This window comes from Sinorhizobium numidicum, assembly GCF_029892045.1.
GTDB classification, from domain to species: domain Bacteria; phylum Pseudomonadota; class Alphaproteobacteria; order Rhizobiales; family Rhizobiaceae; genus Sinorhizobium; species Sinorhizobium numidicum.
Map to the genome: position 1 here is coordinate 2431359 of NZ_CP120368.1, position 55809 is coordinate 2487167.

55 protein-coding genes and 1 other RNA gene (1 of these 56 cut by a window edge) are annotated in these 55809 nt (G+C 62.5%); 25 read left to right on the plus strand and 31 right to left on the minus strand.

All coding sequences use genetic code 11. From position 1 onward, the window contains the following. Positions 1-8, plus strand: partial view of a GNAT family N-acetyltransferase gene (locus PYH37_RS22905; RefSeq protein WP_280733710.1) — the 3' portion only. It extends 622 nt beyond the left edge of the window; only the last 8 of its 630 coding nucleotides appear in the window; its start codon lies off the left edge, out of view; the stop codon is at positions 6-8. 42 nt (positions 9-50) lie between these two features. On the opposite strand, the gene PYH37_RS22910 is transcribed toward PYH37_RS22905, so the two are convergent. The 8 genes from PYH37_RS22910 to PYH37_RS22945 form a co-directional block, all read right to left on the minus strand. Further along, positions 51-1556 (minus strand): Do family serine endopeptidase, encoded by a 1506-nt coding sequence (locus tag PYH37_RS22910; RefSeq protein WP_280733711.1) that lies wholly within the window; start codon positions 1554-1556, stop codon positions 51-53. Between the two features lie 272 nt (positions 1557-1828). Then, a complete protein-coding gene (locus PYH37_RS22915; RefSeq protein WP_280733713.1) occupies positions 1829-2215 on the minus strand; it encodes an ACT domain-containing protein in 387 nt (128 codons plus the stop codon). A gap of 6 nt (positions 2216-2221) precedes the next feature. Further along, on the minus strand, positions 2222-2407 hold the full coding sequence (locus PYH37_RS22920) for a DUF2065 domain-containing protein (protein ID WP_280733714.1): 186 nt from the start codon (positions 2405-2407) through the stop codon (positions 2222-2224). A gap of 7 nt (positions 2408-2414) precedes the next feature. Continuing rightward, positions 2415-3359, minus strand: coding sequence for a protease modulator HflC (hflC, locus tag PYH37_RS22925; protein ID WP_280733715.1), 945 nt, complete (start codon positions 3357-3359; stop codon positions 2415-2417). Continuing rightward, the gene (hflK, locus tag PYH37_RS22930; RefSeq protein ID WP_280733716.1) at positions 3356-4444 is read right to left on the minus strand and encodes an FtsH protease activity modulator HflK; all 1089 of its coding nucleotides are present in this window, start codon (positions 4442-4444) and stop codon (positions 3356-3358) included. Before hflK ends, hflC begins: the two co-directional genes overlap by 4 nt. 194 nt (positions 4445-4638) lie before the next feature. Continuing rightward, the gene (locus PYH37_RS22935) at positions 4639-5199 is read right to left on the minus strand and encodes a dihydrofolate reductase (RefSeq protein ID WP_280733717.1); all 561 of its coding nucleotides are present in this window, start codon (positions 5197-5199) and stop codon (positions 4639-4641) included. Next, positions 5192-5797 carry a glutathione S-transferase family protein gene (locus tag PYH37_RS22940; RefSeq protein ID WP_280733718.1) on the minus strand — a complete coding sequence of 202 codons (606 nt, stop codon included), beginning with the start codon at positions 5795-5797 and terminating at the stop codon, positions 5192-5194. Before PYH37_RS22940 ends, PYH37_RS22935 begins: the two co-directional genes overlap by 8 nt. A gap of 278 nt (positions 5798-6075) precedes the next feature. After that, positions 6076-6870, minus strand: a complete 795-nt coding sequence (locus tag PYH37_RS22945; RefSeq protein WP_280733719.1) for a thymidylate synthase — start codon at positions 6868-6870, stop codon at positions 6076-6078. Between the two features lie 212 nt (positions 6871-7082). On the opposite strand from PYH37_RS22945, the gene PYH37_RS22950 reads away from it, so the two are divergent. Beyond that, entirely contained in the window at positions 7083-7511 is a 429-nt protein-coding gene (locus tag PYH37_RS22950; protein WP_280733720.1) for a gamma-glutamylcyclotransferase family protein, read from the plus strand. 69 nt (positions 7512-7580) lie between these two features. Here PYH37_RS22950 and PYH37_RS22955 read toward each other — a convergent pair whose 3' ends face one another. The 3 genes from PYH37_RS22955 to PYH37_RS22965 form a co-directional block, all read right to left on the minus strand. After that, the gene (locus PYH37_RS22955; RefSeq protein ID WP_280733721.1) at positions 7581-7799 is read right to left on the minus strand and encodes a hypothetical protein; all 219 of its coding nucleotides are present in this window, start codon (positions 7797-7799) and stop codon (positions 7581-7583) included. Positions 7800-7879: 80 nt separating this feature from the next. Next, the gene (locus tag PYH37_RS22960) at positions 7880-8122 is read right to left on the minus strand and encodes a hypothetical protein (protein ID WP_280733722.1); all 243 of its coding nucleotides are present in this window, start codon (positions 8120-8122) and stop codon (positions 7880-7882) included. 11 nt (positions 8123-8133) lie between these two features. Next, positions 8134-8340: a hypothetical protein gene (locus PYH37_RS22965; protein ID WP_280733724.1), complete on the minus strand. Its 207-nt coding sequence runs from the start codon at positions 8338-8340 to the stop codon at positions 8134-8136. A 283-nt stretch (positions 8341-8623) separates the two neighbouring features. On the opposite strand from PYH37_RS22965, the gene PYH37_RS22970 reads away from it, so the two are divergent. Next, a complete protein-coding gene (locus PYH37_RS22970) occupies positions 8624-9070 on the plus strand; it encodes a DUF2267 domain-containing protein (protein WP_280733725.1) in 447 nt (148 codons plus the stop codon). A 127-nt stretch (positions 9071-9197) separates the two neighbouring features. On the opposite strand, the gene PYH37_RS22975 is transcribed toward PYH37_RS22970, so the two are convergent. Further along, positions 9198-9506, minus strand: coding sequence for a DUF2853 family protein (locus PYH37_RS22975; RefSeq protein ID WP_280733726.1), 309 nt, complete (start codon positions 9504-9506; stop codon positions 9198-9200). Between the two features lie 142 nt (positions 9507-9648). Here PYH37_RS22975 and ssrA point away from each other — a divergent pair. The 4 genes from ssrA (at position 9649) to PYH37_RS22995 (ending at position 11413) form a co-directional block, all read left to right on the plus strand. Next, positions 9649-10013, plus strand: a transfer-messenger RNA (tmRNA) gene (ssrA, locus tag PYH37_RS22980). A gap of 207 nt (positions 10014-10220) precedes the next feature. Continuing rightward, positions 10221-10736 carry an SspB family protein gene (locus tag PYH37_RS22985; protein WP_280733727.1) on the plus strand — a complete coding sequence of 172 codons (516 nt, stop codon included), beginning with the start codon at positions 10221-10223 and terminating at the stop codon, positions 10734-10736. Positions 10737-10755: 19 nt separating this feature from the next. Beyond that, entirely contained in the window at positions 10756-10983 is a 228-nt protein-coding gene (locus tag PYH37_RS22990) for a DUF4169 family protein (RefSeq protein WP_280733728.1), read from the plus strand. Positions 10984-11179: 196 nt separating this feature from the next. Next, positions 11180-11413 carry a ribbon-helix-helix domain-containing protein gene (locus PYH37_RS22995; RefSeq protein WP_280733729.1) on the plus strand — a complete coding sequence of 78 codons (234 nt, stop codon included), beginning with the start codon at positions 11180-11182 and terminating at the stop codon, positions 11411-11413. Between the two features lie 268 nt (positions 11414-11681). Here the strand turns inward: PYH37_RS22995 and PYH37_RS23000 are convergent, their stop codons facing one another. Together PYH37_RS23000 and PYH37_RS23005 are read right to left on the minus strand one after the other, a co-directional pair. After that, positions 11682-15440 (minus strand): AsmA family protein, encoded by a 3759-nt coding sequence (locus PYH37_RS23000; protein WP_280733730.1) that lies wholly within the window; start codon positions 15438-15440, stop codon positions 11682-11684. A gap of 61 nt (positions 15441-15501) precedes the next feature. Then, positions 15502-16908 (minus strand): FAD-binding oxidoreductase, encoded by a 1407-nt coding sequence (locus PYH37_RS23005; RefSeq protein ID WP_280733731.1) that lies wholly within the window; start codon positions 16906-16908, stop codon positions 15502-15504. A gap of 575 nt (positions 16909-17483) precedes the next feature. Between PYH37_RS23005 and PYH37_RS23010 the strand changes: the two genes are divergently transcribed. From PYH37_RS23010 to PYH37_RS23045, 8 genes are all read left to right on the plus strand, one after another. Next, positions 17484-17918: an anthrone oxygenase family protein gene (locus tag PYH37_RS23010; RefSeq protein ID WP_280733733.1), complete on the plus strand. Its 435-nt coding sequence runs from the start codon at positions 17484-17486 to the stop codon at positions 17916-17918. 252 nt (positions 17919-18170) lie between these two features. After that, on the plus strand, positions 18171-19370 hold the full coding sequence (locus PYH37_RS23015) for an ABC transporter substrate-binding protein (protein ID WP_280733734.1): 1200 nt from the start codon (positions 18171-18173) through the stop codon (positions 19368-19370). A gap of 126 nt (positions 19371-19496) precedes the next feature. Beyond that, entirely contained in the window at positions 19497-20363 is an 867-nt protein-coding gene (locus PYH37_RS23020; protein WP_280733735.1) for a branched-chain amino acid ABC transporter permease, read from the plus strand. A gap of 4 nt (positions 20364-20367) precedes the next feature. Beyond that, on the plus strand, positions 20368-21354 hold the full coding sequence (locus tag PYH37_RS23025) for a branched-chain amino acid ABC transporter permease (protein ID WP_280733737.1): 987 nt from the start codon (positions 20368-20370) through the stop codon (positions 21352-21354). A gap of 2 nt (positions 21355-21356) precedes the next feature. Further along, positions 21357-22136, plus strand: coding sequence for an ABC transporter ATP-binding protein (locus PYH37_RS23030; RefSeq protein WP_280733738.1), 780 nt, complete (start codon positions 21357-21359; stop codon positions 22134-22136). A gap of 3 nt (positions 22137-22139) precedes the next feature. Next, positions 22140-22862 (plus strand): ABC transporter ATP-binding protein, encoded by a 723-nt coding sequence (locus PYH37_RS23035; RefSeq protein ID WP_280733739.1) that lies wholly within the window; start codon positions 22140-22142, stop codon positions 22860-22862. Positions 22863-22872: 10 nt separating this feature from the next. Then, the gene (locus PYH37_RS23040) at positions 22873-23628 is read left to right on the plus strand and encodes an aspartate/glutamate racemase family protein (protein WP_280733740.1); all 756 of its coding nucleotides are present in this window, start codon (positions 22873-22875) and stop codon (positions 23626-23628) included. Between the two features lie 129 nt (positions 23629-23757). Then, positions 23758-24462 (plus strand): GntR family transcriptional regulator, encoded by a 705-nt coding sequence (locus PYH37_RS23045; RefSeq protein WP_280733741.1) that lies wholly within the window; start codon positions 23758-23760, stop codon positions 24460-24462. Between the two features lie 24 nt (positions 24463-24486). On the opposite strand, the gene PYH37_RS23050 is transcribed toward PYH37_RS23045, so the two are convergent. Both PYH37_RS23050 and PYH37_RS23055 read right to left on the minus strand, forming a co-directional pair. Beyond that, positions 24487-27621 carry an efflux RND transporter permease subunit gene (locus PYH37_RS23050; protein ID WP_280733742.1) on the minus strand — a complete coding sequence of 1045 codons (3135 nt, stop codon included), beginning with the start codon at positions 27619-27621 and terminating at the stop codon, positions 24487-24489. Next, positions 27618-28802, minus strand: a complete 1185-nt coding sequence (locus PYH37_RS23055) for an efflux RND transporter periplasmic adaptor subunit (protein ID WP_280733743.1) — start codon at positions 28800-28802, stop codon at positions 27618-27620. The genes PYH37_RS23050 and PYH37_RS23055 overlap by 4 nt, the downstream gene beginning before the upstream one ends. Before the next feature lie 293 nt (positions 28803-29095). Here PYH37_RS23055 and PYH37_RS23060 point away from each other — a divergent pair, with 293 nt between their 5' ends. From PYH37_RS23060 to PYH37_RS23070, 3 genes are all read left to right on the plus strand, one after another. After that, entirely contained in the window at positions 29096-29917 is an 822-nt protein-coding gene (locus tag PYH37_RS23060; protein ID WP_280733744.1) for a cyclase family protein, read from the plus strand. A gap of 172 nt (positions 29918-30089) precedes the next feature. Continuing rightward, the gene (locus PYH37_RS23065; RefSeq protein ID WP_280733746.1) at positions 30090-30500 is read left to right on the plus strand and encodes a carboxymuconolactone decarboxylase family protein; all 411 of its coding nucleotides are present in this window, start codon (positions 30090-30092) and stop codon (positions 30498-30500) included. Between the two features lie 127 nt (positions 30501-30627). Beyond that, complete coding sequence (locus PYH37_RS23070) at positions 30628-33198, plus strand: ATP-dependent helicase (RefSeq protein WP_280733748.1); 2571 nt, start codon at positions 30628-30630, stop codon at positions 33196-33198. A gap of 156 nt (positions 33199-33354) precedes the next feature. On the opposite strand, the gene PYH37_RS23075 is transcribed toward PYH37_RS23070, so the two are convergent. From PYH37_RS23075 to PYH37_RS23085, 3 genes are all read right to left on the minus strand, one after another. Further along, entirely contained in the window at positions 33355-33816 is a 462-nt protein-coding gene (locus PYH37_RS23075) for a GNAT family N-acetyltransferase (protein ID WP_280733750.1), read from the minus strand. A gap of 68 nt (positions 33817-33884) precedes the next feature. Next, a complete protein-coding gene (locus PYH37_RS23080; protein WP_280733752.1) occupies positions 33885-34514 on the minus strand; it encodes a cysteine hydrolase family protein in 630 nt (209 codons plus the stop codon). A gap of 86 nt (positions 34515-34600) precedes the next feature. Beyond that, positions 34601-35281 (minus strand): phosphoribosyltransferase, encoded by a 681-nt coding sequence (locus tag PYH37_RS23085; protein WP_280733753.1) that lies wholly within the window; start codon positions 35279-35281, stop codon positions 34601-34603. A 285-nt stretch (positions 35282-35566) separates the two neighbouring features. Here PYH37_RS23085 and PYH37_RS23090 point away from each other — a divergent pair, with 285 nt between their 5' ends. Together PYH37_RS23090 and PYH37_RS23095 are read left to right on the plus strand one after the other, a co-directional pair. Next, on the plus strand, positions 35567-36802 hold the full coding sequence (locus PYH37_RS23090) for a GGDEF domain-containing protein (RefSeq protein WP_280733754.1): 1236 nt from the start codon (positions 35567-35569) through the stop codon (positions 36800-36802). A gap of 202 nt (positions 36803-37004) precedes the next feature. Beyond that, the gene (locus PYH37_RS23095; RefSeq protein ID WP_280733755.1) at positions 37005-37502 is read left to right on the plus strand and encodes a CreA family protein; all 498 of its coding nucleotides are present in this window, start codon (positions 37005-37007) and stop codon (positions 37500-37502) included. 74 nt (positions 37503-37576) lie between these two features. Here PYH37_RS23095 and PYH37_RS23100 read toward each other — a convergent pair whose 3' ends face one another. The 4 genes from PYH37_RS23100 to PYH37_RS23115 all read right to left on the minus strand — a co-directional run bounded on the left by PYH37_RS23100 (position 37577) and on the right by PYH37_RS23115 (position 41438). Beyond that, complete coding sequence (locus PYH37_RS23100; protein ID WP_280733756.1) at positions 37577-37873, minus strand: hypothetical protein; 297 nt, start codon at positions 37871-37873, stop codon at positions 37577-37579. A gap of 370 nt (positions 37874-38243) precedes the next feature. Next, positions 38244-38606, minus strand: a complete 363-nt coding sequence (locus PYH37_RS23105; RefSeq protein WP_280733757.1) for a hypothetical protein — start codon at positions 38604-38606, stop codon at positions 38244-38246. A gap of 283 nt (positions 38607-38889) precedes the next feature. Further along, entirely contained in the window at positions 38890-39354 is a 465-nt protein-coding gene (locus PYH37_RS23110) for a chemotaxis protein CheW (protein WP_280733758.1), read from the minus strand. Positions 39355-39356: 2 nt separating this feature from the next. Next, positions 39357-41438, minus strand: coding sequence for a methyl-accepting chemotaxis protein (locus PYH37_RS23115; protein WP_280733760.1), 2082 nt, complete (start codon positions 41436-41438; stop codon positions 39357-39359). A 253-nt stretch (positions 41439-41691) separates the two neighbouring features. Between PYH37_RS23115 and PYH37_RS23120 the strand changes: the two genes are divergently transcribed. The 4 genes from PYH37_RS23120 to PYH37_RS23135 all read left to right on the plus strand — a co-directional run bounded on the left by PYH37_RS23120 (position 41692) and on the right by PYH37_RS23135 (position 45942). Next, positions 41692-41850 (plus strand): hypothetical protein, encoded by a 159-nt coding sequence (locus PYH37_RS23120; RefSeq protein WP_280733761.1) that lies wholly within the window; start codon positions 41692-41694, stop codon positions 41848-41850. Between the two features lie 147 nt (positions 41851-41997). Next, positions 41998-42597: an SCO family protein gene (locus tag PYH37_RS23125; protein WP_280733763.1), complete on the plus strand. Its 600-nt coding sequence runs from the start codon at positions 41998-42000 to the stop codon at positions 42595-42597. Positions 42598-42702: 105 nt separating this feature from the next. After that, positions 42703-43578 (plus strand): 50S ribosomal protein L11 methyltransferase, encoded by an 876-nt coding sequence (locus tag PYH37_RS23130; protein ID WP_280733764.1) that lies wholly within the window; start codon positions 42703-42705, stop codon positions 43576-43578. A gap of 528 nt (positions 43579-44106) precedes the next feature. Then, positions 44107-45942, plus strand: a complete 1836-nt coding sequence (locus PYH37_RS23135) for an aminopeptidase P family protein (protein WP_280733766.1) — start codon at positions 44107-44109, stop codon at positions 45940-45942. Positions 45943-46181: 239 nt separating this feature from the next. Here PYH37_RS23135 and PYH37_RS23140 read toward each other — a convergent pair whose 3' ends face one another. From PYH37_RS23140 to panC, 5 genes are all read right to left on the minus strand, one after another. Continuing rightward, positions 46182-46421, minus strand: a complete 240-nt coding sequence (locus PYH37_RS23140) for a hypothetical protein (RefSeq protein ID WP_280733767.1) — start codon at positions 46419-46421, stop codon at positions 46182-46184. A 226-nt stretch (positions 46422-46647) separates the two neighbouring features. Continuing rightward, on the minus strand, positions 46648-46956 hold the full coding sequence (locus PYH37_RS23145; RefSeq protein WP_280733768.1) for an AzlD family protein: 309 nt from the start codon (positions 46954-46956) through the stop codon (positions 46648-46650). A gap of 2 nt (positions 46957-46958) precedes the next feature. Further along, positions 46959-47675: an AzlC family ABC transporter permease gene (locus PYH37_RS23150; protein WP_280733769.1), complete on the minus strand. Its 717-nt coding sequence runs from the start codon at positions 47673-47675 to the stop codon at positions 46959-46961. A gap of 381 nt (positions 47676-48056) precedes the next feature. Next, positions 48057-48878: a 3-methyl-2-oxobutanoate hydroxymethyltransferase gene (panB, locus tag PYH37_RS23155; RefSeq protein WP_280733770.1), complete on the minus strand. Its 822-nt coding sequence runs from the start codon at positions 48876-48878 to the stop codon at positions 48057-48059. A 2-nt stretch (positions 48879-48880) separates the two neighbouring features. Beyond that, positions 48881-49756: a pantoate--beta-alanine ligase gene (gene panC, locus PYH37_RS23160; protein WP_280733771.1), complete on the minus strand. Its 876-nt coding sequence runs from the start codon at positions 49754-49756 to the stop codon at positions 48881-48883. Between the two features lie 519 nt (positions 49757-50275). On the opposite strand from panC, the gene PYH37_RS23165 reads away from it, so the two are divergent. Further along, positions 50276-50680, plus strand: coding sequence for a VOC family protein (locus PYH37_RS23165; protein ID WP_280733772.1), 405 nt, complete (start codon positions 50276-50278; stop codon positions 50678-50680). A 93-nt stretch (positions 50681-50773) separates the two neighbouring features. On the opposite strand, the gene ligA is transcribed toward PYH37_RS23165, so the two are convergent. The 3 genes from ligA to PYH37_RS23180 all read right to left on the minus strand — a co-directional run bounded on the left by ligA (position 50774) and on the right by PYH37_RS23180 (position 55667). Continuing rightward, positions 50774-52927 carry an NAD-dependent DNA ligase LigA gene (ligA, locus tag PYH37_RS23170; RefSeq protein WP_280733774.1) on the minus strand — a complete coding sequence of 718 codons (2154 nt, stop codon included), beginning with the start codon at positions 52925-52927 and terminating at the stop codon, positions 50774-50776. Between the two features lie 163 nt (positions 52928-53090). Beyond that, entirely contained in the window at positions 53091-54764 is a 1674-nt protein-coding gene (gene recN / locus PYH37_RS23175) for a DNA repair protein RecN (RefSeq protein ID WP_280733775.1), read from the minus strand. A 36-nt stretch (positions 54765-54800) separates the two neighbouring features. Then, complete coding sequence (locus PYH37_RS23180; protein WP_280733776.1) at positions 54801-55667, minus strand: outer membrane protein assembly factor BamD; 867 nt, start codon at positions 55665-55667, stop codon at positions 54801-54803. Between the last annotated feature and the right edge of the window lie 142 nt (positions 55668-55809).

The window sequence follows — 55809 nt, forward strand, 5'->3', positions numbered from 1 at the left end:
TTGAATGACTCGCCGCCGTTCCCCACAAGTCGGCTCTGGCGTGCGCCTTGCTATTCCATCCGCACGGTGACGAAGCGCAGTTCGCCGGTCTTGTTGGCGATCATCAGAAGCGCGTTGCGGCGGCCGTCGCCCTTGAGTGCCTCGACGCGCGCCGTGACATCGTCCGGCGAGTCCATCGCTTCCTGTCCAACCTCGACGATCACGTCGCCGGGCGCCACGCGGCGTTCGGCTGCGGCCGAATTCGGCTGAACCTCGGTCACGACAACCCCTTTGACGTCATCCGCGATGCCGAAGCTCTTGCGGCGCTCGGTGTCGAGCACGGCGAGCTTCATGCCGAGCACCATGTCGCTGGCAGGAAGCTTGGCCGCCGGCGGCTCGGTCGGCTTGGTCGCGTCGCCGTTCGGTTGCTGCCCGGGCTGCACAGTTGCGAGCTGTTCGCCATCCTCGAGCCGGCCGAGCGTGACGCGAACGGTCTGCTCCTTGCCGTCGCGAATGATGATCACATCGACCGCTTTGCCCACCGGGCTCTCGCCGACCGCGAGCATGAGATCGCGCATCTCGACGATATCCGTTCCGTCGAACCGAGTGATGATATCGCCCGCCTTGATCTCGCCGCGGGCGATCGGACCGCCCTCGATAATGCCGGAAACGAGCGCGCCGTGCGGAGCCTCCATCTTCAGGCTTTCGGCGATATCGTCGGTGACCGGCTGGATGCGTACGCCGAGCCAGCCGCGCCGCGTCTCGCCGAATTCCTTGAGCTGATTGACGACATTCATCGCGAGCTCCGTCGGCACGGCGAAGCCGATCCCGACCGACATGCCGGTCTGCGAGAGGATCGCTGTATTGATGCCGATTACTTCGCCCTGCATGTTGAAGAGTGGCCCGCCCGAATTGCCGCGGTTAATGGCAGCATCGGTCTGGATGAAACTGTCGTAGGGCCCGGCGTTGATGTTGCGGCCGCGCGCCGAGACGACGCCGACGGAAACCGAGACGCCGAGGCCGAACGGGTTGCCGACCACCATCACCCAATCGCCGATCCTGATCCTGCGCGAGTCGCCGAAGGAAACGGCCTTGAGTGGTTTCTTCGGTTCGACTTTCAGCAGCGCAAGATCGGTCTTGGTGTCGGTGCCGACCAGCTTCGCCTTCAGTTTGGTGCCATCGGAAAGATTGACCTCGATGTCGTCGGCATCCTGGATGACGTGGTTGTTGGTGACGATGAAGCCAGTCGGATCGATGATGAAGCCGGAACCGAGCGAATTGACCGTGCGCGGACGGCCGCCCTCGCCCTGCCCGTTGAAGAATTCGTCGAAGAACTCCTGGTGCGGCGATCCCTCCGGCACCTGGGGCATCGGCGCGTTGTCGTCGCCGCCCTTGACGTTCTGCGAAATGGAAATGTTGACGACGGCGTCGAGAAGCCCCTCGGCGAGATCGGCGACAGATGGCGGGCCGGCAGCCGGCTGAGATGTTGCCGTCTCGGCAAGCGCGGTATTGGAAAGTATCAGTGCCGTCGCGGCCGTCAGCATCAGGCCGCGGAAGAATTCGGGTCGTTTCGACAAGTCGCTAGGCTCCTATCATTCCTCTGCATCACGCCGATCCGGACTGTGGCAATCCGGGATCGTGGGCGTGATCTGTTCCATTCGCTGCGGCGGATTTCCGCCACTCTCACCGTGCGCGCGGAGCCCGCACAGCGATCGATCTTCCCTTCAAGATACGGCGGAATTCCGGAGCGTCCAAACACGATTTTCTGATCGGCTCTACTGCACAATTCCTTGGCTCGGATCAGGCTGAGGGATCCGAGCCAATCGCGCACCCGGAGAGCGGATGGCGTTCAGGCGGTGATCTCGTGCCCATGCTCCTTCAGCGCCTGCACGGCCTTCTCGAGGTCGGATCCGGCGACGAAAACATAATCGGTGCTGAAGGTAGAATTGGCGAAAACGCCTACACCCGCCGCCGAAAGCGGCCGGAGCACCGACGACAGGACGCCCGGTACGTCGAAGCTGAAATGCTGTTCGATACGGAAGCAACGCCAGCCGAGCGAACTCTGCACACTCGACGGAACGCGGGCGGCACGACAGACGAGCGTCATTTCCTCCCGCGAACTGGATACTGTCCAGAACCCCGGCCCCGGCAGCCACTCCGGAATAGCGGATCCGACATTCAGGCGGGTAATGGCATATTCGGCATCGACCAGCCGGATCAGCAGTTTATGTGGCATTTCGCATTATCCTCGAAGCAACCAAACAAGCCCGACGCCAACGGCCACCGATGTGAGTCCGGCCAGTCGGAGCTGACGCTCCGGGACATACGGCAAACGCTTCGCCAATTCTACCAAAACCAAAGGGGCCAGTGCGTACACCAGCCCCTCGATGATCAGGAAAAAAGCGAACCCGGTCAGAAAATCGGACATCGTCCGCTCAATCTCCGGTAGCAGGCGCTGTCGGTGCAGGCGCCGGAGCCGGAGTTTGTGCCGGTTGCTCCGCCCCATTCGCACTGTTGAAATAACGGAAGAATTCCGAATGCGGCGACAAGACCACGGTTGTGTCCGCACTGCCGATCGCCTGCGTATAGGCCGACATCGAGCGGTAGAACTCGAAAAATCCGGGATCGCGCGTGAAGGCATCGGCGAAGATGCCCGTCCGCTGGGCTTCGCCCTCACCGCGAAGGATTTCCGAATCACGTTGCGCTTCGGCGACGATCTCGACCACCTGGCGGTCGGCGATCGCGCGGCGGCGCTGACCCTCTTCATTGCCGCGTGCGCGGATCAGTTCTGCTTCCGCCAGACGCTCGGCCTTCATGCGGTCGTAGGTCTGTTGCGAAACTTCCTGGGTGAGGTCCGTCCGGCGAATGCGCACGTCCTCGATGTTGAGGCCGAGCGATTCCGCGTCGGTCTTGAGGTCCGCTCGGACCTCGCGCATCATCGATGCGCGCTCGTCCGAGAGCGCCGCCTCGAAGCCTCTCAGGCCGTAGACACGCCGCAGCGAAGCGTCGAGACGGGTTCTGAGCCGCGCTTCGGCCGATTCCCGGTCGCCGGAAACCGTTTCGCGGAAGCGGCGGGGATCGGCGATCTTGTAGACCACGAAGGCATCGACCTCGTAGAACTTGCCGCCGGAAACCTGCACGCGAATGTTGTCGAGATCGAAGCGAAGGGCCTGGTCTTCGACATATTGGACGCGGTCGGCGTCCATGAAGGCGAAGGGCAGTTTGAAATAGAGCCCCGGCTGCGTCTTCACGTCGCGGATCTCGCCGAAGCGCACGACGATCGCCTGCTGACGCTCGTTGACGACGAAGACCGATGAATAAACGATCACCAGCACTGCGGCGATGACGATCAGGATGATAGAGCTGCGATTGTTGATCATTGTGCGCCTCCCGACTGCGACGACGGCCTGCCGATTTCAGTGAGCGGCAGATAGGGCAATACGCCCTGGCCGTTCTTCTCGTCGAGAATGACCTTCTTCGATTTGCCGAGAACACCCTGCATCGTCTCGAGATAAAGCCGCTTGCGCGTCACATCCGGAGCCTTTGAATATGCGTCATAGACGGAGATGAAGCGCTGCGCCTCGCCCTCCGCTTCCTTGACAACGCGGTCCTTGTAGGCAGCGGCCTCTTCGCGGATCTGCGCACCCTGGCCACGCGCCTTGCCGAGCACCTGGTTGGCATATTGGTTGGCTTCCTCGACGAAGCGGTCCTCGTCCTGCTCGGCGCGTTGCACCTCGTCGAAGGCATCGGCGACTTCGCGCGGCGGCGCTGCGTCCTCGATCGCCACCGTGTTCACCGAAACGCCGGAGCCATAGGCATCCATCGTCGCCTGAATCGTGTTCTTGACGTCGGCGGCGATCGCCTGGCGATTGTCGCGGAAGATGTCCTGCGCCGGACGGCGGCCGACGACCTCGCGCATGGCGCTTTCGGCTACACGCTGCAGCGTGTCGGAGGGGTTCTCGACGTTGAAGAGATAGGCCTTCGGATCGGTAACCGAGAAGAGCACGGAGAACTGCACGTTGACGATGTTCTGGTCGCCGCTGAGCATCAATCCGGCATTCGACTGGCCCGTGCGGCCGCCGATATTCTGCTGCTGCTCCGTCACCTTGACGATCTCGACGGTTTCGAGCGGCCAGAAGTGATAGTGCAGGCCGGGCATGGAGATTTCCTCCTTCGGCTTGCCGAAGCGCATTTCGACGCCGCGTTCATCCGGTTGAACGGTGTAGATCGAATTGAGCAGCAGGAAACCGACGATCAGGAGACCGATGATGGCTAAGACGCCGCCGTTGAAGCCGCCCGGAACCACATTTTTCAACTGGTCCTGACCGCGCCTTATGATCTCCTCGAGATCCGGCGGGCCGCCCCTGCCGCCGCGCGGCCGGTTGGGCCCTTGGCCCCATGGCCCCTGATTGCCGCCGCCGCCCCACGGGCCACCGCCGCCGCCATTCTGATTGCTCCAGGGCATCAAAACCTCTCTTCAAAGAAAATTCTCTCGCTGAACGCCCCGCAGGCATGCGGCCGGTCACGATGTGAACCCGTTATAGGTATCACATGCATTGCTTTCAACGCGATACGACCGAGTTCACCGTAAATGGGTTAAAATAGTTGCGAGACACGCCATCGGACCAGCCAAGCGCAGCCGGGAGGTGGGGAATGCGCTCATGTCTCGCGCTCGGCGGGTGTTCGGCGTCGCCGCCAGGTGATGAAATGCATCGCGTGGCTGTCCTTCTCGCCGCGCGGCAGATCCTCCTCGAAAACCTTCTCGAAGACGGCCGGGTCGATTTGCGGAAAGCGTGTATCGCCGTCCACCTCCGCCTGCACCTCGGTCACATGCAGCACGTCGGCAAGGTCGATCGACTGGCGGTAGATCTCGCCGCCGCCGATGATGCAGATCTCGTCGGCGCCGATCGCCGCCGCATGTTCCCGCGCCATTTCCAGCGCTCCCTGCAGCGACGGCGCGACCTCGGCTCCTTGCGCCTCGAAACCGGGGGTGCGGCTGATGACGACATTCGGCCGGCCGGGCAGCGGCCTCCCGATCGAGGCCCAGGTCTTCCGGCCCATGACGACCGGTTTGCCGATCGTCAGCGCTTTGAACCGCTTGAGATCGGTCGAAAGCCGCCATGGCAGGTCGCCTCCGCGTCCGATCACGCCGTTCTTCGCGACCGCGACGACGATGACGATCTTAGGTTCGGCTTTTGCTTCAGCCTTCGCTTCAGTCATGGAAACCACTCGGCTTGCTGTCAATTTCGCGCGCCCGGACGAGCGCGGCGCGGTCGGTGACGACGCGGATATAGCGGTCGATGACCTCGCTTTCCGGCAGGATCTTGCGCATCCATTGCAATGCGCTTGCGAGCAGCAGGTCGGCAGCACTCATCCTCTCGCCGAGCAGATAGGTCTGTCGGGTGAGGACGTCGATCACATGCGCGCACATCTCGGTGTAGAGCCTCGCCAGTGCCGGGTTGTTGACCGTCACACCGGAAATATGCGCAAGCGCCGTCGGCTCGATGACACCGGCATAATAGGCGAGCCACGAGAGATAGGCGCCGCGCTCGGGATGACCCGGCGGCCGGCCAAGGCTGCAGTCGGGATAGAGATCGGTCAGATATTGCACGACCGCTGCCGACTCCCAGACCAGAGCTCCATCGTGCAGGAGCGCCGGCACTTGCTTGTGCGGATGCGGGTTGTTTTCGTCCGGTCCGCCCGACCCATCCCAGCGGCGGATATTGACATAGCGGATCTCGTATTCGGCGCCGAGTTCCTCGAGCAGCCAAATGATCCGCGACGAGCGCGACAACGGCGCATGGATCAGCGTTAGCATTGGAAACCTCCCCGTCTTCGCCGGCGCAGGCCGGCTTTCCCGAAGCGTACCGCCGGCTGTCGAAGCCGTGATGCTCCAGTTCGTTATGTGCAGAACATATCGGCCGTACGCGATAATTCCACCCGGACGCCGGATATCGAGCCTCTTTCAGACCCGCACCCGCTCCCTACAGCGCCGTGCGTCTTTTCAGACGCACAAAGATCGCTGTAAAACTTTGAATTGCTGCATGTTTTCATCCTTAAATCGGTTCCGACTTAAGGAAACATGCAGTAGCAGTGCTAAACGGCCACCGGCGCCTTGATATGTGAATCAGCTTCGTAGCCGACGAGCCTAAAGTCCTCGAACTTAAAGGAGAATATATCCTTCACCGCCGGATTGATCTCCATCTTCGGCAGGGCTTTCGGCGTCCTCTTCAGTTGCAGCCCCGCCTGTTCGAAATGGTTGTGGTAGATATGTGCGTCGCCGAGAGTATGGACGAAATCGCCCGGCTTCAGCTCCGTGACCTGCGCCACCATCATCGTCAGCAGCGCATAGGATGCGATGTTGAAGGGTACGCCGAGAAAGATGTCGGCGGATCGCTGATAAAGCTGGCAGGAGAGCTTTCCGTCCGCCACATAGAATTGAAAGAGGCAATGGCAGGGCGGCAGCGCCATCTCGTCCACAAGCGCGGGATTCCATGCCGAAACGATGTGACGGCGGGAATTCGGATTGGTTTTTAAGCCTTCGATAAGCGCCGCGATCTGGTCGACATGGCCGCCGTCCGGGGCCGGCCATGACCGCCACTGATAACCGTAGACGGGACCGAGCTCGCCCGTCTCGTCCGCCCATTCATCCCAGATGCTGACGCCGTTCTCCTTCAGATAGGCGATATTCGTATCGCCCTTTAGAAACCATAGGAGCTCGTAGATGATCGAGCGCAGATGCAGCTTCTTGGTGGTCAGCACCGGAAAACCTTCCGACAGATCGAAGCGCATCTGATAGCCGAAGACGGAGCGCGTGCCGGTGCCGGTACGGTCGCCGCGGTCGGTCCCCGTCGTCATCACATGGTCGAGGAGTTCGAGATATTGCCGCATGGTCCTTCGCCGCCGATTCGCCTGTCCCATGAAAATAGGACGAAGCGCGCGGCGAACCAATGGCGAACGAAAGTTTTCCCGCACTTTGGCTGTCAGCAAAACGCGACTGGAGCGTTGTCGGCGGAAGGCTTGAAACATTGCTGAGAGGAAGCCGCTGGCCTCTCTTACGTATTTGACGGAAACTGACGTCCCCATAAACCGGAGCCTGTCGCTTGAAAGCTGCCTCTGTCCGCGTTTTTGTGTTCGGCACATTGAAGGAAGGCTTTCCACTGCATCGGCGAGGCCTGGCCCAGGCGAAATTCATCGGGCTCTACCAGACGGACAGGAGCTATCCGATGCTGATTGCCGGACCTTGGTTCGTCCCTATGATGTTCTATGAGCCGGGCGTCGGATTTCGCGTCAGCGGCGAGTTATATGAGATCGATTCCGCAAAACTTAGGCAACTCGACCGCCTGGAGTCGACCGGGCGGCCCGGCAATTTCCGGAAGCTTATCCGTATAGTGCCGGCAAGGCCCGGTCCGAGTTGCCAGGCGTTCGCCTATTTCAAAGCCCGATTCCTGGCAGTTCCCGCCCATTCGGGGTATCTCGCTTCCTATCATGACAGGCGCTTCATCCCGCCGTGGCGCCGACCCGCCGTTTGACCGGCCAGGAGCGTTCCGTGACGCGCATGATGACTCCGACCGCTGTTCCCGTACCGGAGTAGCAACCGGTCATTTCGACGGCCGGCGGTTGGCCGCATGATCCTGGTATTGCTCGGTTTTCACCGACTTTGCGTCAAGACCGCGCGCCTTCGAATGCTGAGCCTTGTCGCGATTGGAAAGGACGTCGTGTTCTCCGACCACTCCTTCCTTCATTTGCGTCCGCGCACCGCTGCCGGTGCCCTTACCCTTGTCGGGCTTGCCCATGTTCGTTCGACTGGCGTGAGCCATGGTCATCTCCTTCGCTATTTCTGGAAAGGCGTGCTCCGCAGCAAGTATAGGCTGACGGCAAATGCCTGAGCCTGAACAACTCAGCTACCAGAGCCCTTATGGTGCCTGCTTTCCTGATTTGTGCCCTGCGTGGCGCCACGCTCGTCCGAGTTCTCCGCATCACCACGCTCGACGTCCAGTTTCTGTCCCTTGCGATAAGCCTTCCGCAAGGCATCGGAACGCTGGAGATCAGCTTCCGCATCGAAGTCCTTGCCTGCGTTGGACGTATTCTCGCGGCGTTGAAGCACGCGCTGCTGCTGTTCATGCGTCTTCTTGCCGACCATTGTCGTTTCTCCTACTTGTTCGTTCGACCTCGTTGGTTGGGATTCGCGCCGCCCTGCACCGTGGCGTCGTTGTCCACGTCGCCCTCGATCGTGTTGTCACGCTTCAGGCGTTCATAGTCGCCCGGGCCGCGAATACCCCTAGAACGGCCGATTCCGGGATCCTGTTTCAGGTCCTTGTCACTCGGACGCCGTGTCTTCGGATGTTTGGACGATGTCATCGGACTTCCCTTCCCTATTCTGCCGATCTCGCCTGCCGCTCGGGTCGCGGCTCGGCGCATGTCCTCTGGTTTAACCGATCTCGGCGGTGAATGTTCCGAGATGGCGGGCGTCTCGCAGCGGTGATGCACATCCCTCGCGGAGTTTGCGTTTTGCCCGGTCGCGCAAGCGGCATGTCAGCGCCCGCGAGCACGTTTATCCGCTATCGCGGAAACAATCTTCGCCGATTGCGGTTAGGCCGTGTGAAGACGGTATCGACTTGAAACTGCCAGGGAGGGTGTGACCATGAGCGCGACAGGCCTCGACGTTTTCGACAAGACCCTGCAAACCACCAATATCTGGCTCGGTGAAATCATGGAGCAACACGGGCCGGATCGGAAACTGGCCTGGCACATGCTGAGCGTGGTGCTGCGGGCACTGCGCGATCGACTTCCTCCCGAAGTGGCCGCCCATCTCGGCGCAGAGCTTCCGCTCCTCGTGCGCGGCGCCTATTACGACCAGTTCCGCCCCTTCCATCGACCGGAAAAGGCGACCCGTTCGGTCGACGAATTTCTCGCCATTATCGCGGACGGATTGAAGGACAGCCGCCCGGTCAATCCTGCCGAGGCCGCAAAATCGGTATTTCGGGTTCTGGCGCGGCATATCGACCTCGGCCAGTCGGCAAAGGTGCGCGACACCTTACCGAAAGAGATTCGTGCTCTGTGGCCGGACAGCGTCGGCGCAAGCGAATAGATCACAAGCGTCAACGGAAAAGGATGGGCTTCTTCCGCCTATCCTTTTCCAAAATGGGGCAGGGATCAACGGCCTCGGGCGAGATTACCGCGAACCCAAGGCACTGCCTCGCAAGCCTGAGGGTGAATCAGATCGCCTGGAGCTTTCCGAGCTCCTTGGCCACCAGATAATAAAAGGTGACGCGGGACTTGGAGCGGTCCTCCGCCATGGCCTTTGCCGTGGCGGCAATTGCAACGTCCGCCTCCGCGCCTCCGATACCGAGCTTCTTCTCGCACCATTTTTCCCTGACGCGCTCTAGTTCCTTCGGGTCCGTGGCCGAGACGAGGGCGGAATCCTTATTGCGAAGGGCAATGCCGAGATGGCGGACGATCTTGTTGACAACTGCTTCGTCGGCGCCGCTGTCGTATTTCTGCACGTCTGCGAGATAATCAGTCATGATGCCTCCACTAGATCACAGGCCGCCGCTCTCCTCGCGAGTTGCGTGCAGCAGGCGGAGTTTTTCACGCTTTTCGGGTATGTCAAGCGTTTCGAGGGCGATCGTGCAAGCGGTGCCGGGTCCGTCATTTTCCTCTTCCGGGCCCCTTTTCTTGGGTGCGGGAAAGACCTATATGACACCTGCCGTCTTCGGGCGGCTATGGCAATAAACGGGCGATGCAATAAACCCATTGGACCCGGGGGCGGTACCCGGCGCCTCCACCAAAAACCGGCCGCAGTGGTTTCAGGCCGGCTTTTGATGGGGGCGAAATAGGATCGACAAGGGTGTAAAGATCGACTTTTTGCCCGGCATTGTACCACCGTTATCGGGCTAAACTAGTAGTTGCAAACGACAACTATGCTGAAGCACGTCTCGCTGCCTAACGGCGGTGCGACACTTCAAATCAAGTCCTTCCGGGTAGCACCGTAAGGCGGGGTCCGAAGGCACCTGGCAACAGAAGCCTTCACCTTCTCCCCTGTCGTGAAATGGTCTATAGATGCCTCAATAATTGACTCGTCATAAATGGGCGGGCAATGAAGGAGCATATCGACGGCGCCACACCTCACCTCGGCGCAAACGTCGCTACAGCGCCTTAAGTTGCTGCATGATTTTACAAATCGATTCCGGTTCGGCGAATCGTGCGGTAGAGTGAGTTTGAAGATAGACGGGGATTTTATGGGCCAGGACCACATACGCTACGACATTTTGGCGCAGGACGCGCTTCGCGGCGTCATTCGCAAGGTTTTGGCCGAGGTCGCCGCAACGGGTCATCTGCCCGGCGACCACCATTTCTTCATCACTTTCCTCACCGGCGCGCCGGGCGTTCGCATCTCGCAGCACCTGAAGGCAAAATACCCCGAACAGATGACGATCGTCGTCCAGCACCAGTTCTGGGAGCTGAAGGTTTCCGAGATCGCCTTTGAGATCGGCCTGTCCTTCTCCGACACCCCCGAGAAACTGGTAATCCCGTTCAACGCGGTCCGCGGCTTCTACGATCCTTCCGTCAACTTCGAGCTGGAGTTCGACGTGGCCGCCAGCGAGGATGAAGAGGCGGAATCGGCGGAGATCACCGCCTATCCGGTCAGCGAAACCGATGACGAGCCTGCCGAGAAGAGCAACGAGAAGTCTGGCGAGCAGAAGAACGGGGGCGGCTCCGTCGTCTCTCTCGACTCCTTCCGCAAGAAAAATTGAGCGGCAGGGAGACGCGGATATGACCGGCGACGTCGTCAATCTGCGCCAGTTCCGCAAGCGGCAGTCCCGCGCCGACAAGGAAAGGCGAGCCGAACAGAACCGCATCTCCTTCGGCCGCACCAAGGCGGAAAAATCCCTGACCAGCGCCTTGAACGAAAAGGCAGCGAAGACCCTCGATCAAGGCCAGCTAGAGACGCAGCCCGCCAAAGCTTCCGGCGAAGCCCCGCAGGACGGGGAAAAGACCTGATCCGCTGCACTACAGCGCCGTGCGTCGTTTCAGACGCACAAAGATCGCTGTAGTACTTTGATTTGCTGCATATTTTTGTCCTTAAATCGCCTCCGGTTTAACAAAACATGCAGCGGGAAACGATTCCGCCGCAAGGACTTGAAGCGGTTTGCGGATTCGCAATGCCAGCCGCCTGATTCGATTTGTGAGGACACGGATGATCGTCAAGCATTCGGCGACATTGCACGGACACCGCACCAGCTTTTCGCTTGAAGAGCCGTTCTGGCAGGAGCTGAAGTCGATCGCCAGAAGCCGCAACATGCCGCTTGCCCGGCTGATCGCCGAGGTCGACGACGGGCGCGGCACGGACGGAAACCTTTCCTCTGCCCTGCGGGTCTATGTGCTCGCCTGGGTCAAAGCGCACGCGGAAGGCGGCCGGCACTCCATATAGGGCAGGATGAGAAAAACGTGCGCGACCTTCGGCCCCGCATCCCCGTCTCAACCTGTTAGAATCGGCTGTAATCATCGTGGTTTCGGAGCGGGATCAGCCGTGTTTCCGCCCTTCACCCGGCCCTCTCCGACAGGCGGGAAGAGGGCGTTTTGCCATCGGCGCTTGCCGCTTGTCTCCTTCGCCCCGTCGAAACTGGGAAGGTAGCCGGCAGGCGGATGAGGGCCCGATGCGGGCAACAACCGCTCACTTCACCCGTCGGTCAGAGCGTTCATTGCACCGTGATGTCAGGCAGCATGTCGAAATTCAGGCCCTGCCCCGTCGGGCCGGAATTCTGGCCCGTTGCACTGCCACCGGACGGCGGCAGTTCGTCGCCGCGCTGCGGTGGGTTCGCAGGCATTTGCCGTTGCCCCTCGTGGCGAGGCGGAAGCTGCCGAAGCCGCAGGCGCAATTCCTCGGCCGCACGCCGCTCTGCGGCTGCCCTCGCCTCTGCCTCCGCCTTCATGCGCGCCGCCTCGGCGGCGGCGGCCTGGCGTCGACGCTCCTCGGCGATCGCCCTCAGCCGTTCGGTCTCCCGCTCGACAGCGCGCGCCTTGTAGAGTGCGACCTCGCGGCGCAGACGCTGCTTCTCCAGGACATTCGCCTGCAGCGTCTCGACGCGGCGCCGCTCCCGCTCGAAAGCCCTGAGCGATAAGAAGTTCGACAGGTCGGTGACGTCGACCGTCACGCCCGGTGCGGCGAGAAGCCCGGCATAGCCGAACTGCACCCGCGGCTCGGCTCCGGCAAGCGCGTCCTCGCCCGGCCGGAAGGTCAGATCTATGGTGCCGCTCATACGCCCCGCCGGAAGATCGAACGAAGCCTCGGCGGAAAACGCGGCATTGCCGTCGCCCGCCGCCACGTTCTGTACCCTGACCGTTCCGCCGGCGATGCTGAAAGGCACTTTGACGGCGCCGACAACCGATTGCCCGGTGAAGAGCACATTTTCCGCCGCTTTGCGGATCGCATCCGGCGAAATTTCCGTCTTCAGCGCATCGGCTGCCGCCATGAGCTGCGGCAGCGCCGCAGTGTTGATGCCGTTGAGCGTCACGCCGTTGAATGTCGCCGTTCCTGAGCCACTCACCGAATGCGCCATCGTCTCCGGCGTCGCACCCGATGCTTCCATGGCAACCGCCAGGTCGAATTTGCCCGTCGCCGCCGGTCCGCTCCCTCGCGCCCATCCGGCGGCCGCCAGATCGCCGCCCTTGAGGTCGATACGCGAGCGCAGGAAGCCCGAGCCATTGGCATTGCCAAGCTGCAGCCGCCCTTCGAGCTTGCCCCCGAGCCAGTCTCCGGTTGCCTCGCTAAGCGCAAGCTCGTCGCCTTTCCACTCGAGCTTCCCGGCAAAGTCGGTCACGGCGCCGTAGACGCCCGGCCAGAAGCGCTTCGCCTTCACGTTTAGAGCGACGTCGAGACCGGTCCAGGCCGGCTGCGCGACCGGTGCCATCGAAAGTCCGCCGATCGAAGCGTCCCGGACCTGCCCGAGGACGCCCTCGCCGAGCCACTCGAGGTCGAGCGTGTCGAGCGCGAGTTCGCCTTCCGCCTTGCCTGGCACCTTGCGGTCGATCGAGAGCTCGCCGGCAAAGCCGTTCTGGTCGACCTTGCCCTCGGCAGCAGAGATGGCGATCCTCTCGGGATCGGCCGCGATGTCGGCCGTAAGCGTCACCGGCAATCCGCTGCCCATCTGCGGCAGGGCGATCCCCTGCAACAGCAGGTACGGTTCGAAATCCTCCGTCTGCAGCGTCAGCTTCCCTTGCCCTTCGAGATAGTGCTCACGTGAGAGATCGAATTCACCCTTGGCGGCAAGCGACGTCTCTTCGGTCGTGAAGGTCAGCGCGCCATTCGCCTTCGATCCGTCCGTGCTTTGCAGCTTGACGGCGAGGATGCCGTTGTCGTCCGCATCGAAGGGCAGCGGGTCGAGCCCGGCCTGTCCGATGAGAACCGGCGTCTGCCCATTTTCAAGCGTCGCTTCCAGCAGCATGCCCTTGCCGGCGAGCGCCTGGGCGATGTCGGGCGCCTGGTAGCTGGCTGCGATCTTGCTGCCGTTGGCGGTGCCGATGACGCCGAATGTGACGGGCGCATTGCCGTCCTTGCTTCCGGCCGTCAACGTCACGTCGAAGGCGGCATCCGAGTAATAAGGCCCGGCTTTGATGAGCCGCTCCAGCGCCGGATGGGCAACCGCATGCCGCCCGATCATTTCGAGAAAGGGCGTGAGCTCGTTGGCGGCGAGCTTCATTTTCGCCGAGACCACCGGCTTTTCGAACCCGCCGCTCATCCGGCCGGAGAAAGCGAGCTGGGCGCCGGAAAGCGCGCCGATCGCCACCCGCTCCGCCTGCAATTGCCCATTCTTGATAGTAAGCACCGCCTGCACGTCGCGCGCCTCCTCGCCAAAGGCGGAAAACGCGTCGGCCGAGAGGTCGGCGGCGATGGCGTGTTGCAGCAGCGTCCCGGTGGAGGCGTCGCCGGCGACGAGACCGGCGAGCGCCTGGAGCGCCTCCAGATCGATGCGGTTGCCCTTGAGCTGCAGCGAAAGGCTCGGCTGCTGATCTGCAAAGGACTGGCGCTCGATCCTGCCCTTGAGCGTCGCAGGGCCGGCCGCCACTTCCAGGCTTTCGAACTGTTGCAGCGTATCCGTCAGATTGACGGTTGCAGCGAAGCCGGCCGTTTTCAGCTTGCGGATAGCCGGATCGACCGATCCCGCCAGCCAGTTGGCCAATCCCGAGGGCTGGTTCGAGGCAATGACGATGTCGCCGCGGAAAGTGCGCTGGCCCTTGAGGTTCAGCCGGCCCTTCGCTTCCAGTTGCGTTCGGCCAGGCAGCAGCGCCACGGCGTTGTCGACCACCCAGCCGGCTCCGTCGGGCTTCACATCGAGGCGCACGTCGCGGACGGTGGTGTCGCCGATGACGATTGCCGGAAGCTTCAAGCTCGCGCGGCCGGGCACCTGGGGAATCGGAATGTCGGCGGCGATCGCCATCATCGCTTCCACCCGCTGGCGCAGCGATATCGCCGGGTCGCGGCCAGTCTTGCCGTCCCGGCCGGAATTGCCGATGCGGCTGACATCGATCTGCTGACCGTCGGCGATCAGCAGGAACCTCTGGTCCTTGCCGGTGTCGAGCGTTGCCTCGCCGGTGACGATATAGGGATCGTCCGGCGGGCCGACTTCGAAGTGATATTCCGGCACGCGGATGCTCTCGTTGGTGAGCTGGAATTCGCCGTTGATGCGCAGGCCACCGCCGGTCTTCGCTTCCTCCGCCGGCCGATTTTCCGTGAGCGTGAAGCGCCCGCCATAGACCGGCCTGAAATCGACCACCTTGAGATCGCCCTCAAGCTCCACGCCGAAGGGCCGCTTGTCCGGCGTGAGCCGCGCCCGAAGGCTGAGTGCCCCCTCTTCGTTCACCTCGTTGCTCGAAAAGGAGAAGCTGCCCGCTTCGCCGTCGAGCACTGCGCGACCCTCGATTTTCCAAGGACCGGCAAGCGTGCGCGCCGAAAGGTCGGCGGAAAGATCACTGATCCGCCGCGTGCGGCCAGTCTGTTCGTCGACGAACTCGATTTCGCCATCGGCGATCTCGACGTTTTCGAGCATCACCGTCTTCGCCGGTATCGCCGCCCGCGGTCCGCGCGCCCAATCGAGCGTGCCGTCCGGCTGCAGCCGAATCCGCGCCCTAGGCTGTTCAAGCCGCATGTCGAAGATCAGCGCTTCGCCGCTGAGGAACGGCGCGAGCTCCGCGCTCATCGAGAATTGCGCGACCTGGATCAGCGGCACGCCGCCGTCCGCCGACCCGACGCGCACGTCTTTGAGCGTCACCGTTGGGAATGGAATGAGCCGCGCGTCGACGCTGCCGTGCACGACAACCGGCTTGCCCATGATGCGGCTCGCCTCACGCTCGAAGTCCTTCCGGAAGTCGGTCCAGTCGATGAACAACGGTGCAATCAGCGCCGCAAAGAGCGCGACAACCAACAGGCCGCCGATGGTAACCAGAATTCGCGCCAGCACCGTGTCACATTCCCATCAGTTTCATTCGCCCCTGTTGGCGGAATTAAGCCATCCGTCAGCGTCAGGCAAAGATCTTGCCCGGGTTGAAGATATTGTCCGGATCGAGCGCGCCCTTGATCTGCCGCATCAGATCCAGTGCATCGCCGAGTTCGGCCGCGAGAAAAGGCATCTTGCCCTGGCCGATCCCGTGTTCGCCCGTGCAGGTGCCGTCCATCGACAGTGCCCGCGCATTCAGCCGCTCGACGAAGGCCTCCGCCCGCGCCACATCGGCAGCGTCCTTATCGTCGAAAAGCAGCCCGACGTGAAAATTGCCGTCGCCGGCGTGGCCGACGATCGGTGCGATCAATCCATGCTCGGCAATGTCCTCGTGCGTCGCCGCCACGCAGTCGGCAAGCCGCGAGATCGGCACGCAGACATCCGTCGACAGGATCGCGCCTCCGGGCATCAGGCTCTTCTGCGCCCAATAGGCATTGTGCCGCGCCTTCCAGAGCCGCGCCCGTTCTTCCGGATTGGTCGTCCAGATGAAACCTGTAGAACCGAATTCCGACGCTATTTCGGCGAATTGGCGCGATTGCAGCTCGACGCTGTCGGCGCTGCCGTGAAACTCGACGAAGAGCGTCGGGATCTCCTCATAACTCAGGCCGGAATAGGAGTTGCAAGCCTTCATCTGGAGCGCATCGAGCAGCTCGATCCGGGCCACGGGAATGCCGGACTGGATCGTCAGGATAACCGCATTGCAGGCGTCTTCAATCGTCGGGAACGGGCAGACGCCGCCGGAGATCACCTCCGGTATGCCCTGCAGGCGCAGCGTGACCGAGGTGATGATGCCGAGCGTGCCTTCAGCCCCGACGAAAAGCCGCGTCAGGTCATAGCCGGCCGAGGATTTGCGCGCCCGGTGGGCGGTTTTGATCTCGCGGCCGCCGGCAACGACGGCGGTTAGCGCAAGCACGTTGTCCTTCATGGTGCCGTAGCGCACGGCATTGGTGCCGGAAGCGCGCGTCGAGGTCATGCCACCGATCGAGGCGTTCGCGCCCGGGTCGATCGGAAAGAACAGTCCGGTATCACGCAGATAGGTGTTCAACTCTTCGCGCGTCACGCCCGGCTCGACGGTGCAATCCAGATCTTCGGCGTTGACGGCAAGCACGCGGTTCATCCGCATCATGTCGACCGAAATGCCGCCGAAGGGCGCGTTGACGTGGCCTTCGAGAGAGGAGCCCGTGGCGAAGGGAATGAGCGGCACCCGGTGCGCACCGGCGATCTCGACGATCTCACGCACCTCGGCGGCATTCTCGGGAAAAACGACCGCGTCCGGCAATTGCGCGGGAATGTAGGTTGTCGTGTGGGCATGCTGGGCGCGGATCGCCTCGCCTGTCTGGAACCGATCTCCGAAGCGGGCCGCAAGAAGCGCCTTGACCGCCACGATGCCGCTCTCGTTCCTTGCTCCGGCCCTGATTGCCTTCAATGCCACAAAAACCCTTTCCACGTCCCCCGTGCACCCATGGGCGCCCGAAAACCGCCATAACATTTTGAACTCCCGGACAATTTATCCTCAATTCGATCCCGAATTAAGGAATTATGCCCGCCTCGGGATGAGGAAAATGCGCCCTGCCTTCTGCTCGCATCCCGCTCCAAACTCTTGCAGCCTGCAACACTTTCAACACTGCATGGTTCCTTTACTCGATCGCGGCTTAGGGAACCATGCAGTAGAACCGCCCACAACGACCTGGCATCCGCTTGGCCAAGGCCATCGTGATCCTGCAGCATCCTCCCGGAGCGCGCTCAAGCGAATGCAACGCCTGAGCAGGACCGAGTGGGAAGCGCTTACAATTCAAGGCGCTACTGTGCAAATCGGAATCAATTTGTCCAGAAGTTCACGTCATCTCCAGGGCCAGAACCCGCGCGAAATCGCCGCGGGTGATACCCGCTTGTCACAAAGTCCGGCCGCTGACTACCCGCGATGCGCGTGCGGCCGTCAGCAAGAGCGGATAGTGCAGCTTTTGTTTGCGGCATCGGCTATCATGCCTGAAAACGGGAGAATGTCGAATGTTCGGCCTGCTCGCTTTGGTCACCGCGTCCATCTTCTTCGGCGCCGCGATTTATATCAATGTCGCCGAGCAACCGGCGAGATTGCACCTCGATGATCGCGCCGCGCTCGCGCAGTGGGTCCCGGCCTATCGGCGGGGCTTCGAGATGCAGGCGTCTCTCGCCATCATTTCCGGCCTCCTCGGCGCCGCGGCATGGTGGTGGACGGGCAATCCGCTCTGGGGCCTCGGGGCGGCGGTCATCATCCTGAACTGGCCCTACACGTTGCTCATCATCATGCCGGTCAACAACCGCCTGGAAGCAACCGCGCCGGACCAGGCGAACGAGGAAACCCGCGGCCTTCTTGCGCGCTGGGGCCGGCTGCACGCGGGCAGGAGCGCCCTCGGCGCGATCGCGGCCGCCATTTATCTGATTGCCGCTGCTCGCGGGATTTGAGCAACGGCGGGGCGCAACCCCGCTGACCGAGCACGAAGCAACGCCCACCCCGCTCGCGGATGCCCCGCAGCCTATCCGCTTCTCTCCATCCGAGCTGAGCCACGAGCCTCGCTGCGCCAGCTCACGCTTTCGCAGTGCGGAATCGATTTTGTATACAAAATAGAACATCAATGTTGACAATCATGTACTTTAGGATTTCCTTAACCTATCCGCATCGCGAGAGCGCGCCGGATGCAACGGATGGGGAGTGAGATGATCAACAGACGCTCGACATTGAAATCGCTGGCGCTCGGCGCCGTGTCATTCCTGGCAATCGCAGCGGGAGGAGCCTTTTCCGCGCAGGCTGAGAACAAGGAGCTCAAGATCGGTTTCGTCGGTGTTACCAGCGGCCCTGCCGCGGCCTGGGGCACGTCCAATGTGCGTTCGATGCAGACGCGCGCCGACTGGCTGAACGAGACCGGCGGCGTGAAGATTGGCGACGACACCTACAACATCCGCATTGTTACCTTCGACGACCAGAAGGATCCCAAGCGCGCCATCGCCGGCATGGAAAAGATGGCCCAGGAAGGCATTCACTATGTCGTCGGGCCGAATGTCGACGACGGCGCCGCTGCCGTCCGGCCCGTGGCCGAATCCAAGGGGATCATCTATTTCCCCTACGCCTTCCCGAAACCACTCTATACGCCGCCGGCCTCGAATGCGGTGCTCGGCATGGTCGCCAACTATCAGTCCGGACCAGCAATCTATAAATATCTCAAGGAAAACAAAGGCGTGAAGAAGGTTGCCTTCGTCGCCGCCAACGAATCCGATCCGCTGAGCCAGCGCGACAGCGGCGTTGCCGCCGCCAAGGAACTCGGGCTCGAAGTGGTGGCAGAGACCGATACCTACCAGACCGACACCCGCGACTTCACGCCGGTCCTCACACCTATCGTCCAGTTGAAGCCGGATCTGCTCGTCCTTTCCGGGGTCGCCCCGGCCAATGCGCCGCTCCTCATCCGCGCGGCGCGCGAACTCGGCTATGAGGGCCTGATCTCGGCCGAGACTGCGCAGGACGCGACTGTCTTGCAGGAGGGTGCCGGCGAACTCGCCAACGGCTTCATATCGGTCGGCGGCGCCTCGACGCCGGAAATCCGCACGCCGCTGATGGAGGAGTTCATAGATCGCTACACCAAGAAGTTCGGCGAGTACAATGACGAGTCCAACACCAAGGTCTATGCGCTCGAATACATTATCGAAACGCTGAAGGCGAACCCGAAGGCGATCGACAATGTCGAGGAATTCAAGAAGACCATGGACACCTTCTCGGCGCCCAATCCCTACGCCAAGGACAGCACGCTGAAATATGTCGGCATGACCTCCTTCGGTCAGAAGCGGCAACTCTCCGTCCCGATGGTGGTGACCGAATTCAAGGATGGCGAATTCCAGACGCTGTTCGTCGGCGAAGTGGACTGACGTTCGCTTGGTGACGAAGCAAGGGGCGCGGCCGAATGCAAGACCGCACGTCTTCTGACCGCGCTCCGACAGGATCAATCGAGGTTCGGGAGTGAACCGAACCTCCACACCGCTGGATCCGCCGCCATGGAACAGGTGATTGCCAACGGGCTTTATGTCGGCGCCCAGTACGCGTTGATCGCGCTCGGGCTGACGCTGATCTTCGCCCTTATGAACGTGCTCAATTTCGCGCACGGGCAGATGTATGTGCTGGGCGGCTTCGTGACCTACTCGGTTTACGGCCAGCTCAAGCTGCCCTTCGTCGTCGCGCTGATCTGCTCGGGGGTGACGCTCGCGGTCGTCGGAGCGCTTCTGGAAAAGTTTCTCTTCCGGCCGGTAATCCGCCGCAGCAAGCGCGAGGAAAGCACGATGCTGCTCGCAGCCGCGACGGCGTTTTTCCTCGATGCGGTCATACTGCTGCTCTTTGGCGAGAAGCAGCGCGGCGTGCCGAAGATCATCAGCGGCGTCTTCGTTTCCGACCGGGTGATCCTGCCCTACGATCGCATCGTGGTCGGCGTCGTCGCGATCCTGATGATCGCCGCCTTCATGCTCTTCATGCAGTACAGCAAGCCCGGTCGCGCCATGCGGGCGCTGGCGCAGGACCGCGTCGCCGCCCAGTTGATGGGCGTCAAGGTCGAGCGCTATTCGATGATCGGCTTCGCGCTCGGGGCCATGCTTGCCGGTGTCGTCGGCGGGTTGCTCGTCAGCATCACCGGCGTCAATTCCGGCATCGGCGGACCGATATCGATCAAGGCCTTCCTGATGGTGATGATCGGCGGCGCCGGCGTCGTCGGCGGCGCGATCGCCGGCGGCTTCATTCTCGGCATGATGGAATCGGTCGGCCTTACCGTGCTGCGCGAATATGGCGACATAACCTACCTCGTCATCTTCGCATTGCTGATGATCTTCCTGAGCATCCGCCCGCATGGGCTGATGGGCAAACCCTGGGGCTGATGCGATGCGCAAGTCATCGACCACCGCTATCAAGATCGCCTCGTCAGCCCTTTTTCTCTTGGTGCTGCTCGTGGGTGTCCCGCTGCTGATCGCCGCTACGGGGCGAAGCGACCTCTATTACACGCTGACATCGGTGGCGCTGCTCAGCATTATCAGCGCCGGCGTGTGGATCACCTTCTATATCGGCCGCATCAATATCGGCCAGGGCGCCTATGCCCTGATGGGCGGCTATGTCTCGGCCATCCTGGTCATGAACTACGGCGTGTCGTTTTGGCTGACCCTGCCAGTAGCGGGCCTCTTCTGCGCCGCCGCGAGCGTGCTCATCGGCGTGCCGATTCTGCGCCTGCGCGGCGTCTATTTCGCGATGGTCACATTGGTACTGACGGAGGTCGCCCGCCTCCTAGCGCTTGCCCTGCCGATCACCAACGGCGCCAGTGGCATTGTCAGCATTCCACTGCCGTCCGGCATCAGCTTCTTCGGCCTTACACTCATTCCGGATTTTGCGACGCTGGCCAATCCCCGGCTCGCCTTCTACATAGCCTCCGTCCTGCTGATGGCGCTCTGTTTCCTCGGGCTCTATCGGCTGGCGCACTCGCGCATCGGGCAGCTCTGCCAATCGCTGCAGCAGAACGAGGAACTCGCCTCATCGATCGGCGTCAACATCGGCTATCTCCGTGTCATCGCCTATGCGCTGTCGTCCTTCCTCGGCGGCGTCGGCGGAGCCATGTTCGCCTCGATCTCCCAATCGATTTATCCGTCGAGCTTCACCGTCGCCGACTCGGTCAATTTCATGCTCAACTGCTTCCTCGGCGGACTCGGCTACGTGCTCGGGCCGATGCTCGGCACTTTCGTGCTCTATTTCGGCTGGGACCTCCTGTTCCAGACGGGCGAATTCCAGCTTCTGATCTTCTCGACCGTGCTGATCGTGCTGATGCTGATCCTGCCCAATGGCCTCCTGAGCCTGGCACTGCCCCGCAAGAGGAGCCTTTAGCGATGCCGGACATCCTGGAAATCGTCGGGCTCACCAAGCGCTTCGGCGGCCTTATCGCGGTCAACGACGTCTCGTTCTCTGTCCGCGAGCGCGAGATCCTATCGGTGATCGGACCGAACGGCGCGGGCAAGTCGACCTTGTTCAAGCTGATCTCGTCCTTCCTCAGGCCGACCGACGGCGAGGTGCGCTTCAAGGGAGAGCGCATCTCCGGGCTTGCGCCGCATATCACCGCCCGCAAGGGCGTGGTGCGAACTTTCCAGGAAACGACGATCTTCAAGGATATGACCGTGCGCGACAATGTCGTGACGGCCCATCACCTGCGCTCGCGCGCCAGCCTCGCCGGTTTCTATTTCGGCAGTGCCGCCGCGCGGAGCGACCTCGACGCTTTCGGCACGTCGGCGGACGAGATTCTTGCCTTCCTTGGATTGGAGCCGATGCGCGGCGAGGTCGCCAGCACCCTGCCCCACGGCCATCTGCGCGCCCTCGGCATTGCGATTGCGCTTGCTACCGATCCTTCCGTCATCCTGCTCGACGAACCTTTCGCCGGGATGAACCGCGACGAAACCCGGCGCGCGGTCGAGATCGTGCGGAGGCTGCGCGAACGCGGCATCACGGTGCTGCTGGTCGAGCATGACATGCCGGCCGTCATGAACATTTCCGACCGCATCGTCGTGCTCAACTTCGGCCAGAAGATCGCCGAGGGCATACCGGCGGAAATCCAGCAGAACCCCAAGGTCATCGAAGCCTATCTCGGCGCCGAAGACGAATCGATCGGATTGTAGGCCATGGAACCACTGCTGAAATTCGAGGGTGTCGAGCTCTACTACGATCATGTTTACGCCCTGAAGGGCGTCTCGATCGAAGTCCATGAAGGCGAGACCGTCGCGCTGATCGGCGCCAACGGGGCGGGCAAGTCGTCGATTCTCCGCGCCATCACCGGCCTTAAAAAGATCCGCAGCGGCGAGATTCGCTACCGCGGCAAGCGTATCGACGGCATTGGCGCGGACGAGATCGTCCGCATGGGCATCTCGATGGTGCCCGAGGCGCGCCGCGTCTTCCCCTTCATGACCGTTCGCGACAACCTGCTGATGGGCGCCTTCACCCGCAGCGACAAGGTCGAAGTCCAGCAAAGCATGGACATGGTGCTGACCCGCTTCCCGCGTCTCAAGGAGCGTTATTCCCAGCAGGCCGGGACGATGAGCGGCGGCGAGCAACAGATGCTCGTGATCGGCCGGGCGCTGATGGCGCGGCCCCGCCTGCTGCTGCTCGATGAACCGTCGCTCGGGATCGCCCCGAAGCTGGTGCAGGATATCGCCCGCTCGATCGTGGCGATCAATCGCGACGAAAAGGTCAGCGTCCTACTTGTCGAGCAGAACTCACGCATGGCGCTGCGCATCTCTAAGCGGGCCTATGCGCTGACCACCGGCGTGGTGGCGCTCAGCGGCAATTCGTCGGAGCTGCTGACCGACGAACGGGTCAGGCATCTCTATCTCGGCGGAGAATTCTAGGCGGGCTCACATGCGCATACTCGTCATAAACCCGAACACGACGGCTTCGATGACCGGCAAGATCGGCACGGCCGCGCAGATCGCGGCGTCGCCGGCGACGCAAATCGTGGCGGTCAATCCGCAGGACGGACCGCCGAGCATCGAGGGGTATTTCGACGAGGTCTTCGTCGTGCCGGGAATCATCGCGGAAATGGCAAAGGCGGGCGCGGTGGATGCCTATGTGATCGCCTGTTTCGACGACACGGGCCTCGACGCGGCTCGCTGCGCCGCGGAGGCGCCGGTGATCGGCATCGGCGAAGCCGCCTTCCATCTCGCCACTCTCGTCGCCGGCAAATTCAGCGTCGTCACGACCCTTGCGCGCTCAGTACCGGCAATCGAGCACAATCTCGTAAAATACGGCCTCGCCTCCCGCTGCGCCAAGGTTCGCGCCTCCGATGTCGCCGTGCTCGACCTCGAATTGCCGGGCTCCGACGCCCGCAGCAAAGTTTCCGCCGAAATCGCCCGCGCGATTACCGAGGACAAGGCGGAAGCGATCGTGCTCGGCTGCGCGGGCATGGCCGATCTCGCCCACGCGCTCTCGCTCGAGCATGGCGTGCCGGTACTCGATGGTGTCGCCTGCGCGGTCCGGCTTGCGGAAACGGTTGCGGCGCTCGGCCTTAAAACATCGAAGGTCGGCGGCTATGCCGCGCCGCTTGCTAAGCGATTTGCCGGATATTACGCGCCCTGGTCTCCGCCGATCGGCACGGGCATGCCGCGCACTCCCTAGCGCGCGCACCGGATGGCGGGGCGGATTGACCGGAGGGCGCCGCCTATGAGAATTCATGGGCTTCGAACAGGCCCCGGAGCGTTTCGGCAAGCGGGCACGGCAAGGGCGAGCGCGCCGGAAACGATGAACATGTTGACGACACTTAGGCCTGACAACGATAGCAAAAAGCCGGCGGCGCGGTGGTCGCCGATCTATCATGGGTTGAGGGACGCGATCGTCAGCCACCGCCTGACACCGGGTACGAAACTGCCGGAGGATGAGCTCGCGTCGATCTACGCGGTGAGCCGCACGGTCATCCGTGCCGCGCTCCAGGCGCTCTCTCACGATTGGCTCGTGCGGCTCGAGCCCAACCGCGGCGCCTTCGTTGCACAACCGTCGACGAAGGAGGCGCGCGAGGTCTTCGAAGCTCGCGCCCTGATCGAGCCGAGGGTTGCAGCCCTTGCCGCCAAGGTCGCAAAGCCCGAGGACCTGACGCTGCTGCGCGGCCATCTCGAAAGGGAGCACGAGGCGCTCCACGCCGGCCGCGACAGCGATGCGATCATGCTCTCCGCCATGTTCCATGTGGGTATCGCCGAAATCGCCGATCAAGCGGTGCTGACCGGCTTCGTCCGCGATCTCGTCTCTCACTCATCGCTGATCATCGCGCTCTATTGGAGGCGGCGCGACACCACCTGTGAAAGTCACGCGCACCACGCTTTGGTCGATGCCATCGAGACTGGCGATCCGGACAAGGCAGCGCAACTGATGAAGGATCACCTGGCCGATCTGCTATCGGGCCTCGACCTCAACCGCACGGAAAGAAGGCTGGAAAACCTCGCGGACATCCTGCGCTGATATTGCGATGCTTCGGTCGCCTCTTCAGATTTCGAGCGCGGCCGCCGCGTCCATTTCCTCGTGCAGCTTGCGTTCCTCGTCCGCATGCGGCTTGGTGAAGCGGGCGATGACGAGATAGGCGACCGGCGTCAGATAGAGCGTCACGATCACCGCGAGCCCTAACCCGCCGACGAGCACCCAGCCGAGCGCGATGCGCGCTTCCGCCCCGGCGCCGCTTGCGAGCACCAGCGGCAAGGCGCCAACGACGGTGGCGATCATCGTCATCATGACCGGCCGCAACCGGATATTGGCGGCATTTTCGATGGCGCTGCGCACATCCTGGCCGCGGTCGCGCAACTGATTGGCGAATTCGACGATCAGGATGCCGTTCTTCGCCATGATGCCGACCAGCATCACGAGGCCGATCTGGCTGTAGATGTTCAGCGTATTGCCGGTGACAATCATCGCGAAGACGGCGCAGGCGAGGCCGAGCGGCACGGTCGACATGATGATCAGGCCGCTGATGAAGCTTTCGAACTGCGCCGCAAGCACCAGGAAGATGATCACGATCGCGAAGCCGAAGGTGACGAAGAGGCCGCTCGCGTTCTCGTCAAGCGTCGCCGCTTCCGCCAGCGGCATCACGCGCGAGCCCGGCGGCAGCAGCGGCTCCGCCATCTCCTCCACCATCGACAGCGCCTCGCCAAGTGCCAGATCCGATTTCAGGCCGGCCGAGAGCGAGACGGCACGGAGCTGCGATTCGCGCGAAAGCTGCGGCGCCACGGCCTTTTCCTCGATCGTGGCTATGGAGGACATCGGCACGATCCGGCCGTCGCCCGCCTTGACGAAGATGTTCTGCAGGTCGGTCGGGTCGTTGAGCGGGGCCGTCGAGGAGAGCAGCTTGACCGGATAGGCCTCGCCCTCCACGAAGATATCGACGACGCTGCTGCCATCGAGCATCGCCTGAAGCGCCCAGGAGAGACCGCTGATATCGACGCCGAGATCCGAAGCCCGCTCGCGGTCGATCGTCACAGACAATTGCGCCTGGTTGGCCTCATAGTTCAGCCGCACGTTTTCGAAGCGGCCGGTGTCTTCGATCGCACGCAAGAGCTTTGCCGCCGCGTCGCCGAGCTTCGTATAATCGTTGCCGACGAGCGCGACCTGCAGACCACTGCCGGCGCCACGAATACCAAGGCTGTTCGACTGGATAGTGAAAGCACGGACGGAGGGGACAGCCGCCGTCACCTTGTTGATGTCGGCGACGACCTGGCTCTGGCTGCGCTCGCGCTGCTCCCATGGCGCGAGCGTCAGCACCATGAAGCCGCTGTTGGCCGAGCCGCCCTGGCCGGAAATGGAAAAGACGTTGCTGATCTCGCCGGCTTTCACCAGCGGTTGCAGCCCCTCCTCGATCCGGCGCATCTGCGCCTGCGTATATTCGAGCGAGACGCCCTGCGGCGCGTTGATCCTGAGCATCACCTGCGACCGGTCCTCATTCGGCGTCAGCTCGGATTTCAGCGTCAGGAATGCCCCCGCACCCGCCGCGGTAAAGAAGGCGGCAACCACGAAGACGATGAGCGGCGCGTTGAGGCAGGCGCGAAGCGTCGTGCGATAGAAGGCGGAGGCCCGCGCACCGAAGCGCCGCATCACGCCCTGATGGGCGTGGGCTTCCGTCGTCAGCAGCCGCGAGGCGAGCATCGGGCAGAGTGTCAGCGACACGAAGGACGAGAGCAGAATCGAGAACGCGAGCACAAAGCCGAATTCGCGGAAAAGCCCGCCCGTCTGCCCCGGCAGGAACGAGAGCGGCACGAAGACGGCGGCAAGCGTCGCCGTCGTCGCCAGAACCGCGAAGAAAACCTCGAGCGTACCGTGCACGGCGGCAGCCCGCGGCCCGAGCCCCTCCGCACGGCGGCGCACGATGTTTTCCAGCACCACGATGGCGTCGTCCACCACGAGGCCGGTCGCAAGCACGATCGCGAGCAACGTCAGAATGTTGATCGAGAAGCCGGCGAGATAGATCGCCGCCACCGTCCCGATCAGCGAGATCGGCATCGTGATCGTCGGAATGAGGGTCGCCCGCCAATCGAGCAGGAAGAGATAGATGACGAATGTGACGATGAAGACGGCGACGCCGAGCGCGATCTCCACCTCGTGGATCGCGCCGTTGATGAAAACCGCATCGTCGCTGGTGATCTTGAGTTCGGTTCCCGGCGGCAGGATGTCCGAGGAGATCGTGTCGATCACCTTGCGCACGCCCTCGGAAATATCGACGGTGTTGGATTGGGCCTGGCGGATGATGCCGAGGCCAATGCCCTGACGGCCGTTCGAGCGCAGCGCCGACGTACCGGTATCCGGACCGAGCGTCACGGTCGCAATATCGCGAAGCCGCACATTGTTGCCGAGAATGAGATTTTCGAACTGCTCGGGCGTCTGCAGGTCTGCCGTCGCCCGAACCGAAATGTCCTGGCTGGCGCTCGTCAGCGAACCCGCTGGCACGTCGTAGGAAGCATTGGCGAGTGCCTCGCGAAGATTGGCGGCCGTGAGGCCGCGCCCGGCGAGCTTCGCCTGGTTCACGTCGATGCGGAAGATCTTCTCCTGGTCGCCGTAGACACTCACGTCGGCAACGCCTTCGACCGCCGCCAGTCGATCGCTGATCTCGTTTTCAACGAGCAGCGTCATGTCTTCCATCGTCATCGTGTCGGAGGTGAGCGCCAGGCGCATGATCGGTTGGCTATCGGAATCCGCCTTCACGATTCGCGGCTCGTCGGCATCCTCCGGCAGTTGCCCGGCGACCCGGCCCAACGCGTCACGGATATCGTTCGCCGCCTGGCCGATATCGGTCGCGTCAGAGAATTCGAGCGTCACGCGGCTGCGCTCGAAGGAGGAGGACGAGGAAATAGCCTTCATCCCCTGAACACGCGAGACGGCACCCTCGATCACCGAGGTGACCTCACGGTCGATCGTTTCAGGTGAAGCGCCGTCGAATTGCGTCGTCACCGAAATGACAGGCTGGTCGACCTGCGGCAATTCGCGGATTTCGACGCCGTTCCAGGCGGCGAGCCCGGCAACCACGATGAGCGTGTTGACCACCAGAGCGAAGATCGGCCGGCGAATGAACAGCGCGGTGAACCCGGTCTTTCCGCCCTGCCCTCCACTTGGGTGATGCCCCCCCATGCCGATATTCATTGCGCGTCCCCCGCCACCTTCTGCTCAGGGTCGGTCCGCGTTTCACCGGCGACGCGCACCGCGCCGCCGTCACGCAACCGCTGCACGCCCTCCGTCACGACATTATCGCCTTCGGCGAGTTCCGCATCGACAAGAACCTTGTCGGGGTTGCGCTGGATGATCTTGATCGGCACGCGCTCGCTCTTGTCGCCCTTGACTCGCCAGATATAGGACCCCTCGGAACTCCATTGGACCGCGAGCGGATCGACGGTCGGATAGCGGTCGCCGTCGAAGGTCATGGTGACGGAGAAGGACATGCCGGCGCGCAGCATGTCGTCCGGGTTTTCGAGCCGCGCACGGACCCGAAGCGTACGGCTCGCCTGGTCCAGACGGTTGTCGATCGCATGGATGACACCGTCAAGCTGGCCGCCGGGCTGCGCGATCGCGCTCGCCGTCACCGGCTGGCCGACGAAAATCTTGCTGGCAAAGCGTTCCGGCACCCAGAAATCGACGAGAATCTCCGAGCGGTCGTCAACGACGGCAATCGGCGTCGACGTGGTGACGTAATCGCCGACATTGACAGTGATGATGCCGACGATGCCCTTCGATGGTGCGATGATGTTACGCCGCTTGAGATCGAGCTCGGCGGCCCTCAGCGCCAGCTCGGCCGCCTGCAATGCGATCTCGGCATCGCGCACTTCGACCGCCGTCACCGCGCGCGCCGTGCTGAGATTGCGGTAGCGCTCGACCTTTTCCCGAGCGCTGTCGCGTGTCAGCTTGGCCTGCTGCGCCACGACCTTCTGATCCTCGCTGTCGAGCCGTGCGATCACTTGGCCTTCGGCGATCTTGTCGCCGGACTTGACGAGGATCTCGGTGAGGTTGCCGGTTGCCGCAGGTGTCACGGTTACGGAATGGATCGCCTCGCCGTTGCCGATGGCGTTGAGCCTGTCGTTGACGACGGCGCTCGCGGAGGGCTTGACGACAACCAGCGTCGCACCGCCAAAACCGCCTCCACTGCCGCCGTTGCGCTGTCTGCCCCCCTCTCCCTCGCCGCTCTGTGGCTTGGACAATGCATCGATCAGGGGGTGCGAGACCCCGATCGCCGCCAGCGTTTCGCCCGCTCCCGGCGCAAAGCGCACCCAGGCGGCGGCCCCCACGGCGAGGACAACGACGCTGACCGCCAGCTGCTTCCAAAGGCGCATTCATGTCTCCAAATAAAAAAAGCGCTCCAGCGCGGCGTCTGCCGGCGGAACGTTCCGATTTGCCCTGAGTATCGTTAGTTGCGCGCGTTCGGGCAATCTCGGAATGCCATCATTACGCAATTGTAATAAAAGCGAATTTGTTGGCGGCATGATGGCGCCTGTGATCGACTCCGAATTCCATGGTTTCAGCAGAGAAGCGATGTTTACAGGGTTCCCGGCTCGTCTATTCTGCTTTCCCTCTGGCCAGCATTTCCGAACGGTTCCGACATTGAACTCATATAAGGAGAAGCACAATGTGCGATGCGTGCGTTATGGAATCGGTAAAGCAGCGGATGCTGTCGCGGCGCGGTTTCTTCCGCGCGGCCGCCGCCGGAACGGCGGGCATGGCCGTCGCCGGATTGGGCGTGGCACCGCCGGCGCTTGCCACCGGTCACAGCAGCGTCACCGACCTCACCCATGAACTTCACGAGGAGTTTCCGACTTACTTCGGTCAACAGCAGTTCTTCCGCGAACAGAAGTTCAAATATGCCGAACACAAGCTCAACCTCTACGAACTCCGGGTGAACGAGCATACCGGCACGCATGTCGATGCACCCTTGCATTTCTCGGCCGACGGCCTGTCGGTCGCCGAACTGCCCGTCGAGAAGCTCGTGGTGCCGCTCTGCGTCGTCGACATCCGCGAGAAGGCATCCGCCAACCCGGACGCGCAGGTGACGCCGGAGGACATCAAGGCATGGGTCTCCGCCAATGGCGATATTCCGGAGAATGCTTGCGTCGCCATGCTCTCCGGCTGGGCCGCCCATGTCGGCACGGACAAGTTCCGAAGCGCCGACGCCGAAGGCAAGCTGCACTTTTCGGGTTTCCACGTCGAGACTGCCAAGTTTCTGCTCGAAGAGACCAAGGCGGCCGGCATCGCCGTCGATACGCTGTCACTCGACCATGGCCCCTCGCCCGATTTCGCCACCCATAATGCCTGGCTGCCGGAGGGCCGTTGGGGCCTGGAGGCCGCCGCCAATCTCGACAAGCTGCCGGCGAAAGGCGCCACTCTGGTTCTCGGCGCGCCAAAACACCGCGGCGGCACCGGCGGGCCGGCTCGCGTCTTCGCGCTGGTCTGATATCGAGATTCATTTGGGATGCGTCGTTCGGCGCATCCGGCCGGATGACCCATGCATGTTTCCTTAGATCGGAGCCGAATTTAAGGATAAAAACATGCAGCAATTCAAAGTGCTACAGCGACCTTTGTGCGTCTGAAAAGACGCATGGCGCTGCAGTTCGACAGGAGAAACGATGAGCACTGTGACCCCGCCCGGCGACCCGGAAAGCAACCCTCGCGTAAAAGCCGTGTTCAATGATATCCGCGCCACCCGGAAATCGGATTTCATCAACAACATGTGGCCTTGGCTCGCCTTCGATCCGGACCTGCTCGAACGCACCTGGCAAGAGGTCAAGGCGGTCATGGCGACGCCTTCGGCGCTCGATCCGCTGGTGAAGGAAATGCTCTATATCGCGGTTTCCGTCACCAATGGATGCGGCTATTGCATCCATTCGCACACGGCTTCCGCCAAGGCCAAAGGCATGACCGAGGCCGAGCATGCCGATCTGCTGCGCGTCATCTCGCTTGCCGCCAAGACCAACCAATTGGCCACGGCGCTACAGGTTCCGGTCGATCCCGCGTTCGACGCGACCGGCGGACCATAGGGTTTCGGAAACCACCGGCGGGAAAACGCCTGTCTTTCCACAGGCTTGTCCCGATCGGTAAAGAATCCGGAATAAAAGAAGAACATCCTTTCTGGCCTTTCGGTCCCGAATCACTACATTGGGCCGCATGAGCAAAGGTTTTGACGACATTCCCTTCTTCGACGAGGAGCCGGCGCCGCGCAAGCCCGCGCCTGCCGGCGGCGGCATCGCCGCGCGCGCCATGGCCGCCCGCGACAAGGCTCAACGGCCGGACTATCTCGCCGGCCTCAATCCGGAGCAGACGGAAGCCGTCGAAACGCTCGAAGGTCCGGTGCTCGTGCTCGCCGGCGCCGGCACCGGCAAGACCCGCGTGCTGACCACCCGCATCGCCCATATTCTTTCCACCGGCCGTGCCTACCCCTCGCAGATCCTCGCCGTCACCTTCACCAACAAGGCCGCACGCGAGATGAAGGAGCGCATCGGCGTGCTCGTCGGCCATGCGGTCGAAGGCATGCCCTGGCTCGGCACCTTCCACTCGATCGGCGTCAAGCTCCTGCGCCGCCACGCCGAGCTCGTCGGGTTGAGGTCCAATTTCACCATTCTCGATACCGACGACGTCGTGCGGCTGATCAAGCAGCTCATCCAGGCCGAAGGGCTCGACGACAAGCGCTGGCCCGCCAAACAATTCGCCGGCATGATCGACACCTGGAAGAACAAGGGCCTCGATCCCTCGCAGATTCCCGAGGGCGATGCCCGCGCCTTCGCCAACGGCAAGGGCCGCGAGCTCTACGCGGCCTATCAGAACCGGCTGCTGACGCTCAACGCCTGCGACTTCGGCGATCTCCTGCTGCACCCGATCCGGATGTTCCGCGCCAATCCGGACGTCCTGAAGGACTATCACGATAAGTTCCGCTACATCCTCGTCGACGAGTACCAGGACACCAACACCGCGCAATATATGTGGCTGCGGCTGCTGGCGCAGCGGCCTCGCTCGTCAGAGCGAACTGGCGCAGGAAATCCGGGCGAATCCCGAGCCAGCGAAGGCTGGCCGGACGACGTTTCGTCCGCCCCCGCGGAGCGCAGCCGCTCAAGCGGCGACAGCGTGAGCGCAAACAAACAGCAGCAGATAAACATCTGCTGCGTCGGCGACGACGATCAGTCGATCTATGGCTGGCGCGGCGCCGAGGTGGACAACATTCTCCGTTTCGAGAAGGACTTCCCCGGCGCCAAGGTCATAAAACTCGAGCGCAACTATCGCTCGACCGAGCACATCCTCGGCACCGCCGCCCACCTGATCGCCCATAACGAGGGTCGTCTCGGCAAGACGCTGTTCACCGAGCGCACCAACCCGGACGACGAGAAGGTGCATGTGCACGCCGCCTGGGACTCCGAAGAGGAAGCCCGCGCCATCGGCGAGGAGATCGAGCAGCTTCAGCGGGGCAAGCACAATCTCAACGACATGGCGATTCTGGTGCGCGCCTCGTTCCAGATGCGCGAATTCGAAGACCGTTTCGTCACGCTCGGTCTTAACTACCGCGTCATCGGCGGCCCGCGCTTCTACGAACGGCTCGAAATCCGCGATGCCATGGCCTATTTCCGCCTCGTCTGTCAGCCCGCCGACGACCTGGCCTTCGAGCGTATCGTCAACACGCCGAAGCGGGGTTTGGGCGACACCACGGTTCGCACCCTGCACGACTATGCCCGCGCCCGCGACATCCCCATGCTTTCCGCCGCTGCCGAAATCATCGAGACCGACGAATTGAAGCCGAAGGCGCGCAAGGCGCTCTTCGACGTCGTCACCGATTTCCGGCGCTGGCAGACGCTGCTCGAAACGACGCCGCATACGGAACTCGCCGAGCAGATCCTCGACGAGAGCGGCTACACAGCCATGTGGCAGGCCGACAAATCGGCCGAAGCGCCGGGGCGCCTGGAAAACCTGAAAGAACTCATCCGCTCGATGGAGGCGTTCGAGTCGATGCGCGGGTTTCTGGAACACGTCGCGCTCGTCATGGATGCCGAACAGAACGAGGATCTCGACGCCGTTTCGATCATGACACTGCATTCGGCCAAGGGCCTGGAATTCGACACCGTGTTCCTGCCGGGCTGGGAGGAAGGCCTCTTCCCCCATCAGCGTTCGCTCGACGAAGGCGGCCGAGCCGGCCTCGAGGAAGAGCGCCGCCTCGCCTATGTCGGCATCACCCGCGCCAAGCACCGCTGCCATATCTGGTTCGTCTCGAACCGCCGCATTCATGGGCTCTGGCAATCGACGCTGCCCTCGCGCTTCCTCGACGAACTGCCGATCGATCATGTGGAAGTGGCCGAACAGGAAGTCTCCTACGGCGGTTACGGCCGCGGCGGCTATGGCCAGTCGCGCTTCGACAAGGCCGATCCTTTCGAGAACTCCTATCAGACACCAGGCTGGAAACGCGCGCAGCAGCACCGCTCGGAGGCGACCCGCGACAATTGGGGCACCCGCTCCGGCCACGCTATCGAACGGATCGGCTACGGCGAATCAGGCCCGCGCACCCGCACCATCGACGGCGAACTGGTCGCCAAATCGACGACCGCCGAACCCTCACGCTTCAACGTCGGCGACCGCGTCTTCCACATCAAGTTCGGCAACGGCAACATCGCCGCCATCGAAGGCAACAAGCTGACGATCGATTTCGATCGCGCGGGTCAGAAGCGGGTGCTGGACGGGTTTGTGGAGCGCGTGTGATTGCAGCACGAGCCGGCGGACGATTACCGGCGGTAACGGCAGTCGCCCCCTCCCCTAAGCGGCGGAGAAAGAAAAATCAACGGCTTAGGCGAAGGCCAAACGTTAGATTTTGCAGAGAGGGGTCCATTAGCGGCCTCACATCGAGTCGCACTCCACTCAAAACATCTTTCGGTACATCACGAACCCCGACTTCTCCGCCACCTGGTCGTATAGCCGCATCGCGGTGTGGTTCGTCTCATGCGTCAGCCAATAGACCCGCGGCGAACCGGCCGACCTCGCCCGCTCATAGACACCCTCGATCAGCGCCCGGCCCACGCCCTTGCCGCGAGCGGCCTCGCTGGTGAAAAGGTCCTGGAGATAGCAGTTCGGCTGGATCGAGGTCGTGCTGCGGTGCAAAATGTAGTGCGTGAGGCCGATCAGCCGGCCGTCGCTTTCGGCGACCAGCGCATGCATCGGCTCATAGGTATCGAAGAAGCGCGACCAGGTCATCCTGGTGATGTCCGGGTCGAGCGCGGTTTCGCCCGAGCGGCCGTAGAAGGCATTGTAGCCATCCCAGAGCGGCAGCCATTGTTCATAGTCGGTGCGGCTTATCGGGCGAATGGAGAAAGCTTCGCTCATTTTTCAAATCCTGGGCTGAAAGAGATTTTTGCAAGTGTGGCGGGCGGCGAGGCGCGCGCGGGCGAAGGTTACCCCATTGCTCCGACAATTTCTTCCACCTGGCAGAGGATCGCATCGCCCATGAAGGCGATATTGTCCAGCGACCGCTCGGCCGCCTCGTGATGTCCCGGCCCGCAGGCGTCACGGAGAACGATCGGGACGAGGCCGAGGTCGGCGCCATGGCGTACGGTCGGGTCGATGCCGATCTCGGTGGCGATGCCACAGATCGCAAAGGAGGTCAGCCCAAGATCGCGCAGGATGATCGAAAGCGGCGTTCCCTCGAAGGCCGAGAAGGTGATCTTGTCGAGGATCGCTTCGCTTTCCCGCGGCGCAAGTTCGGGCACGATTTCGAAGCCGGGCGTGCCGCGCAGGAACCACGGCTTGACCGCGTCCGGATCATCAGTTCGCTGCCAGGCCATCGCCTGGCGCAGTTGGAATGCGCCCATGAGTTCGCGCGGCATCGACATGTGGCGAAGAAAAATGACCGGATAGCCGCCTTGCCGGGCAGCCTCGACGGCCTTCAGGACCTTCGCTGCGATCTCGGCTCCGTCCTTGACCTGCCGCACGATGCCGACCTGCATATCATAGACGATGAGCGCCATCCGGTCCGGACGGCAGAAATCTGCCAGGTTTTTGCCGATGTGTCGCGTAGCCGCCATTTGCCCCCTCCTCCGATTTTGGACCAACATGTGGCGCCACATGCACAAAATCAATGGCGGGAGAGGGCTCTTTCTCGCGCGAAGCGTCAGCCGAGGACGTTGCGGCCGTCGTCTCCGCTCGCGCGCTTCAGAAGCGCGACCACCTCGGCGTCCGTGGTCTGGTCGAAATCGTCATAGTAGATGCTGACCGCGTGGAAGGGCTCGGGGCTTGCAAGGCAGACGATCCGGTCGACCTCGCGGCCAAGGCTTGCGATCGCGCTCGGTGGTGCGACCGGAACGGCGAGCATCAGCGCCGCCGCGCCGGCCTGCCGCAGCGCCTGGATCGCGGCCTTGGCAGTGCCACCCGTCGCGATGCCGTCATCGACGACAATGACGTTGCGCCCCTTTGACGAAATGCGCGGTCGGTCGCCGAGGTAAAGCGCGCGGCGGCGCGCGAGTTCGAGCCGCTGCCGCTCCGTCTCCTCCTTCAGGTAGGTCTCCGGCGGGCGCACCAGACGTATCGCTTCGTCATTCAGCACAAGTTGCGGCTCATCGCTGTCAACGAGCGCGCCAAGGCCGAATTCTGCGTGTCCCGGCGCACCGATCTTGCGAACGATCAAGAGTTCGAGCGGCGCCTTGAGGATGGTCGCCACCTCGAAGGCGACCGGCACGCCGCCGCGCGGCAGCGCCATTACAAGAGGATCGGCGAAATTCTCGCGCTCGATGGCGCGGGCGAGCCGTCGGCCCGCGTCGACCCTGTCCGCAAAAGGCAGTCTTTCATGGGGCATGGCATCTACTCCGGACCACGTTGAACCGATCCAAAGTCATGAGCGTGATCCCTAAATTCGGTCAGCCGAGGAAGCGCATGGCGCGTCCTCGTTGCGATCCAGGCTCGATTTCGCTCCAGCTCGAAAACCAGCAACACCCGACCACAACCGCTTTCGTGCAGCATGATCGCTCAAATTGCAGCGAATTTCTCCGGCCTTCGTTAACGCGCCGTAGGTAGCAATTGACCTCGCATACTGGCTGGAACGCAAGCTTTCTTTTATTTTAGCACGACAGGCCGTTTCGAAATGAGCTTTTTCCCCGCGTTATCGTTGATTGCGCTGCTGGCCATGCTGCCGGTTCTTTTGGCGCTGCGGCGGTCCGCGGCTGCCGGCGCCTGGGAATTCTCGGCCGGCTGCATGCTTTCCGCAATCGCGATCGGCATGATGATGGCGGCGGATGCGTTGCGGATGCCGCTCGCCATCCTGGCCGGCTATGCAGCGCTTGTTGCGGCCTTTCCTTGCATTCTTCTGGGCCTGCGCCGGCTTCTGGCCCTATCATTCCCTCCGGCGGTGCTTTCGGCCATCGCGCTTGTGGCCGGCATAGTCGGCCTGCTTGCCGCGCTCGACGGTCCCGATGGCCTCGGCGGCCGTATCATCGTTGCCGCCGGCCTTGGCGCCGCCTTCCTCCTCGCCATCTGCCTTGCGACGCTCGACCGCTGGCAGGCTGAAAAGCCGGCGCTGAGTGCTGCCATCATCGGCTCGGCCGCCCTCGCCCTCGCTGCGCTGGTCCCCGTCCTCGGACCTTCGTCGCACGCGCCGGTGCTTTCGGGGTCACCAGCCGCAATCGCCTTTGACTTGTCGCTCGCGATGATGCGGATGCTCTTCCTGCCATCTCTCTTTTTCGCCGTCATCCTGACGATGCAGAACCGCATCATCGCCGGTCTGAGGGCCATGGTCGCACGCGACGAACTGACAGGAGCGCTGTCGCGCGGAAAACTGATCGAAGAAGGGGAGCGGATTTTCGCCGATTGTCTTGCCCGCCGCCGGCCGCTCGCCTTCCTGCTGCTCGATCTCGACTATTTCAAGCAGATCAACGACCGTTACGGCCACGCCTGCGGAGATATGGCACTCGCCCATTTCGCTCAGACCGTCTCGGCCTTCCTCGATGGACGCGGCGCTTTCGGGCGGATCGGCGGCGAGGAGTTCGGCCTCATCCTGCCGAACCACACGGAAGAGCAGGCGGCAGCGCTTGCCGATGCGATATGCCGGATCGTGCGCGAAACGCCGGCTGGCCGGGCGCACCAGCGCATCCGGCTGACCGTCAGCATCGGCATCGCCGCAGCGGCACCGGGCGACACGATCACGGACGTGATGATCCGCGCCGACCTGGCACTTTACGATTCCAAGGCCGATGGCCGAGATCGTTGTTCCATCGCCAGGCACCGTCAGATCGACGCCAGCGGCCGTGCGCTTGCGGCAGCCGCCGCACAATTGCGGCACGCGGAAGTTTCACCACACGAACAACTGCGCCATACGGCCTGAAGGCCACCGGACGGACAACGTTTGTCGCGGGCACAGCGGCGGCTTGTTATTGCCGAATCCGCCACCTATGTGAACGGTGCAGCTCACTGCATGTATCCTTAAATCAGCGCTGATTTAAGGATAAAACAGGCAGCAATTCAAAGTGTTACAGCGGCCCTTGTGCGTCTAGAAAAGACGCATGGCGCTGCAGTGGAGGATACTCATGTTGCGCCGCATCCGCACCTTGCTTCTCGCCAGTCTCGCCCTTTCTGCCGTGGCAGCTCTACCCGGCCGGGCCGAAACGGTCGGCCAGGTCGGCGTCGATTGGCTTGGCAACGACATCAAGATCGACGCCGTGCGCGATCCGAAAGTCACCGGCGTGACCTGCCACGTCACCTATTTCGACCGGAGCGTCATTGACCGCCTCAAAAACGGCAACTGGTTCGAGGATCCTTCGAACAATTCGATCGCCTGCCGGCAAACCGGCCCGATCGCCATAGGGGATATCGATCTGTCGAAGGAGGGAGAGGAGGTTTTCCGTTCCGGGCTGTCGCTGATCTGGAAGGACCTGCTCGTGACCCGCATCTACGACAAGGCCAACGATACGCTGATCTATCTGGCACATTCGCGCCAACTGACCGATGGCTCCGCCAAGATGTCGATCACGACGGTGCCGCTCTTCGGTCAGCAGGTCACCTGGGAAAATGGCCGACCCGAGTAGGACGCCTACTCGCAAAAAGGGCGGGATAAGATCGCCTCATCCCGCTCCAGAAAACAGGACTTCTCAGCCCTCATTCAGGGTGTCGGCGGAACGATACCGCGATAGTAGTTGCCCTCGCCGGACTGATATCTCTCCCTGTAGGTCATGCCGGTCGAAGAGGGCCGCTGACCGTCGATACTGCCGGTGGGCATCACATCGACGTTCGCCGGAGCGCGACGTGGCGTCTGCACCTCCACTCGGTTTTGGCGCCCTGGAGGATTATGGGGGTCGATTCCCTGGTAGTAAGTATCCGCAAAAGCCGGCGCAGCGGCACCAACAAGCGCGGATGAGAGGACAAATGCAGCGAATGACGTTTTCAGAGAAACTCTCATGACGTTAACTCCTCGTGTCCGTTGAGCACCCGGCCTCCTAACGGATGCGATATCTGCAGCATACGGCCTCCTCACGAATGCTACGGTTACGAAGATACCATCCGTGGCCCTTGCAGGCGTTTGACGTTTTGTCACGATTGCTCATCGAACAGTGATGCGGATTACGCAACTTTAACTTGACGCAACAATACGCCAGACTTCCCCATCATGATCTTTGTCATCGAGGATATTCTTCGCGCGCTGCATGACCAGCGGTTTGCAATAGCTATCCACTACCGGGCGACGCGGCGTCCATTGGCGTGGGCCTTGGACGCCGTTAAGTGCGCCGAACTACCCGAGAAGTTGGTGAGTCGTGCGGTTACCCAGCCGTTCAGGGGCGAGGTGCCGGGGGCATGATACCCTGGTAGTAGTCGCCTTCGCCGCCGCTCTGGTATTCATTCCTGTACCACTCGCGGTCTCTAGCAGGTGCGCTGCTGATGCTGCCCGTCGGCGCAGGATCCACGTAGTAGATGCTCCCAGTCGGCCTCGGATCGACGTAGATGCTTCCGGTAGGCGTGCGGTCGACATAGTACGGGCCCTCTACCATCGGCACAAACATTGACCCGCTGTTCTGAGTCCCCGGAGGATGGTGCGGGTCGACGCCGTGATAGAAGTTCGTCGCAAAGGCCGGCGCGGCTGCTAGGGCGGATGAAAGGACGAATGCGGCGAATGATGTTCTCAGAGAAACTCTCATGGCATTACTCCTGTGTCCGTTTCAGCATCCAGTCTCCCGGCGGATGCTGCGATTGTCAGCACACGGCCTCCCCACGCATGCGGACCTCACGAGCATAACTCGTTTTCCGTGCAAGAGTTCCTGGCCCCGCGCTTGTCGATCGGTCACGTTTGCTCATTCAATCGTGATGCGGATCCGGCAAATTTGCCTCTGCGCTGAGCTCACCGGCGTCCTCGCTGATCGCTCATGCAAAAGGCCCGCTCTCGCGGGCCTCGCAGGTGTTGGGCGCGAATTCGCTTCAAGTCTAGGCGGCCTGCGCCAGCTCGTCGGCAATGACCGTATCGAGGTTGAGGAAACAGACCATCGACTTTTCGAGCGCGACGATGCCGCGGCAGAAGGCGCGCTGCGCTTCCGGAATGATTTCGGGTGCGGGCTGCAGGTCTTCGCTGCGGATCGTCATCATGTCGGAAACCTGTTCGACCAGCAGGCCGACGAGCTTGCCGTTGATGTCGGTGACGATGATCGCCGAGCGCTCCGACGGCTCCGTCATCTTCATGCCAAGGCGGCAGGCCATATCGATGACCGGAATCACCGCGCCGCGCAGGTTGATGAGGCCGAGCACATAGGATGGTGTGTGCGGCATCGGCGTCACCGGAGCCCAGCCACGGATTTCGCGGATCGCCATGATGTCGATGCAAAATTCCTGATCGCCAAGGTGGAAGGAGACGATTTCGAGATAGGCGCCTGACTGCTTGATTGCGTTGCTCATGATCAGAATTCTTCCCAATTGTCGCCGGACGCCGACGCCGATGGCGCGCCGCCCGATCTGTTGCCGAAAGCGCCCGCCAGCTTGCCCATAAGGGCCTTGGCGGGGGATGGAGCCGGGCGGGTGGATGCCTGGACGGTCGCGGGCTTGCGAAGCGTCATCGACCTTGCGGAGACCGTGGCGCTTGCGCTGATCGAAGCATTTGGCTTGGCCGAGGTGCTCCCCCTGACCGAGGGTTGCGCTACTGATGGAGCCGCTGTTCGAACGGCCGCTTCGCTCACCTGCCCGTGGCGGAACTGGCCGATGAGCTCGCTGAGCTTCTCGGCATCTTGCGCGAGCGTGTGGCTCGACGCATTGGTCTGTTCGACCATGGCAGCGTTCTGCTGCGTCATCTGATCGAGTTCGCCGACCGCGGTGCTGATTTCGTTGAGACCGGTCGACTGCTCGCGCGCCGCCATGACGATGGAGTTCATGTGCTCGTTGATGCATGCGACGTCGGCGCCGATGCGGCCGAGCGCGTCCCCGGTCGCCTGCACCAGCTTGACGCCGGTTTCGACCTCATTGCCCGAACGCGTCACCAGCGCCTTGATGTCCTTCGCGGCGCCGGCGGCGCGCTGGGCGAGTTCCCTCACCTCCTGAGCGACGACGGCGAAGCCCTTGCCGGCTTCCCCGGCGCGCGCAGCCTCGACGCCGGCATTGAGCGCCAGAAGATTGGTCTGGAAGGCGATCTCGTCGATGACGTTGATGATCTTGCCGATTTCATTCGAAGCAGCTTCGATGCGCGCCATGGCGGAGATCGCCTCGCCGACGATACGGCCGGATTCCTCGGCATTGGTGCGTGTGTCGCCGACCATGCGGCTCGCCTCTTCGGCGCGCTCGGTCGCGGCTTTCACCGTGACGGTGATCTCCTCCAGCGCCGCCGACGTCTGCTCCAGCGATGCCGCCTGTCTTTCCGTTCGCCGCGCCAGATCATCTGCGGCGCTTCGCATCTGGTGTCCGTTCGATTCGATCGAAGCCGTGTTCTCCTTCACGGTCGAAAGGACGTGACTGAGCTGCTCGACCGTATTGTTGAAATCACGCCGCACCGTATCGAGCCCCTCCTCGAAAGGCTCGCGGATTGCGACCGCCAGATTGCCTTCGGCAAGCTGGTTGAGCGCGAGGCCGAGCGCATCGACCGCGGCCTTTATCCGGGCGACCGCTTGCTCGCGCTCCGTTTCCTGGCGCACGCGTTCCCGCTCCCCTTCCGCGCGGCTCGCCGCAGCGTTCTGTTCGAGCGCCCTCTTTTCGATCGCCGAGGCCCGGAATAGCTCCACCGACCGCGCCATCTCGCCGATTTCATCGCCGCGCCTAAGCGCTGCCACCTCGGATGCAAAGTCGCCCGAATGAATTCGCTGCATGCTGTCGCGAAGCCCGAGAATGCCGCGACGCAACGTATTTCCGTGAAACCAGATCAGCCCGAGCAGGGTCGCCATTGCCAGCAAGCCGGCTGTTGCCTGCAGCATGAACGCATTCCTCGACGCGTCCTGAGTCTCGACTATACGGGTCGAGGCGAGCTCGGCAGCGGCTTCGCCCAATTGCGCCAGAGCCGCGCCCATCCGCTCCCCGCCGCCGTCGATCGCATCGTCTATGCGCGCGAATTCGTCCGCTTGTGCGCCGGCTTCCACCAGCGTCTTCAGGTCCGCCTCGATCGCCTTGCGCAATTCAGCGAGGTCGGCGTCGAAGCTCGAAAGGATTTCCGGCCTGCCGAGGAGGCGCGCCAGCGCCTCGACATCGGCTTTCTTCGTATCGAGTATCTGCAGCGAAGCCTTGATCCGTGCCGCACGCTCCGGCTGGATCCTACGTTCGTCGCGATCGACAATGGTGTCCATCGCCGCGAGCACCAGTTCGAGGCCGGCAAGCCGCATCTCCTCGACCGTCTTCATCCCGCGCTGGGCGATAACCGCTTTTTCAAGTGTTTCTTCCGAGCCGCGCTCCTCATACCAGCCGACGGCAAGCACGGAGCCGAAGCCGAGAAACGCGGCGCCCGCAAGCGTCGCCAGTCGCTGGCTGACCGAAAGGTTGCTCTTGACTGATGGAGATTTGTTCATTGGCTGGCAGTCCATGGCAATGGACCCGCCTGCCGCAGGCGAGGTCCTCCGTTACGATCGATGCGGAAGGCCGGACTCGATCAAACCGGATGACCTCATGTCATGTCGAAGTGGTGCACTTCTCCGCGCCGGTCGACACTGTCAAACAGACCTTAAACAATCGCTAATACATGGCTGCCAAGTTTGCGTGAAAGGCATAGGTTTCTCCTGTCCTTGCCCTTTCCTTGCCCGCTTGCGGTGCTATGATCCGATCATGCGCACAGAAACGAAGAAATCGCTTACGCCTCTCGGCCTCGCACTTCTCGCGAGCGTGCTTGCGCTTGTCTTCCTCCTCGCCTTCCAAGGCTGGGTCGCCCACGGGGCCGACATCTTCCTGTCCTTCGCCCAGGCAGGCCTGTCCTGGTGCTTCTGAAGCGGTATGAGGAAAAATGTGCAGCGGCTTTCCGCATTGATCTGATATACGGCTGCGGCAATTCTCCCCTTTGCGTTGGGCGCGGCGAAGCGGTATCACAACCCCACATTCAGTGACGGTCAGCCCGCAACAAAACCGGTAGCAGTGATGAAATCCATACGCATCGTTCTCTGGGTCGCCATCCTCGTCATGGTGGCCGTCCTCGGCTGGCTCACCTTCGACATGACCCGATCGAAGCAGCAGGCGTCGTCCGGTCCCTTCGGCGTCCCGTTCACGCTGGTCGCCCAAAATGGCCAGCCGATCACCGAAAAGGCCTTCACCGGCAAGCCAACGGCGCTCTTCTTCGGCTTCACCCACTGCCCTGAGGTTTGCCCGACCACTCTCTTTGAACTGAACGGCTGGCTGGAAAAAGTCGATCCGGACGGCAGCAAGCTGCAGGCCTATTTCATCACCGTCGATCCGGAGCGCGATACGCCGGAAGTGCTCGGCCAGTATGTTGCCAACGTCTCCAAGCGCATCACCGGCATCTCAGGCCCGCCCGAGAAGGTCCTGGAGATGGTCAAGGGTTATCGCGTCTACTACAAAAAGGTGCCGGTCGACGAGAAAGAGCCGGACGGCGATTACACGATGGATCATACCGCGTCCGTCTTCCTCCTCGATGCGAACGGTGAGTTCAGCGGCACCATCGCCTATGGCGAGAACCCGGAAACGGCCGTCCAGAAACTGGAAAATCTGAGCAGGGGCTGAGCCTTGCTCCGGCCGATTTCAACAAGGCGCCGGCGAGACCGGCGCTTTGCGTTTCCGCCGCTTTCATGATAGCCGCGGAGCAGACTGCGGCCGAAGGAAAAAACCTTGAGCGAGATACGACTTTTCGTCACCACCACCGAGAAAAGGGCGGAAGCCGTTCTCGACGTCATGAGCATGGTTTTCGTTGACGAAGACTATGCGATTGCGACCATGGAAATCGACGAGAAGCGCGATATCTGGGAAGCCTCGATCTACATGATGGCAGACGAGGAAGAGAGCGTGAAGGCGCGCCTTGGCGACGCGCTTGCAGCCGATTTCTCCGACCTTGCGATCGAGCGTGAGGTCCTGCCGGACATCGATTGGATCGCCAAGTCGCTGGAGGGGCTTGCCCCCGTTCGCGCCGGCCGCTTCGTCGTCCATGGCTCGCATGACCGCGACAAAGTGAAAACCGGCGAGATCGCCATCGAGATCGATGCCGGCCAAGCCTTCGGCACCGGCCATCACGGCACGACCGCCGGCTGCCTCGAGGTGCTTGCTTCTGTCGCGCGGACCCGCCCGGTCCACAACGTGCTCGACCTCGGTACCGGGAGCGGCGTTCTGGCGATCGCGGCCTGGAAACTGCTGCGCGTGCCGGTGCTTGCAACCGATATCGACCCGATCGCCACGAGCGTTGCCAAGGATAACGCCCGCCGCAACGGCGTCTCCACCGGCATGACCTTCGCAACCGCCCCCGGCTTCCACTCGACGGCGTTCAGAGCCAGCGGACCGTTCGATCTCATCATCGCCAACATCCTGGCGCGGCCACTGATCAAAATGGCGGCGCAGCTCGTCGCCAATCTCGCTCCCGGCGGCTCGGTCATTCTCTCCGGCATCCTCGCCGAACAGCGCTGGAAGGTACTCGCCGCCTATAACGGCCAGCACCTCAAGCATGTGCGTACAATCTGGCGCAACGGCTGGGTCACGATCCATCTGGCCAAATAGCGGCGCAGCTTTACGGTCAACACCGCAGGCGTTCCTCGCGGCTCACAAAATTTCAGGCATGGAAAACAAAAAGGCCGCCCAGTTCATCATGACGGGCGGCCTTTTCGAAACAAAGGCGATGCCGAAGCATCGCCTGTTAGCCGGCTTGTGACCGACCGTGCCCGCGAGCCTGAGGAGGAGGAGCGCTCGAGCGGGCTTCTACCGTTCCGAAATTGGCCACCCTTGAGGGAGGAGGAGAACAGAATGACCAACTATTCTCGGAACTGCAGCCTTTTGAACCACCGGATGTTCGTCCGTGTTCGTTGACCGGGCTTATAAACCATTATTCCGATAGAGATAGATATATTGCAGCATGGGTGCCATGCGCAGAGCGCATAAGTATGATGATTGGGCAAATGTCCGCTGCCGGCGGTGCGAGAGAGGTGACTGTTCATCGTCGGAACTCGCCCCTTTCCTCTTAAGCGGCCTTTCCGCTAACATGCCGGTCATCTCAGCCGCGGAATTCCGCCCATTTTACCGGAAATGTCCATGTTTCAGTCTTACGAAGTCACCTCCACGCCTCAATATGGCAAGGAGCGCACCGCCGCCCTGCGCGCCGCTTTCGCGCCGCTTGGCATCGACGGCTTCCTCGTGCCGCGTGCCGACGAGTTTCAGGGCGAATATGTGCCCGCCTCGTCCGAACGGCTTTCCTGGCTGACGGGCTTTACGGGTTCGGCCGGCGTCGCCCTCATCACCCAGCGTGAGGCGATCGTCTTCGTCGATGGCCGTTACGTCACCCAGCTCAAGGAGCAGGTGGACGGCAGCGTCTTTACCGGTGGCGATCTCATCGGCGAGCCGCCGCATGTCTGGCTGGAGGGCCACGGACCAAAAGGATTCCGTCTCGGCATCGATCCCTGGCTGCACACGGCCGCGGAGGTTCGCAGGCTCGAAAAGGCGTTGGCCGCGATCGACGGCGCGCTCGTCTTTCTCGACCATAATCCGCTCGACCGGATCTGGACCGGACGGCCTGCCGCGCCCCTGGGCCGCGTGACGATCCAGCCGATCGAGCATGCGGGGCAGCTTGCGAAGGACAAGATCGCCACCATTGGCGCGGCCGTTGAAAAGGCCAAGGCCGCCGCCGTCATCCTCACAGACCCCTCCTCCATCGCCTGGACCTTCAATATCCGCGGCAGCGACGTGCCGCATACGCCGCATCCGCTCGCGCGCGCCATCATCCATGCCAGCGGTCGCGCCGAAATTTTCCTCGACAAGCGCAAGACCGGCATCGAGCAGGAAGCCTATCTGACGCAGCTCGCCGATATCGAGGCTCCGGCCGGCTTCGACGATCGGCTGGCGGCGCTCGCATCAACCGGCTCGGTGATCGTGATCGACCCGGATCTTGCCCCCTTCGCGATCGGCGAACTGATCCGCGCCAATGGCGGCTCGGTTATCGAGTCCATCGATCCGGCTCGCCTGCCGCGCGCCCGCAAGAACGCCGCCGAGATCGCCGGTTCGGTCCGTGCGCATCTGCAGGACGGCGCCGCAATGGTCGAGTTCCTCGCCTGGCTTGATAAGACGGAGCCCGGCAGCGTCACGGAAATTGGCGCGGCGGAACGATTGGAGGCGACGCGCGCTACCGTCGGCGAGCGCATGCAGAATCCCTTGAAGGACATCTCTTTCGACACCATCGCCGGCGCCGGATCGCATGCGGCGATCATGCACTACCGCGTGACGACCGACACCGACCGGCCGATCGAGGCGGGAACCATGTTCCTGATCGATTCCGGGGCGCAATATATCAACGGCACGACCGACATCACCCGTACGGTTGCCATCGGCGCGGTACCCGAAGAGCAGAAGCGTTTCTTCACGCTGGTGCTGAAGGGCATGATCGCCATCAGCACGGCGCGCTTCCCGAAGGGCTCGCGCGGCGTCGACCTCGACCCGCTCGCCCGGATCGCGCTCTGGAAGGCGGGCGCCGACTATGCCCACGGCACCGGCCACGGCGTCGGCTCCTATCTCTCGGTGCACGAAGGACCGCAGCGCATCGCCCGGCTCGCCACGCAGGAACTCCTGTCCGGCATGATCCTTTCCAATGAGCCCGGCTACTATCGCCCCGGTGCCTTCGGCGTCCGTATCGAGAACCTGATCGTCGTCCAGGAGGCCTCGGAAATCGAGGGCGGCGACCTGCCGATGCTAGGCTTCGACACGCTGACCTTCTGCCCGATCGACCGGCGCCTCGTTCTCCCGGCATTGCTGACCGACGACGAGCTTGCCTGGCTGAACACCTATCATGTCGAGACACGGGAGAAGCTGATGCCGCTGCTTGCCGACGACAACACGCGCGACTGGCTGAAGGCCGCCACCGAAGCGATCTCACGCTAAGGAGGCGGCCGCTGGTTTTCGAGGGCGCGGGAGGCCCGGCGGCGGGGGTTGGGGCTATAGGGGCAGCCGGGCCTCCGTTGGGAGGTTCGATGTCTCTACCAACAACGCCGTTATATGTACCGCAACGCACAGATGTAACCCGGAAATTTTACTGGATTACAAGCTCGGTTCGACAATCATCAGTTGATTCGACACCCTCCTCGAAAAGCGAAAAAGCCGGGCGAGCCCGGCTTTTCCATTCAAATTCCCAGCAGTTTCTTTGCCTCGCCGAGCGCTGCCTCCGAACCGGCATGATCGCCGGCCGCGTGCAGATCCTCGCCCTGCTTGCGCAACTGCTTGACCTTGTTCATGTCGGCCTCGGAAAGGGAGGCAGTCTGCAGGGCCGAGTCGATCGCGGCCATCTGGCTGGGGCACGAATTGGCAAAGGCAGTCACAGGCGCCAGCGCCAGCAAAAGGGCAATCGAGATCCTGATCATCATGGTTCACTCCTCCACAACCAATTGAAAGTGCTACAGCAAATCCCTGCGCGTCTGATCGGACGCGCGGCGCTGTAGGGGCGGTTGCCTCTCCGGCAACGAAATGATGATAGTCCATGGCTGGCCCCGACGCCAATGCCGGACGTGGAGCTCAGCGCAACTTACGCGCCGTCTTTCACTCTGCAGCCAGCGGCGGCGATGGGCCCCGCCCGGAGGAAATAAGAAAAACCTACAAAACGAGGTGCCGGATCACCATCACCGCGGCCCAGCCGACAAGCAGCATGCGCAGCGTCGAAAAACGCATGCCGATGGCAAAGGCAACGAGCATCGACGCACCGACATCGAAGCCGCCATAGATGAAGGCCGGTGCCACGAGCGTCGTCAGCACCGCAGCCGGGACGGCGTTCAGCGCCGCCTCCAGGCGCGGTGGAATGTGCTTGAATTGGGTGATCAGCACATAGCCGCCGACCCGGGTTGCGAAGGTGGCGACCGCCGCGGCGATGATCAGGTAGATGAGATTGAGGTGCTGCGCATCCATGGCTAGGCCTCCTGTTCCATGGCCGGCACTTCCCCGCGCGCCGGCGTCTGCGGCAGGCAGGCGGCAAGCAGGATACCGGCAAGCGCGCCGATGCTGACATGCCAGGGCGAACCGACGAAATGCATGGCGCCGACCGAGGCGACTGCGCTGGCTGCAACGACGGGCAGAAACCGATCGCGTTTGCGGAAACCGAGCACCAGCCCGAGGAAATAGATCGGCAGCAGTACGTCGAGACCGATCGCCTTCGGATCGCCGATCAATTGCCCGAAGAGCGCGCCGATGAACGTGTTGATGAGCCAGGGAAAATAGATGATCAGCCCGAAGCCGAGATACCAGGAGAAGGTGACCGGAAGGCCGCGCTCGGCCCGCCTTTCGGTTTCCGCATATTGCGGATCGACGAGCAGGAAGAAAGTGAAGAACTTCTGCACGAACGTAAAGTGCCGGATATGCCGCGCTATCGAGGCTGAATAGAGCACGTGGCGGAAGTTGACCGCGAAGACCGAGAGCACGACGAGCCACGGCTGGACATTGTTGCCGAAAAGCTCGATGCCGACCATCTGGCTGGCGCCGGCGTAGACGGTCGCGCTCATCAGCACCGCATCGGCGATGGAAAAGCCGTTCTCGACGGCAAGCGCGCCAAAAAGCGCGCCGAAGGGCGACGCCGCCAACATCACGGCAAAGCCGCCGCGCAAGCCCTCCCGGAAGTCGTTTTTCTTCATGGAAACCTCCCGCGGGGAGCCGTTGCGCAAGAGCGCATTCCCGCAAACGCTTGCCGGGACAGATAGGTGTTGGCGCCGGCTGCGACAATTCAATTACGCTGATGCAGTGATTGAATTTTCTGATGGCTGGCGGAGCGACGGCCTCCGCCCTCATGCCTTTCGTCCCACCCGTCTCCTCATTCCTGTGCTTGTCACAGGAATCCAGCCACGGCGCGTCCGCGCCGTGAGTGACTCGCTGCGAGAACACTGTTCAAAGCGGAGGAGCCTTTTCGTCCGCGCGGCTGTCTAGTGTCTAGCGCTTGCGAAGGCCAAAAGAGTATCCCGCGCCGCCGACGCGGGGCCTAGCCCCATAAATACGGCTGCGGAGCACGTCCCAGCCTATCAGCGCTTGAGCTGGAACGTATGCTCGATGCCGGGAAACGTGCGGGCCTTCACCTCGTTGGCATAGGCTTCCACCGCCTTCGAGATCGCCGGCGCCAGTTCGGCGAAATGCTTGACGAAGCGCGGCTTGAAATCGTTGAAAAGACCGAGCATGTCGTCGGAGACGAGAATCTGGCCATCGCAGGCGGGCGAGGCGCCGATGCCGATGGTCGGTGCGCGCAGGGTCGCGGTGATCTCGCGGGCAACTGGCTCGACCGTGCCCTCGATGACGATCGCGAAGGCGCCGGCGTCGTCGATCGCCTTTGCGTCACGGCGGATCTTCGCCACTTCCTTGTCGTTGCGCCCGACCGAGCGATAGCCGCCGGTGGTGTTGACGAGCTGCGGCATCAGTCCGACATGGCCGAGCACCGGAATGCCGCGGCTGACAAGGAATTCCACGGTCTCGGCCATCTCCGCGCCACCCTCGAGCTTCACCGCGCTGCAGCCCGTCTCCTTCAAGACGCGCGCGGCGCTGCGGAAAGCCTGCTCCTTCGATTCCTGATAGGAGCCGAAGGGCAGATCGACGACGACGCAGGCGCGCTCAGCGCCGCGCATCACCGCTTGGCCGTGGGCGATCATCATGTCGAGCGTAACGCCGACCGTGGTGTCGAGGCCGTAGAGCACCATGCCGAGCGAGTCGCCGACAAGCAGGAAATCCACATGCGGGTCGAGGAGCCGCGCGATCGGCGTCGTATAGGCCGTGAGGCTGACGATCGGGCGATCGCCCTTCAAGGCTTCGATACTGGCGGGGCTGAGCCGCCGCTTCGTGGTCTGGACGCTCATTCTCAGGCAACCTTTGCAAAACGGGCGGATTTCGGAACGATAACGCGGTTATCAAGCAGCTTCGTCATGCCGAAACGGACGAAGAGCAGGAGGAGGACAGGCTTTTCGCCGATTTCGTTTACCGGCTCCAGCGTTTCCGGATCGCGAAGCGCCACGACTTCGGGCCGGGCCAACGGCTCGCTGGCAAGGAGTTCGATGACACCCTTCTCGACCGCCGCCGGATCGGTGAGGCCGCTCGCGATCAGCCGCTCGGCCTCGTCCGGCGCCTTCGGCACGATCGCGGCGGCGCGGCGCTCGTCGGCCGTCAAATAGACATTACGCGACGAACAGGCGAGACCATCGGCTTCGCGCACCGTCGGCACGCCGACGACGGAGACGGGCTGCGCCAGATCCTCGACCATGCGGCGGATGATCTGCAACTGCTGGAAATCCTTCTCGCCGAAATAGGCGCGATCCGGCTGGACAATGTTGAAAAGCTTGGTGACGACAGTCGCGACGCCGGCGAAATGCCCAGGTCTCACGGAGCCTTCGAGCTCGGATCCGAGTTTCGGCAGGTCGACGACGGTCTCCATCGGCCGCGGATACATGTCGGAAACGCCGGGCGCAAAGAGAAAATCGACACCGCCCGCCGCCAGCATCTTCTCGTCGCGAGCGAGATCACGCGGATATTTGGCAAGGTCTTCTTTCGGCCCGAACTGTAGCGGATTGACGAAAATGCTGGCGACAACCACGTCGTTCTCACTGCGCGCACGGCGCACGAGCTCCATATGGCCGACATGAAGATAGCCCATTGTCGGGACCAGGCCGATGGACCTGCCCGCCCGCCGGTGCTCGGCAAGGGCCGCGCGCAGCTCGGCGATGGTGCTGATGGTTTTCATCTCCGGACCCTCCAATCCGCCGGGGCGGCAAAGACGCGCCCGCTTCGCTGATATGGCTACTGCATGATTCCTTAAATCGGAACCGATTTAAGGAATCATGCAGCACTTCAAAGTGCTACAGCGGCCTTTGCGCGTCTGATATGGCGCGCGGCGCTGTAGTGGCCAGCCCCGCGAAAAGGCATTTGCACAAATTTTGGCTGCAATCTCTATCTTGTGCAGCGCAAAAATACAAACGGAAATGGTGCCGGGAAGAGACCGCCGAAACCGAAAAGGCAGGGCGGTTGCCTCCAACCTGTCTCTGGTCCGGCTGACGAAATCGTACCGCTGTTCCGCTCGTGGATTTTGTCGCCGAGCTCTGCAAACGGAATCACCTGGCTGAACGGTTCGCCGGCAGTCTGGGTTGATCGGGCACTTGAAACCCAGATCCTCGACGCCAGATAAAAATCTCGCGCGGGCCGTCGGCGGGCGGCAATCGCCTTCGTCCTTGGCGCATTAAGTCATCTTCACGAGGAGCATCCCATGCGCATGATTTTCGTCAATCTGCCGGTCAAGGATCTGAAAGCCTCAAGGGCGTTCTTTTCCGCTCTCGGCTTCACGTTCAACGAGCAATTCTCGGACGACACGGCAGCCTGCCTCGTGATCGACGAGAATATCTTCGCCATGCTTTTGACGGAGCTGCGCTTCCGCGACTTCATCACCGGCGAGATCAGCGACACGTCGAAGGGCACGGAAGTTATTACCGCGCTTTCCGCCTCGAGCCGCGCCGAGTGCGACGACATGCTTGCGAAGGCGCTTGCCGCCGGCGGTAAGCCCTGGAAACCGGCGATCGACTACGGCTCCATGTACGGCATCAGCTTCCAGGATCTCGACGGTCACGTCTGGGAATTCATGTGGATGGATATGTCGGCGGAGCAAGCGGCCTGATCGCCAAGCCATCCCGCAACAATGAACGCCCACCGCATCACACCGGTGGGCGTTTTCCGTTTGAGAGCCGTAGTGGTGGTGCGACCACACGGATTATCCGCCGATCAGCGCCAGCCATTCGTCCTCGTCCATCGTCTGAATACCGAACTCGCGGGCCTTGTCGAGCTTCGAGCCGGCGCCCGGACCGGCGACGACGATGTCGGTTTTCTTCGACACCGAGCCGGCGACCTTGGCCCCAAGGCTTTCCGCCTTGGCCTTGGCCTCGTCACGCGTCATCTTCTCCAGCGAGCCGGTGAACACCACCGTCTTGCCGGCGACGGGGCTGTCGGTCGCAACCGGCATTTCTGTACTTTCCGGCGTCACCTCTTCAAGCAGCCGCGAGACAACCTCGATGTTGCGCGGCTCCTTATAGAATTCGATGATGGCGCGGGCGACGACCTCGCCGATGCCCTCGATGCTGTTGAGCTCGGCCCAGGCCTCGCCTGAAAAACGCGCAGCCTCCGTCATCGCTTCGCTGAAAGCTGCGTAGTTGCCGTAGGACCGCGCAAGCAGCTTGGCCGTCGTCTCGCCCACGTGGCGGATGCCGAGCGCATAGATGAAACGGTGAAGCGCGATGGAGCGCCGCGTATTGATCGCGTCGTAAAGCTTTCTGACGCTGACCTTGCCGAAACCTTCGATGTTTTCGAGCTTGGTAATCGAGGTCTCCTGCCGGCGCTCCAGCGTGAAGATGTCAGGCGCGGTGCGGATCGATAGCGCCGGGTCTTCGCTTTCGAAGAAGTACTCGATCTGCTTGGCACCGAGCCCTTCGATATCGAAGGCATAGCGCGAGACAAAATGTTTCAGGTGCTCGACCGCCTGCGCCCGGCAGACGAACCCGCCAGTGCAACGCCGCACTGCATCGACCTTGCCGGTCTTCTCGTTGATGTCGCGCACGGCATGGCTGCCGCAGACCGGGCATGTCTTCGGGAAACTGTAGGGCTCCGCGCCTTCCGGCCGCTCGTCAAGCACCACATCGACGATCTGGGGGATGACGTCCCCTGCCCGCTGGACGATGACCATGTCGCCGATGCGGATGTCGCGTCCCTCGCGGATCGGCTCGCCGTTGTTGCCGACGCCGCGGATGTAATCCTCGTTATGCAGGGTCGCATTGGTGACAACCACGCCGCCGACGGTGATCGGTTCAAGTCGCGCGACCGGCGTCAACGCGCCGGTGCGGCCGACCTGAATATCGATGCCCTTGAGCCGCGTAAAAGCCTTCTCGGCCGGGAACTTGTGGGCCGTCGCCCAGCGCGGCGAGCGCGAGCGGAAGCCGAGCCGCGCCTGCAGGTCGAGTCGGTCCACCTTGTAGACGACGCCATCGATGTCGTAATCGAGATCCGGCCGTTCGCGCTCGATATGGTGATAATGCTCCAGCAGTTCGTCGGCAGAGGAAAGGCGCCGCATCAGCGGACTGACCGGAAAGCCCCACGCTCTGAAGGCCTCGACCATGCCGAACTGCGTATCGGCTGGCATCGCCGACATCTGGCCCCAGGCATAGGCGAAGAACCGGAGCTTGCGGCTTGCCGTAACCCTGGGATCGAGCTGCCTGAGCGAGCCGGAAGCGGTATTGCGCGGGTTGACGTAAAGCGGTCTTCCCTGCGCTGCCATCTCGGCATTGAGGGCGGCGAAATCGGATTTCGCCATGTAGATTTCGCCGCGCACTTCGACGATGTCGGGCGCATCGGCCGGAAGCGTCTGCGGGATCATGCGAATCGTGCGGACATTGGCGGTGACGTTTTCGCCGGTCGTGCCGTCGCCGCGCGTCGCCGCCGTCACCAGCCGGCGGTTCTCGTAGCGCAACGACATCGAAAGTCCATCGATCTTCGGCTCGGCGGTAAAAGCGATCGAATGATCCGGAAGCCGTCCCAGAAAACGGTAGATGCCGGCGAGGAAATCGCGGGCGTCCTCGTCGGAAAAGGTGTTGTCGAGCGAGAGCATCGGCCGCGCATGAACGACCGGTTGAAAGGTGAGCGACGGCGCCGCACCCACCTTGCGCGAGGGGCTGTCCTCGCGGATGAGAGCCGGAAAGCGCGCCTCGATCAGATCGTTGCGCCGCTTCAACGCGTCGTAATCCGCGTCCGAAATCTCGGGTGCATCCTGGCCGTGGTAGAGCGCATCGTGCCGGGCAAGCTCCGATGCAAGGAAGGCGAGCTCCTCGGCCGCTTCCGATTCGGTCAGTTGTTCGACGGGTTTTTTCTCGTTCAGCATGCGCGACGACTCCGGATTCGAGAGTCGTTTTATAGCAAAGATCGATGATGGGAAGACCGGTCCGCTTGCGTTTTCGACGCGTATGGATTGGTAACCGCCGCCGCTGCATCCGCACGGTCACGCATGCGCTTACGTGCCAAGGCAATGGAGCCAGGAAAGACGATCAGCCGTTGCCGGAAAGCAGTCGTGCTGCCGCCGCCCTCGCCTCCTCGGTGATCGAGGCGCCGGCGAGCATACGGGCGATCTCTTCGGTACGCGCCTCATCGTCCATGCGGGCGACGCGGGTCGCAATCGTCTCGGCTTTTTCCGCCGACGGTCCTTTCGAGATCAGGAGATGCGTCGCAGCGCGCGCGGCAACCTGCGGCGCGTGCGTCACGGACAGCACCTGGACGTTGCCGGAAAGCCGCTTCAGCCGCTGGCCGATCGCGTCCGCCACCGCGCCGCCGACGCCGGTGTCGATTTCGTCGAAAACGAGCGTTGGCGCCGAGCCGCGATCGGCAAGCGCCACCTTTAGTGCCAAGAGGAAGCGCGAAAGCTCACCGCCGGAGGCGACCTTCATGATCGGGCCGGGCCGCGTGCCGGGGTTGGTCTGAACGTGGAACTCGACAAGATCGATGCCGTCGGCCGTCGGCGAGACCGGATCGCTTGCGACTTCGACCATGAAGCGCGCGCGCTCGAGCTTCAAAGCAGGCAGTTCCGCCATCACGGCAGCCGAAAGCGCCTCTGCCGTATTATGGCGCTTCTCCGACAGCGAGCGCGCCGCGGCATCGAAGGCCGCTCTTGCCTCGGCAACCTGCACTTCAAGCTGCTTCAGCTTCTCCTCGCCGGCATCGAGGTCGGCGAGATCGGCGATCATCCGCACGGCAAGCGCCGGCAGTTCGGTGACGGGCACGGAATATTTGCGGCTGGCAGCGCGCAACGCAAACAGCCGTTCCTCGACGCGCTCCAGTTCCTTCGGGTCGAACTCGGTGTTGCGCAGCGCCCGCTCCACCGCCATTTGCGCGTCGGAAAGCTGATTCAGCGCTCCGTCCAGAAGCTCGACGGTCTCTTCGAGCAGGCCCGGCGCCTCATGGCTCTTGCGCTCGAGGCGCCGCACCAACGAGGCGATCAGCGGTACCGGCGAGGTATTGCCGTTCAGGAATTCGGACGCCTCGCTGATGTCGCCGGCGATGCGCTCGGCTTTCATCATCCGCGCCCGGCTTTCGGCCAGTTCGTCTTCCTCGCCGTCGCGCGGCGAAAGCCTTTCCAGTTCCTCGACCGAGGAGCGCAGATAGTCCGCTTCGCGCGCCGCCGCCTCGACGCGCTCGCGATGTTTCTTCAGTCCGCGTTCGGCGTCCTTCCAGGCACGATAGAGCGCCGCGACCTCCACTGCCGCCTCGGTGGTGCCACCGAAGGCATCAAGCAGCGCCCGATGCGCGTCCGTATCGACAAGCGCCCGGTCGTCGTGCTGGCCATGGATTTCCACGAGCGTCTGGCCCATCTGCCGCATGAGTTGCACGCTGACCGGCTGGTCGTTGATGAAGGCCTTGGTGCGGCCGTCGGCAGATTGCACGCGGCGGAAGATCAAATCGCCGTCGTCGTCGATGCCGTTTTCGCGAAGCAGCAGCCGCGCCGTATGAGCGATGGGAACATCGAAAACGGCAGTCACCTGCCCCTTGTCTTCGCCGTGCCGCACAAGCGAGCCGTCGCCCCGGCCGCCAAGCGCCAGGGACAGGCTGTCGAGAAGAATGGATTTGCCGGCGCCGGTTTCGCCGGTGAGCACGGAGAGCCCAGCGTCGAAATTGAGATCAAGCCGTTCGATCAGGACGATATCGCGGATCGAGAGCTGGGCGAGCATCCGGGTTCATATCTTCCTTGTCGGGCGCCGAGGGAGTCAGGCGCCGATGAGTCTCTTGCCCGCGCGTGCGATCCACGAGCCGCCGCTCTCGCGCGGCTCAAACCCGCCCGACTGCAGAAGCTTGAAGGAGTCGGCATACCACTGGCTGTCCGGATAGTTGTGCCCAAGCACCGCCGCCGCGGTCTGCGCCTCCGAGGTCACGCCCATGGCGTAATAGGCTTCCACGAGACGGGCGAGCGCTTCCTCGACCTGATTGGTGTTCGAGTATTGCTCGACGACGACGCGGAAACGGGAAACGGCGGCAAGATATTCCTTGCGCTCGAGATAGTAACGGCCGACCTGCATCTCCTTGCCGGCGAGTTGGTCACGGGCAAAGCGGATCTTGGACTGGGCATCGTCGACATATTGCGAATCGGGATATTTATCGATGACCGCCTGCATGGCTTCGATCGCTTTCATCGCCGGCCTCTGGTCCTGCGTCACCGCCGGAATCTGCTTCGTATAAGCAAGGCCCTGGATGTACTGCGCGTAAGCCGCGTCTTCCGATTGCGGATAGAGGTTCAGATAGCGGCTGGTGGCGTTGATCGAGTCCTGATACTGGCCGTTGCGGTAGGCGACGAAGGCGTTCATCACCAGCGCCTTGCGCGCGTATTCGGAGAACGGATGCTGCCGGTCGAGCGCCTCGAACTTGCGCGCAGCTTCCGTCGTCTTGCCGGCATTGAGATTGGCAAGGCCTTGGTTGTAGAGCACCTCGGGCGGATCGGTCTCGACGGTAAGTTTGGTGATGTCGATATCCGGATCGTTCTGGCAGGCCGTGATCAGGCCGCTGCCGACGACAGTCGCGAGAACCACCGTAACGACGCGCGCTGATTTTTTTATATCAACAGAAACTGCAAGGACCATCGGATATTCCCGTTTCACTCGGCGGTTTAGCATTCCGCCAGACTTGCGCGTTTTAGAGCAAGTTGCCTAAAGACCGCAACGTCATGATGAGCAATTCATGCTATTTTGTGGCGCTCCCAAGCGGGCCAAGGGAAGAGCGCAG

What these genes read in the sequence shown, in the direction of transcription:
- PYH37_RS22915 (WP_280733713.1), bottom strand. Translation starts at nt 2,215, where the DNA reads ATGCCACATAAACTGCTGATCCGGCTGGTCGATGCCGAATATGCCATT.
- PYH37_RS22920 (WP_280733714.1), bottom strand. Translation starts at nt 2,407, where the DNA reads ATGTCCGATTTTCTGACCGGGTTCGCTTTTTTCCTGATCATCGAGGGG.
- hflC (WP_280733715.1), bottom strand. Translation starts at nt 3,359, where the DNA reads ATGATCAACAATCGCAGCTCTATCATCCTGATCGTCATCGCCGCAGTG.
- hflK (WP_280733716.1), bottom strand. Translation starts at nt 4,444, where the DNA reads ATGCCCTGGAGCAATCAGAATGGCGGCGGCGGTGGCCCGTGGGGCGGC.
- PYH37_RS22935 (WP_280733717.1), bottom strand. Translation starts at nt 5,199, where the DNA reads ATGACTGAAGCGAAGGCTGAAGCAAAAGCCGAACCTAAGATCGTCATC.
- PYH37_RS22940 (WP_280733718.1), bottom strand. Translation starts at nt 5,797, where the DNA reads ATGCTAACGCTGATCCATGCGCCGTTGTCGCGCTCGTCGCGGATCATT.
- PYH37_RS22945 (WP_280733719.1), bottom strand. Translation starts at nt 6,870, where the DNA reads ATGCGGCAATATCTCGAACTCCTCGACCATGTGATGACGACGGGGACC.
- PYH37_RS22955 (WP_280733721.1), bottom strand. Translation starts at nt 7,799, where the DNA reads ATGGCTCACGCCAGTCGAACGAACATGGGCAAGCCCGACAAGGGTAAG.
- PYH37_RS22960 (WP_280733722.1), bottom strand. Translation starts at nt 8,122, where the DNA reads ATGGTCGGCAAGAAGACGCATGAACAGCAGCAGCGCGTGCTTCAACGC.
- PYH37_RS22965 (WP_280733724.1), bottom strand. Translation starts at nt 8,340, where the DNA reads ATGACATCGTCCAAACATCCGAAGACACGGCGTCCGAGTGACAAGGAC.
- PYH37_RS22970 (WP_280733725.1), top strand. Translation starts at nt 8,624, where the DNA reads ATGAGCGCGACAGGCCTCGACGTTTTCGACAAGACCCTGCAAACCACC.
- PYH37_RS22975 (WP_280733726.1), bottom strand. Translation starts at nt 9,506, where the DNA reads ATGACTGATTATCTCGCAGACGTGCAGAAATACGACAGCGGCGCCGAC.
- PYH37_RS22985 (WP_280733727.1), top strand. Translation starts at nt 10,221, where the DNA reads ATGGGCCAGGACCACATACGCTACGACATTTTGGCGCAGGACGCGCTT.
- PYH37_RS22990 (WP_280733728.1), top strand. Translation starts at nt 10,756, where the DNA reads ATGACCGGCGACGTCGTCAATCTGCGCCAGTTCCGCAAGCGGCAGTCC.
- PYH37_RS22995 (WP_280733729.1), top strand. Translation starts at nt 11,180, where the DNA reads ATGATCGTCAAGCATTCGGCGACATTGCACGGACACCGCACCAGCTTT.
- PYH37_RS23010 (WP_280733733.1), top strand. Translation starts at nt 17,484, where the DNA reads ATGTTCGGCCTGCTCGCTTTGGTCACCGCGTCCATCTTCTTCGGCGCC.
- PYH37_RS23015 (WP_280733734.1), top strand. Translation starts at nt 18,171, where the DNA reads ATGATCAACAGACGCTCGACATTGAAATCGCTGGCGCTCGGCGCCGTG.
- PYH37_RS23020 (WP_280733735.1), top strand. Translation starts at nt 19,497, where the DNA reads ATGGAACAGGTGATTGCCAACGGGCTTTATGTCGGCGCCCAGTACGCG.
- PYH37_RS23025 (WP_280733737.1), top strand. Translation starts at nt 20,368, where the DNA reads ATGCGCAAGTCATCGACCACCGCTATCAAGATCGCCTCGTCAGCCCTT.
- PYH37_RS23030 (WP_280733738.1), top strand. Translation starts at nt 21,357, where the DNA reads ATGCCGGACATCCTGGAAATCGTCGGGCTCACCAAGCGCTTCGGCGGC.
- PYH37_RS23035 (WP_280733739.1), top strand. Translation starts at nt 22,140, where the DNA reads ATGGAACCACTGCTGAAATTCGAGGGTGTCGAGCTCTACTACGATCAT.
- PYH37_RS23040 (WP_280733740.1), top strand. Translation starts at nt 22,873, where the DNA reads ATGCGCATACTCGTCATAAACCCGAACACGACGGCTTCGATGACCGGC.
- PYH37_RS23045 (WP_280733741.1), top strand. Translation starts at nt 23,758, where the DNA reads ATGTTGACGACACTTAGGCCTGACAACGATAGCAAAAAGCCGGCGGCG.
- PYH37_RS23050 (WP_280733742.1), bottom strand. Translation starts at nt 27,621, where the DNA reads ATGAATATCGGCATGGGGGGGCATCACCCAAGTGGAGGGCAGGGCGGA.
- PYH37_RS23055 (WP_280733743.1), bottom strand. Translation starts at nt 28,802, where the DNA reads ATGCGCCTTTGGAAGCAGCTGGCGGTCAGCGTCGTTGTCCTCGCCGTG.
- PYH37_RS23060 (WP_280733744.1), top strand. Translation starts at nt 29,096, where the DNA reads ATGTGCGATGCGTGCGTTATGGAATCGGTAAAGCAGCGGATGCTGTCG.
- PYH37_RS23065 (WP_280733746.1), top strand. Translation starts at nt 30,090, where the DNA reads ATGAGCACTGTGACCCCGCCCGGCGACCCGGAAAGCAACCCTCGCGTA.
- PYH37_RS23070 (WP_280733748.1), top strand. Translation starts at nt 30,628, where the DNA reads ATGAGCAAAGGTTTTGACGACATTCCCTTCTTCGACGAGGAGCCGGCG.
- PYH37_RS23075 (WP_280733750.1), bottom strand. Translation starts at nt 33,816, where the DNA reads ATGAGCGAAGCTTTCTCCATTCGCCCGATAAGCCGCACCGACTATGAA.
- PYH37_RS23080 (WP_280733752.1), bottom strand. Translation starts at nt 34,514, where the DNA reads ATGGCGGCTACGCGACACATCGGCAAAAACCTGGCAGATTTCTGCCGT.
- PYH37_RS23085 (WP_280733753.1), bottom strand. Translation starts at nt 35,281, where the DNA reads ATGCCCCATGAAAGACTGCCTTTTGCGGACAGGGTCGACGCGGGCCGA.
- PYH37_RS23090 (WP_280733754.1), top strand. Translation starts at nt 35,567, where the DNA reads ATGAGCTTTTTCCCCGCGTTATCGTTGATTGCGCTGCTGGCCATGCTG.
- PYH37_RS23095 (WP_280733755.1), top strand. Translation starts at nt 37,005, where the DNA reads ATGTTGCGCCGCATCCGCACCTTGCTTCTCGCCAGTCTCGCCCTTTCT.
- PYH37_RS23100 (WP_280733756.1), bottom strand. Translation starts at nt 37,873, where the DNA reads ATGAGAGTTTCTCTGAAAACGTCATTCGCTGCATTTGTCCTCTCATCC.
- PYH37_RS23105 (WP_280733757.1), bottom strand. Translation starts at nt 38,606, where the DNA reads ATGAGAGTTTCTCTGAGAACATCATTCGCCGCATTCGTCCTTTCATCC.
- PYH37_RS23110 (WP_280733758.1), bottom strand. Translation starts at nt 39,354, where the DNA reads ATGAGCAACGCAATCAAGCAGTCAGGCGCCTATCTCGAAATCGTCTCC.
- PYH37_RS23115 (WP_280733760.1), bottom strand. Translation starts at nt 41,438, where the DNA reads ATGAACAAATCTCCATCAGTCAAGAGCAACCTTTCGGTCAGCCAGCGA.
- PYH37_RS23120 (WP_280733761.1), top strand. Translation starts at nt 41,692, where the DNA reads ATGCGCACAGAAACGAAGAAATCGCTTACGCCTCTCGGCCTCGCACTT.
- PYH37_RS23125 (WP_280733763.1), top strand. Translation starts at nt 41,998, where the DNA reads ATGAAATCCATACGCATCGTTCTCTGGGTCGCCATCCTCGTCATGGTG.
- PYH37_RS23135 (WP_280733766.1), top strand. Translation starts at nt 44,107, where the DNA reads ATGTTTCAGTCTTACGAAGTCACCTCCACGCCTCAATATGGCAAGGAG.
- PYH37_RS23140 (WP_280733767.1), bottom strand. Translation starts at nt 46,421, where the DNA reads ATGATGATCAGGATCTCGATTGCCCTTTTGCTGGCGCTGGCGCCTGTG.
- PYH37_RS23145 (WP_280733768.1), bottom strand. Translation starts at nt 46,956, where the DNA reads ATGGATGCGCAGCACCTCAATCTCATCTACCTGATCATCGCCGCGGCG.
- PYH37_RS23150 (WP_280733769.1), bottom strand. Translation starts at nt 47,675, where the DNA reads ATGAAGAAAAACGACTTCCGGGAGGGCTTGCGCGGCGGCTTTGCCGTG.
- panB (WP_280733770.1), bottom strand. Translation starts at nt 48,878, where the DNA reads ATGAGCGTCCAGACCACGAAGCGGCGGCTCAGCCCCGCCAGTATCGAA.
- panC (WP_280733771.1), bottom strand. Translation starts at nt 49,756, where the DNA reads ATGAAAACCATCAGCACCATCGCCGAGCTGCGCGCGGCCCTTGCCGAG.
- PYH37_RS23165 (WP_280733772.1), top strand. Translation starts at nt 50,276, where the DNA reads ATGCGCATGATTTTCGTCAATCTGCCGGTCAAGGATCTGAAAGCCTCA.
- ligA (WP_280733774.1), bottom strand. Translation starts at nt 52,927, where the DNA reads ATGCTGAACGAGAAAAAACCCGTCGAACAACTGACCGAATCGGAAGCG.
- recN (WP_280733775.1), bottom strand. Translation starts at nt 54,764, where the DNA reads ATGCTCGCCCAGCTCTCGATCCGCGATATCGTCCTGATCGAACGGCTT.
- PYH37_RS23180 (WP_280733776.1), bottom strand. Translation starts at nt 55,667, where the DNA reads ATGGTCCTTGCAGTTTCTGTTGATATAAAAAAATCAGCGCGCGTCGTT.